The 57,671-nt window shown below is 34.5% G+C and carries 54 protein-coding genes and 6 tRNA genes (1 of these 60 running past the window's edge); 48 read left to right on the forward strand and 12 right to left on the reverse strand.

Going from position 1 to position 57,671, the window contains the following annotated elements; genetic code table 11:
- Positions 1–290 precede the first annotated feature (290 nt).
- Entirely contained in the window at positions 291–1,625 is a 1,335-nt protein-coding gene (locus H8707_RS00630) for a hypothetical protein (protein ID WP_262428213.1), read from the forward strand.
- Between the two features lie 81 nt (positions 1,626–1,706).
- Positions 1,707–3,020 carry an MFS transporter gene (locus tag H8707_RS00635; protein ID WP_262428214.1) on the forward strand — a complete coding sequence of 438 codons (1,314 nt, stop codon included), beginning with the start codon at positions 1,707–1,709 and terminating at the stop codon, positions 3,018–3,020.
- 235 nt (positions 3,021–3,255) lie between these two features.
- Here H8707_RS00635 and H8707_RS00640 read toward each other — a convergent pair whose 3' ends face one another.
- From H8707_RS00640 to H8707_RS00650, 3 genes are read right to left on the reverse strand one after another with little or no spacing between them, the layout of a single operon-like run.
- Positions 3,256–3,612 (reverse strand): transposase, encoded by a 357-nt coding sequence (locus H8707_RS00640; RefSeq protein ID WP_316699568.1) that lies wholly within the window; start codon positions 3,610–3,612, stop codon positions 3,256–3,258.
- Positions 3,605–3,940 carry a transposase gene (locus H8707_RS00645; RefSeq protein WP_262428335.1) on the reverse strand — a complete coding sequence of 112 codons (336 nt, stop codon included), beginning with the start codon at positions 3,938–3,940 and terminating at the stop codon, positions 3,605–3,607. The genes H8707_RS00640 and H8707_RS00645 overlap by 8 nt, the downstream gene beginning before the upstream one ends.
- Before the next feature lie 11 nt (positions 3,941–3,951).
- Positions 3,952–4,569, reverse strand: coding sequence for a transposase (locus H8707_RS00650; protein ID WP_262428336.1), 618 nt, complete (start codon positions 4,567–4,569; stop codon positions 3,952–3,954).
- Between the two features lie 375 nt (positions 4,570–4,944).
- Between H8707_RS00650 and H8707_RS00655 the strand changes: the two genes are divergently transcribed.
- From H8707_RS00655 to gatB, 6 genes are all read left to right on the forward strand, one after another.
- The gene (locus H8707_RS00655; protein ID WP_262428215.1) at positions 4,945–5,085 is read left to right on the forward strand and encodes a hypothetical protein; all 141 of its coding nucleotides are present in this window, start codon (positions 4,945–4,947) and stop codon (positions 5,083–5,085) included.
- 303 nt (positions 5,086–5,388) lie between these two features.
- Positions 5,389–7,602 carry a DNA helicase PcrA gene (pcrA, locus tag H8707_RS00660; protein WP_262428216.1) on the forward strand — a complete coding sequence of 738 codons (2,214 nt, stop codon included), beginning with the start codon at positions 5,389–5,391 and terminating at the stop codon, positions 7,600–7,602.
- Positions 7,603–7,612: 10 nt separating this feature from the next.
- Entirely contained in the window at positions 7,613–9,601 is a 1,989-nt protein-coding gene (gene ligA, locus H8707_RS00665; RefSeq protein ID WP_262428217.1) for an NAD-dependent DNA ligase LigA, read from the forward strand.
- 89 nt (positions 9,602–9,690) lie between these two features.
- The gene (gatC, locus tag H8707_RS00670) at positions 9,691–9,975 is read left to right on the forward strand and encodes an Asp-tRNA(Asn)/Glu-tRNA(Gln) amidotransferase subunit GatC (RefSeq protein ID WP_262428218.1); all 285 of its coding nucleotides are present in this window, start codon (positions 9,691–9,693) and stop codon (positions 9,973–9,975) included.
- A gap of 13 nt (positions 9,976–9,988) precedes the next feature.
- Positions 9,989–11,440, forward strand: coding sequence for an Asp-tRNA(Asn)/Glu-tRNA(Gln) amidotransferase subunit GatA (gene gatA / locus H8707_RS00675; RefSeq protein ID WP_262428219.1), 1,452 nt, complete (start codon positions 9,989–9,991; stop codon positions 11,438–11,440).
- Complete coding sequence (gene gatB, locus H8707_RS00680) at positions 11,440–12,870, forward strand: Asp-tRNA(Asn)/Glu-tRNA(Gln) amidotransferase subunit GatB (RefSeq protein WP_262428220.1); 1,431 nt, start codon at positions 11,440–11,442, stop codon at positions 12,868–12,870. The genes gatA and gatB overlap by 1 nt, the downstream gene beginning before the upstream one ends.
- Positions 12,871–12,975: 105 nt before the next feature.
- Here gatB and H8707_RS00685 read toward each other — a convergent pair whose 3' ends face one another.
- On the reverse strand, positions 12,976–13,368 hold the full coding sequence (locus H8707_RS00685; RefSeq protein ID WP_262428221.1) for an OsmC family protein: 393 nt from the start codon (positions 13,366–13,368) through the stop codon (positions 12,976–12,978).
- Between the two features lie 277 nt (positions 13,369–13,645).
- Here H8707_RS00685 and H8707_RS00690 point away from each other — a divergent pair, with 277 nt between their 5' ends.
- The 8 genes from H8707_RS00690 (at position 13,646) to H8707_RS00725 (ending at position 21,880) form a co-directional block, all read left to right on the forward strand.
- Entirely contained in the window at positions 13,646–14,488 is an 843-nt protein-coding gene (locus H8707_RS00690; protein WP_262428222.1) for a MurR/RpiR family transcriptional regulator, read from the forward strand.
- Between the two features lie 155 nt (positions 14,489–14,643).
- Entirely contained in the window at positions 14,644–15,609 is a 966-nt protein-coding gene (locus H8707_RS00695) for an ABC transporter permease (protein ID WP_262428223.1), read from the forward strand.
- A complete protein-coding gene (locus H8707_RS00700) occupies positions 15,602–16,489 on the forward strand; it encodes an ABC transporter permease (protein WP_262428224.1) in 888 nt (295 codons plus the stop codon). Before H8707_RS00695 ends, H8707_RS00700 begins: the two co-directional genes overlap by 8 nt.
- Before the next feature lie 9 nt (positions 16,490–16,498).
- A complete protein-coding gene (locus H8707_RS00705) occupies positions 16,499–17,461 on the forward strand; it encodes an ABC transporter ATP-binding protein (protein WP_262428225.1) in 963 nt (320 codons plus the stop codon).
- Between the two features lies 1 nt (position 17,462).
- Positions 17,463–18,467: an oligopeptide/dipeptide ABC transporter ATP-binding protein gene (locus H8707_RS00710; RefSeq protein ID WP_262428226.1), complete on the forward strand. Its 1,005-nt coding sequence runs from the start codon at positions 17,463–17,465 to the stop codon at positions 18,465–18,467.
- A 50-nt stretch (positions 18,468–18,517) separates the two neighbouring features.
- Positions 18,518–20,122, forward strand: a complete 1,605-nt coding sequence (locus tag H8707_RS00715; RefSeq protein ID WP_262428227.1) for an ABC transporter substrate-binding protein — start codon at positions 18,518–18,520, stop codon at positions 20,120–20,122.
- A 65-nt stretch (positions 20,123–20,187) separates the two neighbouring features.
- Positions 20,188–21,597, forward strand: coding sequence for a M14 family zinc carboxypeptidase (locus H8707_RS00720; RefSeq protein WP_262428228.1), 1,410 nt, complete (start codon positions 20,188–20,190; stop codon positions 21,595–21,597).
- The gene (locus tag H8707_RS00725) at positions 21,575–21,880 is read left to right on the forward strand and encodes an LPS biosynthesis protein (protein WP_262428229.1); all 306 of its coding nucleotides are present in this window, start codon (positions 21,575–21,577) and stop codon (positions 21,878–21,880) included. Before H8707_RS00720 ends, H8707_RS00725 begins: the two co-directional genes overlap by 23 nt.
- A 131-nt stretch (positions 21,881–22,011) precedes the next feature.
- Here H8707_RS00725 and H8707_RS00730 read toward each other — a convergent pair whose 3' ends face one another.
- Positions 22,012–22,164, reverse strand: coding sequence for a hypothetical protein (locus H8707_RS00730; RefSeq protein WP_262428230.1), 153 nt, complete (start codon positions 22,162–22,164; stop codon positions 22,012–22,014).
- Between the two features lie 308 nt (positions 22,165–22,472).
- Between H8707_RS00730 and H8707_RS00735 the strand changes: the two genes are divergently transcribed.
- The 11 genes from H8707_RS00735 (at position 22,473) to H8707_RS00785 (ending at position 30,501) form a co-directional block, all read left to right on the forward strand.
- Entirely contained in the window at positions 22,473–24,578 is a 2,106-nt protein-coding gene (locus tag H8707_RS00735; RefSeq protein WP_262428231.1) for an N-acetylmuramoyl-L-alanine amidase family protein, read from the forward strand.
- A 49-nt stretch (positions 24,579–24,627) separates the two neighbouring features.
- Entirely contained in the window at positions 24,628–25,149 is a 522-nt protein-coding gene (locus H8707_RS00740; protein ID WP_262428232.1) for a DUF2179 domain-containing protein, read from the forward strand.
- A 66-nt stretch (positions 25,150–25,215) separates the two neighbouring features.
- Positions 25,216–26,205 carry a GerMN domain-containing protein gene (locus H8707_RS00745; protein WP_262428233.1) on the forward strand — a complete coding sequence of 330 codons (990 nt, stop codon included), beginning with the start codon at positions 25,216–25,218 and terminating at the stop codon, positions 26,203–26,205.
- 224 nt (positions 26,206–26,429) lie between these two features.
- A complete protein-coding gene (rph, locus tag H8707_RS00750) occupies positions 26,430–27,176 on the forward strand; it encodes a ribonuclease PH (protein ID WP_262428234.1) in 747 nt (248 codons plus the stop codon).
- Complete coding sequence (gene rdgB / locus H8707_RS00755) at positions 27,169–27,801, forward strand: RdgB/HAM1 family non-canonical purine NTP pyrophosphatase (protein WP_262428235.1); 633 nt, start codon at positions 27,169–27,171, stop codon at positions 27,799–27,801. Before rph ends, rdgB begins: the two co-directional genes overlap by 8 nt.
- Complete coding sequence (locus H8707_RS00760) at positions 27,782–28,255, forward strand: metallophosphoesterase (protein WP_262428236.1); 474 nt, start codon at positions 27,782–27,784, stop codon at positions 28,253–28,255. The genes rdgB and H8707_RS00760 overlap by 20 nt, the downstream gene beginning before the upstream one ends.
- Before the next feature lie 88 nt (positions 28,256–28,343).
- Positions 28,344–28,417 (forward strand) — tRNA-Gly (locus H8707_RS00765).
- A 50-nt stretch (positions 28,418–28,467) separates the two neighbouring features.
- Positions 28,468–28,544 (forward strand) — tRNA-His (locus H8707_RS00770).
- Positions 28,545–28,552: 8 nt separating this feature from the next.
- A tRNA-Lys gene (locus H8707_RS00775) sits at positions 28,553–28,628 on the forward strand.
- Between the two features lie 27 nt (positions 28,629–28,655).
- Positions 28,656–28,739: transfer RNA gene (locus H8707_RS00780), tRNA-Leu, on the forward strand.
- 334 nt (positions 28,740–29,073) lie between these two features.
- On the forward strand, positions 29,074–30,501 hold the full coding sequence (locus H8707_RS00785; RefSeq protein ID WP_262428237.1) for a VanZ family protein: 1,428 nt from the start codon (positions 29,074–29,076) through the stop codon (positions 30,499–30,501).
- Positions 30,502–30,687: 186 nt separating this feature from the next.
- On the opposite strand, the gene H8707_RS00790 is transcribed toward H8707_RS00785, so the two are convergent.
- The gene (locus H8707_RS00790; RefSeq protein ID WP_262428238.1) at positions 30,688–32,019 is read right to left on the reverse strand and encodes a TRAP transporter large permease subunit; all 1,332 of its coding nucleotides are present in this window, start codon (positions 32,017–32,019) and stop codon (positions 30,688–30,690) included.
- A 233-nt stretch (positions 32,020–32,252) separates the two neighbouring features.
- Here H8707_RS00790 and brnQ point away from each other — a divergent pair, with 233 nt between their 5' ends.
- The 9 genes from brnQ to H8707_RS00835 all read left to right on the forward strand — a co-directional run bounded on the left by brnQ (position 32,253) and on the right by H8707_RS00835 (position 42,218).
- Entirely contained in the window at positions 32,253–33,647 is a 1,395-nt protein-coding gene (gene brnQ, locus H8707_RS00795) for a branched-chain amino acid transport system II carrier protein (protein WP_262428239.1), read from the forward strand.
- 236 nt (positions 33,648–33,883) lie between these two features.
- Positions 33,884–34,687 (forward strand): metallophosphoesterase, encoded by an 804-nt coding sequence (locus H8707_RS00800; protein WP_262428240.1) that lies wholly within the window; start codon positions 33,884–33,886, stop codon positions 34,685–34,687.
- A 121-nt stretch (positions 34,688–34,808) separates the two neighbouring features.
- Positions 34,809–35,459, forward strand: a complete 651-nt coding sequence (locus tag H8707_RS00805) for a TetR/AcrR family transcriptional regulator (protein ID WP_262428241.1) — start codon at positions 34,809–34,811, stop codon at positions 35,457–35,459.
- A 95-nt stretch (positions 35,460–35,554) separates the two neighbouring features.
- The gene (locus tag H8707_RS00810; RefSeq protein WP_262428242.1) at positions 35,555–37,030 is read left to right on the forward strand and encodes an aspartate aminotransferase family protein; all 1,476 of its coding nucleotides are present in this window, start codon (positions 35,555–35,557) and stop codon (positions 37,028–37,030) included.
- 17 nt (positions 37,031–37,047) lie between these two features.
- A complete protein-coding gene (locus H8707_RS00815) occupies positions 37,048–38,085 on the forward strand; it encodes a class II aldolase/adducin family protein (protein ID WP_262428243.1) in 1,038 nt (345 codons plus the stop codon).
- Between the two features lie 18 nt (positions 38,086–38,103).
- A complete protein-coding gene (locus H8707_RS00820; protein ID WP_262428244.1) occupies positions 38,104–39,771 on the forward strand; it encodes a xylulokinase in 1,668 nt (555 codons plus the stop codon).
- Positions 39,728–41,092 carry an aldehyde dehydrogenase gene (locus H8707_RS00825; RefSeq protein WP_262428245.1) on the forward strand — a complete coding sequence of 455 codons (1,365 nt, stop codon included), beginning with the start codon at positions 39,728–39,730 and terminating at the stop codon, positions 41,090–41,092. Before H8707_RS00820 ends, H8707_RS00825 begins: the two co-directional genes overlap by 44 nt.
- A gap of 138 nt (positions 41,093–41,230) precedes the next feature.
- Positions 41,231–41,569, forward strand: a complete 339-nt coding sequence (locus H8707_RS00830; protein WP_262428246.1) for a PadR family transcriptional regulator — start codon at positions 41,231–41,233, stop codon at positions 41,567–41,569.
- Positions 41,562–42,218 (forward strand): DUF2812 domain-containing protein, encoded by a 657-nt coding sequence (locus H8707_RS00835; protein WP_262428247.1) that lies wholly within the window; start codon positions 41,562–41,564, stop codon positions 42,216–42,218. Before H8707_RS00830 ends, H8707_RS00835 begins: the two co-directional genes overlap by 8 nt.
- 24 nt (positions 42,219–42,242) lie before the next feature.
- On the opposite strand, the gene H8707_RS00840 is transcribed toward H8707_RS00835, so the two are convergent.
- From H8707_RS00840 to H8707_RS00850, 3 genes are read right to left on the reverse strand one after another with little or no spacing between them, the layout of a single operon-like run.
- Positions 42,243–43,166, reverse strand: a complete 924-nt coding sequence (locus H8707_RS00840) for a DUF5808 domain-containing protein (protein WP_262428248.1) — start codon at positions 43,164–43,166, stop codon at positions 42,243–42,245.
- A gap of 27 nt (positions 43,167–43,193) precedes the next feature.
- Positions 43,194–43,625 carry a hypothetical protein gene (locus H8707_RS00845; protein WP_262428249.1) on the reverse strand — a complete coding sequence of 144 codons (432 nt, stop codon included), beginning with the start codon at positions 43,623–43,625 and terminating at the stop codon, positions 43,194–43,196.
- Complete coding sequence (locus tag H8707_RS00850; protein WP_262428250.1) at positions 43,622–44,029, reverse strand: GntR family transcriptional regulator; 408 nt, start codon at positions 44,027–44,029, stop codon at positions 43,622–43,624. The genes H8707_RS00845 and H8707_RS00850 overlap by 4 nt, the downstream gene beginning before the upstream one ends.
- 287 nt (positions 44,030–44,316) lie before the next feature.
- Between H8707_RS00850 and H8707_RS00855 the strand changes: the two genes are divergently transcribed.
- The 8 genes from H8707_RS00855 (at position 44,317) to H8707_RS00890 (ending at position 52,068) form a co-directional block, all read left to right on the forward strand.
- A tRNA-Arg gene (locus H8707_RS00855) sits at positions 44,317–44,390 on the forward strand.
- 9 nt (positions 44,391–44,399) lie between these two features.
- A tRNA-Pro gene (locus tag H8707_RS00860) sits at positions 44,400–44,473 on the forward strand.
- 93 nt (positions 44,474–44,566) lie between these two features.
- A complete protein-coding gene (locus tag H8707_RS00865) occupies positions 44,567–46,297 on the forward strand; it encodes an ABC transporter ATP-binding protein (protein WP_262428251.1) in 1,731 nt (576 codons plus the stop codon).
- Positions 46,294–48,075: an ABC transporter ATP-binding protein gene (locus H8707_RS00870; RefSeq protein WP_262428252.1), complete on the forward strand. Its 1,782-nt coding sequence runs from the start codon at positions 46,294–46,296 to the stop codon at positions 48,073–48,075. Before H8707_RS00865 ends, H8707_RS00870 begins: the two co-directional genes overlap by 4 nt.
- A gap of 50 nt (positions 48,076–48,125) precedes the next feature.
- The gene (locus H8707_RS00875; protein WP_262428253.1) at positions 48,126–48,902 is read left to right on the forward strand and encodes a tyrosine-protein phosphatase; all 777 of its coding nucleotides are present in this window, start codon (positions 48,126–48,128) and stop codon (positions 48,900–48,902) included.
- Positions 48,903–49,021: 119 nt separating this feature from the next.
- Entirely contained in the window at positions 49,022–49,417 is a 396-nt protein-coding gene (locus tag H8707_RS00880; protein ID WP_262428254.1) for a BlaI/MecI/CopY family transcriptional regulator, read from the forward strand.
- Entirely contained in the window at positions 49,417–51,507 is a 2,091-nt protein-coding gene (locus tag H8707_RS00885; RefSeq protein WP_262428255.1) for a M56 family metallopeptidase, read from the forward strand. Before H8707_RS00880 ends, H8707_RS00885 begins: the two co-directional genes overlap by 1 nt.
- Positions 51,508–51,654: 147 nt before the next feature.
- Positions 51,655–52,068, forward strand: a complete 414-nt coding sequence (locus H8707_RS00890) for a DUF3842 family protein (RefSeq protein ID WP_262428256.1) — start codon at positions 51,655–51,657, stop codon at positions 52,066–52,068.
- 31 nt (positions 52,069–52,099) lie between these two features.
- On the opposite strand, the gene H8707_RS00895 is transcribed toward H8707_RS00890, so the two are convergent.
- Positions 52,100–52,681: a hypothetical protein gene (locus H8707_RS00895; RefSeq protein WP_262428257.1), complete on the reverse strand. Its 582-nt coding sequence runs from the start codon at positions 52,679–52,681 to the stop codon at positions 52,100–52,102.
- A 1-nt stretch (position 52,682) separates the two neighbouring features.
- A complete protein-coding gene (locus H8707_RS00900; RefSeq protein WP_262428258.1) occupies positions 52,683–53,207 on the reverse strand; it encodes an ECF transporter S component in 525 nt (174 codons plus the stop codon).
- A gap of 382 nt (positions 53,208–53,589) precedes the next feature.
- On the opposite strand from H8707_RS00900, the gene H8707_RS00905 reads away from it, so the two are divergent.
- Entirely contained in the window at positions 53,590–54,150 is a 561-nt protein-coding gene (locus tag H8707_RS00905) for a TetR/AcrR family transcriptional regulator C-terminal domain-containing protein (RefSeq protein ID WP_262428259.1), read from the forward strand.
- A gap of 28 nt (positions 54,151–54,178) precedes the next feature.
- Here H8707_RS00905 and H8707_RS00910 read toward each other — a convergent pair whose 3' ends face one another.
- Complete coding sequence (locus tag H8707_RS00910) at positions 54,179–55,207, reverse strand: hypothetical protein (protein ID WP_262428260.1); 1,029 nt, start codon at positions 55,205–55,207, stop codon at positions 54,179–54,181.
- 192 nt (positions 55,208–55,399) lie between these two features.
- Between H8707_RS00910 and H8707_RS00915 the strand changes: the two genes are divergently transcribed.
- The 3 genes from H8707_RS00915 to H8707_RS00925 form a co-directional block, all read left to right on the forward strand.
- On the forward strand, positions 55,400–56,752 hold the full coding sequence (locus H8707_RS00915; protein ID WP_262428261.1) for a radical SAM protein: 1,353 nt from the start codon (positions 55,400–55,402) through the stop codon (positions 56,750–56,752).
- A 16-nt stretch (positions 56,753–56,768) separates the two neighbouring features.
- Positions 56,769–57,428: a TVP38/TMEM64 family protein gene (locus H8707_RS00920; protein WP_262428262.1), complete on the forward strand. Its 660-nt coding sequence runs from the start codon at positions 56,769–56,771 to the stop codon at positions 57,426–57,428.
- A 73-nt stretch (positions 57,429–57,501) separates the two neighbouring features.
- Positions 57,502–57,671 carry the 5' portion of a hypothetical protein gene (locus H8707_RS00925; RefSeq protein WP_262428263.1) on the forward strand. The gene runs 124 nt beyond the window's last position, so the window shows 170 of its 294 coding nt (coding positions 1–170); it begins with the start codon at positions 57,502–57,504; the stop codon falls past the right edge of the window.

Below are 57,671 nucleotides of genomic sequence, written 5' to 3' on the forward strand. Positions count from 1 at the left end.
TGTTTTGGCATGCTGTCAAGGGTGGCGGCGCACCAAGTTTAAATATATTTTGCAATTTTCTAGGTTCATTTGAGCCTAATTTCTTTGACTCTGTTTTTCATAGGCTACTTTACACTATCGAATAGTATAATTATTATTTAAGTGATTGTCCATTTTAAACTGTACTTTTTGTACAAAAATTAAAATTTATTTTTGACTTTTGTTACGGTTACATTAACTATAATCGTTGATAGAATATAATAAATAAATCAAATATTTCAAATATTGTTTGAATAGAAAGGGGTAATAAAATGAGTATTGAAAAAAGATATGAAGATGTGCTTAAAATTTTTGAAAGACCAGATTTGGAACCTAAAATTAGTGACTATTTACCTTTTTACCATGAAAACATACTGTATACTACTGTTTTAAAGAATTTTTTATATCCATATGAATTTACTGGATGGAAGGATGAACAACTTTCATGGAAAAAAACATGCTATATACATGGAGGATTAAATCCTTCTCCATTGTATAGGTTTTCAGGTAAAGAAGCAGAAAAGTTTCTTTCTAAATACTGTGTAAATACGTTTTCAAAATTTCCTGTATATTCTGGCAAACATTGTATTACATGTGATGAGGAGGGCTATATAACTTCTGATGGGGTCATACTGAAGACTGCAGAGGATGAATTTGAAACATATTGGATGTGGAGTCTTGTGATTGCTATGAAAAATGAGGAGGGGAATTATGATTTAGAATTTAAGGATTTAACTAATGATAAATTTCTTTTCCAAGTAGGAGGACCAAATAGTTTTAAGGTATTAAATTCTGTAACAGATGATGGGTTGGAAGATGTTAAATTTATGAGGTTTATAAATACTAGAATAGACGGTAAAGAAGTAAGAATAGTTAGATTAGGAATGGCTGGTAGTCTTGCATATGAAGTTCATGGCAATATATCTGATGCAAAATCAATATATGATACGATCTATAAGGCAGGAATTGAGTATGGGATAAGACGATTGGGTTGGCATACATATATGATGCAGCATACAGAAAATGGATTTCCTCAATTTGGAGACCATTTTATGATGAAATTACCTGGAAGCCCAAGCAATAAAGGAAATGTAGTAGGTAGTATTGGTAAAGAAGCAACTGGATATGCAAACCCTGTTGAATTGGGATGGAAAAAGACTATAAAATTCGATCATGATTTTATTGGACGAAAAGCACTAGAGAAGTTAGTAGAGAATCAGACTAGGGATATGGTTAGTTTAGAATGGAATACAGAAGGTATTCTAGATGTCTATGCCTCAAGATTTATTGAAGGTGAAACATACAAAGATTTTGATGAAGTAAATGATATGATTTACAAAGGGATTGGTACTGTATTACATCAGGATAAAGTAGTTAATGCTCAAGGTGATTTAATTGGTGTAAGTAGTGGTAGAGTATATACTTATTATTATAAAAAAATGATTTCTTTATGTTCATTGGATTTGGAGTACTGTCAACCTGGTACAGAAGTTATTATTATATGGGGGGAGCCAAATATGATTCAGAAGAAAATACGTGCCACTGTATCGAGATTCCCTTACTATGATGAAAATAGAAATCAAAGTTTTGATGTAGCTATTAAGTAAAAAAATCAACTATCTTAGGAAGTATAGTATATGACAATCAATGCAATTAAATTAAATTAAACAATTTGAGGGAGGGAGATTATGGGAACGACTAATAATAGTAAATCATTCTATTACGGTTGGGTAGTTATGCTTTCTTGTGCAGTAAGTACTGCATTAATTAGTACAGTTGGAATGCAAGCGACTCAGTTTTCAAATGGGCTGATGAGACAAGATACATCAGTAACATTAAGCGCTACTACTTATGGATTGGGTTATACAGTATTTGCGTTAATGCAAGGCATTCCAGGATTATTCTTAGGAAAACACATTATAAAAAGGGGGGCAAAATCAGTATATTTAATGGGCGGCATCACAGCAGTAATTACTGGTTTGCTATTTGGTAATTTAATTGATAAAAGTCCATTTTTTTTTATTCTTGGATATGGTTTTTTCTTTGGCTTTGCTGGGTTTTGTGCATCACAGCTTGCTGCGCAAACGCTTGTTAATACTTGGTTTGTAAAAAAAAGAGGGAGTGGGTCTGCCATGAGAACAGTTAGTGCAGCGATAATTGGATTTTTCACACCACACATTATAAGATGGGCTACTAGTCTTAGTGGTGGCAATTGGCGCTATGGCTGGTATATTATGGCCATAGGTGGAGCAATAAGTATAGTTGTTACACTTTTATTCATGAAGAATAAACCTTCTGATGTAGGACAATGCCCAGATAATTTAGACCCCATGTTAGATATATTAGAAAAGGGAAATACCATTAGTAAATATTCAAATGTTTATAAGAGACCAAATGGTGAGGATATTAAATATAATGAAGCTATAAGATCTTATTCATTATGGGCAATAATAATAATGTGCATGGGAGGGTTTTGTGTATCCAATCTATTATATTCGCCTGGTTCATTATATTTTATGGGAATTGGATTAACTACTGAGAATCTAGCAACTGCTCAATCATTCCAAGTAATATCAAGCCTTTTAGGCGCACTGATTATTAACCGACTTAGTGATAGAATTGAACCTTTATATCTGGTTGCCGGATGTGTTGGATTCATGTGTCTGGGAGCCTTAGGAGCAACAAAAGCATCTGTTGAAACACCTGTATTAATGTATTTATTTTATATAAGTGCAGCAATTGGAATGGTTGGCACAATGCAGGTGGTTGCAATAGGAATAGGCAATCTATTTGGGAATGCAGAGTTTCCAAGAATACAGGGGCTTTGTTTGTTTGTCGCCGCTCTTGTTTCTTCTCAAGTTTCAACTATAGCAGGCATAGTTTTTGACAGGGTAGGTAGTTATGTTCCAGTTTTCTATATATTTGCGATATTCGGTTTGATAAGCATAATACCAACTTTATTTATTAAGATACCCAAAATAAAAGTAAAAGATAATAATTAGCACAATTTACCAATGGGGCTGTCGCATTAGCAAATAATAATTGTTAGTGCACAGTCTATTTTTACCTCATATTACCAATTTTATTAATGTTTTTACAGATTAAATTCACATTTATCTAAAAATAGGGATACTTTAATAATCCTCCACAAATAAGACTTTTTTCTAAATATATAATTTTTAAGATTCTAATTTAAGCACTTTCTTTTAGTGAAAAAAGATATGTCCTTGTTCGATCTTACTGGATTTTATTATGTAGTTTATTTACGTTATGTGCCATTGCTAACAGTATACTCTCTGCCAGTACATTCTGCTTTCCTCTGCATAAAAACCTTCTAAATCCCATATCCTGTTTTAATTCTCCAAAGGAACCCTTTACTTGAATACTTCGATTCATTCTAAGCTTGCAACCTTCTTTGCTTAGAATTCTTTCAAGTTCATCATTTCTCAGCTTATTAAATAATTTAGATATCTCTAGATTCTTAATTCTTTCTTCTAATGTTGTCTTGCTGTTATTACCTTTTATACATTTACTCTTGTATTCACAGTTACTGCAATCTTCACAGGTATATATAGTTTTTTCACTTTTATCCAGTTTTGCTTTTTCTTATTATTACTTTACTTACTGTAAATTTTTTATTATTTTTGCATATATAGTAATCTTCAATTTTATTGTATTCCATATTTTCAATGCGGTCGATATCGCTCTTATATTTTCTAGTTTTAGAAATTTCATAGTTTGCTGGTTTTATGAATGCTATCTGATTATTGTCTTCAATGTATGCATAATTTTCTTCACTTTCATATCCCTCATCAGCTGTTATCTTTTCATATTTAAATTTTAGATGCTTTTCCATACCTCTTAAAAATAAAATGAGTGTTGTAGTATCTGTTGGCTGAGGTCCGACTGAAAGCCACGTGATGTACTCAGAATCTACACCATGCTGAACATTATACGCAGCCTTTTCTGTGTATACTCTTTTAGTCTGTTAAGATAATCTTCTAATTTTTCAATCGAACGCTGTAGTGGTAATTTTCTCTTTCCTTTACCATGGACAAACTCAATATTTTCTTCCTGTTTTAGTTTGTATAACATCTTTCGTAGTTTCTTAATATGTTTTATTTTTACCTGGTTTTGATATACAAGTCTAATACCATATAACTCTTCACATTCTGCAACAAAATCAGCTAGTTTTATTAGTAGTTTAGCTTGGTTCTTAGTTACTGCCTTTTTCCATACAAATGTATATTTATTAGCACATGCCTCAATCTTAGTACCATCAATAAAAATGCCGTCACCCGATATTTCTCCTATGTCATAAAGAAAATTTGACATTTTAGCAAGGATATTTTCAGCACATTGGGCAAAATGAAGGCTTCTAAATCTTGCAAATGTTGCATGATCTGGTACTGGAGAACCTTCAAGAAGATACATGAAATTGATATCACGGGTACATGCAGTTTCCAAACCCCTCGAGGAATAAATATGATTCATGTAAGAATAGAGTACAATCTTCAGTATTTGTCGTGGCGTTGCTTGATTTCCCCGAATTCAGGAATAAGTCATATACAAATCTCTTAAATCCATCTCCTCTATAAATTGACTTAGCAAACGCACAGAATCATCATCTGGGATTATACAATCCATTTCTAATGGAAGTTTTAGTTGATAAAAGCTTTGATTAATTGTATAATTTTTATGTAAGATAATTGGTTTTTGCATACTAATATTTTACCATAAATCCCTTACTTTTCGAAGCTTGGGATTTATTTGTTTACATAGAAAAGAGGTTGTGCACTAATTATTTAGTGCGACAGCCCCATTAGTATTTATCAAAAAGGAGTGAGCTAAAGTGCCTGATTCTTTAAAGGATACAAAAATTAATATAGGCGGACTTTACATAGATATATTTATGGAGGTGTTAGGATGAGTACTGCCAAAGAATCTAAGCAAGAACTATATTTAACACCTGAAGAGGAAGAAGTATTTTGGAATATAATACAAAATGATGATAAAATAAGTTCAGATGAAGTTAAAGGCTTATTAATTGGGGAGTTTAATTTATAGATTAGTATTTATATATAAGAACTACTACTCATGTTACAAAAATATAGGTAAAAAATCACAAAATTATCTATGTTTTTGGTGTAATGAAACAATGCAGTAAGGAGGTAGTCTATAGCTGAATTTAAAAAATACGGATTAGATGAGGCATTTTGGGAACATAGTATTCAAGGCATTGGGGGCAGAAAGGTGAATACCCAGTCATACTAAAAAACTAGTTATGACTGGTTTTATTTTTTATTTGGAATTATCTCTCCAATACTATATAATTAATAGGTAAGAGATAAGTTTAGGAAGGGGGACATTATGGATTTTTTAGCAGGACTAAACGATCGGCAGAAGGAGGCGGTTCTTCATACAGAAGGACCTTTGCTTATTATGGCAGGGGCAGGTTCTGGAAAAACAAAAGTTGTTACACATAAAATAGCGTATCTAATAAAAGGGATGAATATATTTCCGGGAAATATATTAGCTATAACATTTACAAACAAAGCGGCAAATGAAATGAAGACAAGAGTTGCAAGCCTTCTTAAAACAAGTGTAGATGATATGTGGATGGGTACTTTCCACTCAATATGTGTTAGAATTTTGAGAAGGAATATCGATAAGATAGGTTATGATAGAAGCTTTACAATCTATGATAGAGATGATCAGGTAACCTTGATCAGAGAATGCATCAAAGAAAGAAATCTAAATAAAGAAAATTATAAAGAGTCAACAATATTGTCTAGGATAAGTTCTTTTAAGGATTCCCAAGTCGACCCGGACGAGTATATAAATGTAAACTATAAAGATTTTAGGGAAAGAAATGTAGGAGAACTTTATCAATTATATCAAAACAAGCTAAAGGAATACAACGCATTGGATTTTGATGATTTATTGATAAAAGCGGTTGAACTATTTGAGTTAAATCCCGGGATATTAGATTATTATCAAAGAAAGTTTAAATATATATTTGTAGATGAATATCAAGACACCAATAAGATTCAATATAGATTGGTTAAATTATTATCAGAGAGATTTAAAAATATTTGCGTAGTTGGGGATTCTGACCAGAGCATTTATTCGTGGAGACATGCAGATATCACAAATATATTGGACTTTGAGAAGGATTTTCCAGGAGCAAAAGTCGTATTATTGGAGCAAAATTACCGTTCTACACAAAGTATATTAAATGTTGCAAATTCCGTTATTAAAAATAATAGCAGCAGAAAAGATAAAAATCTATGGACAGCCAAGGATGAAGGCAGATCAGTACTTTATGAACGATTGGAATACTCGGAAGAAGAAGCTTATTATGTGTCAAGAAAGATACATGAACTTGTATTTAAAGGATATAAGCTTTCAGATATCGCAATTCTTTACAGAACCAACGTCCAGTCTAGAATCTTTGAGGAGGCTTTTGTCAATGAAAGACTTCCCTATAAGCTCGTTGGTGGGTTGAAGTTCTATGATAGAAAGGAAGTAAAAGATATACTTGCTTATCTTAAATTCATCCAAAATCCAAATGACAATATTTCCTTAAGGCGGATTATAAACACTCCAAAGAGAGGTATAGGAGATGCTACTTTAGCTAAGATACAGGATTATGCAATTGAAACGAACGACTCAATTTATGGAGTTCTATTAGACATTGATAGCGTAAATAGCTTATCCCAAAGAGCTAAAAATAGTGTTAAACCTTTTGTTGAATTGATGAATGGTTTAATGGCGAAAATGGAAATAATGGGTCTAAAAGATTTTATTGAGGATGTAATCAATTCATCGGGATATGTTGCTGATTTAGAAAAAGATGATACAGTAGAATCTCGTACTAGAATAGAAAATATAAGAGATTTTTTATCTGTTGCATTGACATTTGAAGAAAAAAATCCGGAATCCGATATGGAAGATTTTTTGGCATCTGTATCATTGCTTTCAGATGTTGACAAAACAGTTGAAGATGATAATTTGATTTCGTTGATGACAGTTCATAGCGCTAAAGGACTGGAATTTCCGGTAGTATTTTTGGTTGGGATGGAAGAAGGATTATTTCCTATATCCAGATCCTTTGACAGTGATGATGATATGGAAGAAGAAAGACGACTTTGTTATGTTGCTTTGACCAGAGCCAAAGAAGTTTTATACATTACAAGTGCAGAGAAAAGGACTATATATGGCAGTACAAGCTATACAATTCCTTCTAGATTTATAGATGAGATGGGAGATACAATTGAGAAAACGGAAACAAATAAAATTTTTAATGTACTAGGAAATAATAAAGAAGAAAGACCAAAGGAAGAAAATTTACTCAATATCGTAGATTACGATATTAACAATTTTATTCCAATTAAACCTGTTAAAAGAAATATATCTGATGTAAGTATAGAAATAGGGTCGAAAGTGAAACATAAAAAATGGGGAGTAGGTACTGTAGTACAGATAAAGGAAAGAGACGGAGATAGGGAGCTTGTTATTGCATTCGACAATGATGGTCTTAAGCGATTGTTACAATCCATAGCACCGATTGAGGTAATATAGGAGGGCTGTTATGTTAAAGGAAGAAAGGATCAAGGAACTTATCGATATAATTGATGATTTAAACTATAATTATTATACTTTGGATAACCCTAAAGTAAGCGATAAGGAATATGATGTACTTTATGATGAACTGGTAAGTCTTGAAAATGAAACCGGCTATATTTTGAATTACTCACCTACACAAAGGGTAGGCGGACATATATTAGAAAAATTTGAAAAACATGTCCATTTGGGAAGACTGTGGAGTCTTGGTAAAAGTCAGTCCTATGGTGATTTGAGAAATTGGGATATTAGGGTAAGAAAGACAATTGATGATTATAATCAAAATAATACAGATAAATTGCCGAATCCAAAATATATTTTAGAATATAAATTTGATGGTCTTACGATAAATCTTACTTATAATAATGGTGAGTTGGTTCAAGGAGCAACTAGAGGCAATGGATTAATTGGAGAGGGCATTTTGGAACAAATCAAGACTATTAAATCCATACCTATGAAAATCAATTTTCCCAATACCATTGAAATACAAGGGGAAGGACTTATGCCGCTGTCAGCTCTAAGAAAGTATAATCTGGATGCTATAGAACCTTTGAAAAACGCAAGGAATGCAGCAGCAGGAGCATTGAGGAACCTTGATACCGGTGAAACTAAAAAAAGAAATTTAACAGCTTATTTTTATAATATAGGATATATTGAGGGGAAGAGATTTGAAACCCATTTGGAGATGATAGATTTCTTAAGGGAAAATAGATTACCTGTTTTTCCATTTTTTAAAAGCTTTGACTCTATTGATGATTTAATAGGAGAAATTGAAGCAATCAAGGACCATAGGGGAGATTTGGATATCTTAACTGACGGTATGGTAATTAAAATAAATGATTTGCATACCAGAGAGGTATTGGGATATACAAACAAATTTCCGCGGTGGGCGATTGCATACAAATTTGAGGCGGAAGAAGTAAGTACAAAGCTGTTAGCCGTTCAATGGAATGTTGGAAGAACAGCTAAGGTGACGCCGTCTGCTATACTTGAACCAGTTGAAATCGGGGGAGTGACAGTTAAAAGGGCTACTCTGAATAATTATGATGATATAATAAGAAAAGGTGTTAGAATAAATTCCAGAGTTCTGATTAGAAGATCAAACGATGTAATACCTGAAATCTTAGGAACCTTGGAGACCGATGAGGAAACCTATGAAATAGAAAAACCGACTCATTGTCCGGCTTGCAACAGCGAATTATATCACAATGGCGTTCATATATTCTGCCCCAATTCTCTGTCTTGTAAGCCTCAATTAGTTTCCCGATTAGTTCATTTTTCAAGTAGAGATGCGATGAATATAGAAGGGTTTAGTGAAAAGACTGCAGAAAAATTTCTTGAAGAATTGGATTTGATGGATTTACCGGAACTTTACGAATTAAAGTATGAGGATTTAATAAATCTTGAGGGATTTAAAGATAAGAAAACAAAAAATTTGTTAGATGCAATTGAAAGAAGTAAAAATGTTACATTAGCATCATTTATATATGCATTGGGAATTCCAAATGTAGGTATAAAAACTGCAAATGATTTAGCAAATCATTTTAAGTCTTTGGACAATATAATGAATGCAAAATATGAAGAGCTTATTGATATCGGAGATATAGGGGGTATTATTGCTGAAAGCATATTGGAATTTTTCCATGACGAAAAGATATTATCATCATTAAACAAATTATTAAGCGAAGGTGTGAAACCTTATTACGAAGAGGTAAAGACTGAGGAATCTATCTTTACCGGCAAGACGGTAGTTATAACCGGTACTATAGAAGGCTTAACGAGAAATGACATAAAAGAAAAAATTGAGAAGTTTGGCGGCAAGGTATCAGGCTCTGTAAGCAAGAAAACGGACTTTGTAATAGTAGGTGTTGACCCCGGATCAAAATATGATAAAGCTGTAGAACTGGGGATAAGGATAATTAGGGAAGAAGAACTAAAAGACATATTGAGTAGCTAAGAGTTAAAAGTGAAAAATATCGGATTTGACATCGAAGGCTAGACCTAAATAATTATCAGCTGTTAATTTAAGAAAGGAGGATTTTTAAGATGATAACAAAAGATGATGTGCTATATATTGCAGATATTGCGATGCTAAAGTTTCCGGAAGAAGAAATTGATATGTTCACGGAGAAATTTGCCCAGGTAATTGGATTTGTTGATACTATAAAGGAAGTAAATACAGAAGATGTAGAGCCAACCTTTATGGTTAGTGATGAAGCAGGAGAGTTAAAAGATTATGAAGAAAATGAAACTCTTTTAAGAGAAGAGGTACTTCAAAATACTGTAGAGCAGCAATACGGATATTTTAAAATCATAAAGGTAGTGGAATAGAAGGGGTGATAATGTGGATATAACAAGTCTTAAAGCTTGGGAAATGAAAGAAAAACTTTTAAATAAAGAAATTTCAAGTAAGGATATTGTAGAAGCTCATATAAAAAGAATTGAAGAAATTGAGCCTAATATCAATGCCTTTATTACACTGAACAAAGAAGAGGCTTTAAAAGCTGCTGATGCAGTTGACAAAAAGCTAAGAAATAATGAAAATGTAGGTGTATTGGCAGGGGTACCTATTGGGATAAAGGACAATATCGTTACCAAGGGAATGAGAACAACCTGTGCTTCAAAGATGCTGGAGAATTTTATTCCTCCATATGATGCAACTGTTATTGAAAAGATTAAGAAGAGTGATGGTATAATTATTGGCAAAACAAATATGGATGAATTTGCCATGGGGGGCTCTACTGAAACATCATACTTTGGAACTACAAAAAATCCGGTAGATCCAAGTCGTGTACCGGGAGGTTCATCAGGCGGATCGGCAGCGGCAGTATGTTCTAATGAGGTGCCTTTGGCCTTAGGGACAGACACTGGAGGCTCTGTAAGACAACCTGCAAGCTATTGTGGAGTTGTAGGATTAAAACCAACCTATGGAATGATTTCTAGATACGGTGTTGTGTCAATGGCGAATACTTTGGATCAGGTAGGCGTATTTGGAAGGGATGTAAAAGATGCGGTTTTAATGCTCAATGCTATTGCCGGTCATGACAGAAGGGACTCCACATCCTCAAGAAGATCAAATTCGGGCGTTTTTATAGGTGATGATGATAACGAAAGCATCAATTTATTAGAAGGTTTGAAGGTGGCATTGCCTAAGGAATATGCTGAAATGGGAGTATCTAATAAGAAAATTCAAGTGCTGTTCGATGAGGCTGTTAAGGTATTTGAAAGGCAAGGAGCCAAGATAGATTTTGTATCAATACCTCATCTGAAATATGCTCTTGAAACCTATTATATTATAATGACATCTGAGGTAAGTTCAAATCTTGCCAGGTTCGATGGAATCAGATATGGTCATAGAGCAGAGGACTATAAGACATTGGATGAATTATATACTAATTCAAGAACAGAGGGGTTTGGGGAAGAAGTAAAAAGAAGAATAATGATAGGTACTTATTCCCTCAGTGCCGGATATGCGGAGGAACATTATAAGAAAGCATTAAAGGTTAGAACACTTATAAAGCAAGACTATGATAATGCCTTTATAGATCATGATATTATTTTATCATTGACATCAACAATGTTGCCTTTTGAGTTTAATTCTATAATAAATGATCCTGTTGAAATGTATAAATCCGATTTATATACAGTACCTATAAATATTGCAGGTCTTTGTTCAATGTCAATTCCAATGGGTAAAGTTGATGGACTACCTGTTGGGCTTCAAATAACGGGTGATAGATTTATGGAAAAAAATATAATTAAAGCCGCTTTAGGCTATGAAAGGGCGGTGCTATAATGGGTTACAAAACAATTGTTGGTCTCGAAATTCATGTTGAACTGGCAACTAAGCACAAGGTTTTCTGTAATTGTGCTAATGAATATGGTGCTGAAGCTAATACTTTAGTTTGTCCTGTCTGCTTAGGTTTGCCCGGAGCATTACCGGTGTTAGATAAAGAAGCTCTGGAATTTGGGATAAAAGCTGGTATTGCTTTTAATAGTAAGATATCCAATTTAGTTCGTATGGACAGAAAAAATTATTTTTATCCTGATTTAGTAAAAGGATATCAAATTTCCCAAGCAGATCTTCCATTATGCGATGGAGGATATGTAGAGATTGAACTTGAAGAAGAAACAAAGAAGATAAATCTTGAAAGAATTCATATAGAAGAGGATACAGGAAAACAGCTTCACACAGACGAAAGTAGTACACTGCTTGATTTTAACAGGTGTGGAGTACCTTTGATTGAAATAGTTACAAAACCGGATATGAGTTCTGCAGAAGAAGCCAGACTTTTTCTGGATAAACTAAGGGCGACATTGAAATATATTGGAGTATCCAATGTAAAAATGGAAGAGGGTTCACTGAGATGTGATGTTAATATCAATGTAGTAAATATGGAATCCGGTAAAAAGTCAAATATAAGCGAAATTAAAAACCTTAATTCATTTAAGGGTGTAGTAAAGGCTATAGAATTTGAGGAAAAGAGACATATTACTTTGTTAGAAGAAGGTAATAACACTGAAAGAGAAACTAGAAGATGGGATGAATCTAAAGGTGAAACCATTCTAATGAGGCGAAAATTTGGAGCAGCAGACTATAGATTTGCATTTGATGGAGATATCCCTCCTGTCTCATTAACTGAAGAAGAAATAGATAGAATTAGGGAATCTCTTCCCGAACTGCCTCATGATAAGAAGGATAGATTTATAAAGGAATATGAGCTTTCATCTTATGACGCAGGAGTCCTAACACAGACTAAAGAGTTAGCTTCATTGTTTGAAGATACTGTTAAATACATAAATGACAGTAAACTTGTTAGCAATTGGATAATGGGCGATGTTTTAAGAAGGCTTAAGGATGATGAGCTGGAAATTGAAGATTTAAAAATTTCATCAAAAGATCTTGCCGATTTATTGAAATTGGTGAAGGATGGAAGGATAAATAATAATACCGGAAAGAAAGTACTTAAGGAAATGTTTGATACTGGTAAAGCTCCGGAAGTAATTGTTAAAGAACAAGGATTGATTCAAATTAGCGATGAAGGCGAGCTATTATCATTAATCGAAAAGATCCTAGACGAAAACGAGCAATCAATAATAGATTATAAAAATGGGAAGGATCGTGCTCTGGGATTTTTAGTAGGTCAAATAATGAAGGCCTCCAAGGGTAAGGCAAATCCACAATTGGCAAACAAAATGCTGGTTGAAATGATCAATAAAAGATAATACACTTACCTTCATTAGAAGGGGAGTCTGTAAGACAGTGACCAGCCGAATTATGATTATGGACAAAAACACGGTACTTAGAGGATTATGAGTACCGTGTTTTTCTTAATTTGCTGTTATTTCAAATTCCGGAGGATTTTGAAGGTGCTTTTTTACACTGCATAGTTCCATGGATTTAATTATTGCGGATTCATACTTTTTAGGGAAACCTTCAGGTAACTGTAGATTTAAGTATACTTTCTTTACTAAACCAGTGATCCTATCATTTTCAAGTTCCATGGAAATATTCATTCCATCGGTTGAGATGTTTTTATTATTACAAAATGATAGCGCAAAAACTCCTGCACAAGTTGCGATTGATCCGAGAAAAAGTTCAAAAGGTGAAGGGGCACTATCCTCTCCACCAGATGTTTTCGGCTGATCAGTACATATGGTATGCCCTCTTAACTTTGCATCAACTCTCAGTCCGCCAGGAAATTCAACTTTTAAATATTCCATCTTATTACCTCCTTTTCTTGATATATAATAAATTTACCCCAAATTCCATAAGTCAATAACTATTTGTCTCTAATAAATATTATTTCTATGAAAGTAGTAATTCGTCAAGTATTTGATAGTATTTCAAGCATAATGAGCATATTGTCTATTTTCAGTATAATCACAACATTTTGTAAATATATATTGACAAAGTCAAAAAAAATGATAATATAAAATTATGAATAAAAAAATACAATACATACAATAATGAATTAAATTATTCATTAGGAGGTGTTAGATGGATTTTATTAACTTAGTTAAGGGGAAATATGAAACATTGACGAAGTCTCATAAAAAGATAGCAAAGTATATAATTGATAATTTTGAAAACGTTATATTTGATACAGCGGCTGAATTAAGTAAAAAGGTTTCTGTAAGCGAGGTTACGGTTATCAGATTTTCATATGCATTAGGTTTCGAAAGCTTTACACATATGCGCAGGGAAATGGAAAAAAGTGTGGTTAATAATATGCACAATAATGATATAGATATCAATAAAGCTTTTTTTATGAACGAATTATCTGATATGGAAATGGATGACTGGATACAAAAGCAGATATTACAATTTAGAAAAGCCTATAAAAACATTGATTTTGAACAATTCGAAGAAATTTGTGATGTTTTAATGAACAAAAAAAGAGTTCTAATAATAGGCTACATGGATTCCTTCGGTACAGCTTCCGAACTGCTACATCTTCTTGATAGCATTAGAAGCAGAGTATATTTTTCAAAACTTATGTATGAGAATTTGTATACTTTTGATGATATAGATGAAGATTCCGCAACCATTGTAGTATCGTTTGCACCTCACTACAAATATACAAAGGAACTAACAGAGACAGTTAAAAATAACAACAGCACTGTTATTACAATAACAGACAGCGCTATTAATCCGCTTAAAGATTTGTCCGATTATTCGCTGGTATTTAATTTAAGCAGAAATGAAAGATCAGGGATAATAGATACTTCACCTGTCATAAGCTTTATTTATTTTATGATTAATTATTTATATGAGCATTACAGAGAAAAGGTTGATGAATTTAGAGACATTAAAAGACCTTTTGAAGAATATATAGAATGATTACCATAGTAGTTGCTTCTGTCCATAGTTGTTAAAATAAATGAAGTAGGAGATTTAACTTAATTAGAGAAATCGCTTTCAACAGTAAGCTTTTAGGCTATTGTACTAGAATTGATTTCAAGGATAATCAATATATTTTTATAAGGAGAAATATAATGGCGAGATATCTTAGAAAAAGAGTACTAACAGGAATTCTTGTAATTTTAGTTTCATTAATCATTAATTTTTCGCTGATTCATCTGGCTCCTGGGAATCCCATAAACCTTTTGGCTGGAAAGGATAATCCATCGCAGGAAATGATTGATACATTAACGAAAAAGTATGGGTTGGATAAACCGATATATGTCCAGTTTATCCATTATATAAAAACATTATTAAAAGGAGATTTGGGATATTCCATTATGAGCAACGAGCCCGTAGGTAAATTGATACTTGAGAAAGTGGGTCCTACGCTGCTTTTGGCATTGACAAGCATAATACTTGCTTTGGTAATCGGGACAGCATTAGGCATATTAGCAGCAAGAAAAAGGGGGTCTAAGTTTGATATTGTTATGAACGGTCTGTCTTATTTGTTTGATTCAACCCCAAATTTCTGGCTGGGGCTTATGCTTATCCTTATATTTGCATCAAAGCTGAAAGTTTTTCCAACAGCCGGGATGGTAGATTTAAGAACTCAAAGCGAAGGGATAGCTAAGGTCATTGATATCCTATGGCACTTGGTACTTCCTCTCACAACAGTGACCCTGATTCAGATACCATATTATTTTCGGATAGCAAGATCTTCAGTAATCCAAACAATGTCAGAGGATTTTATAACAACGTTCAGGGCAGCGGGTATGAAAGAAAACAGAATATTTAACAAATATGTGTTTAAAAATGCCATACTTCCTACAGTAACGGTATTTGGGATTAATCTGGCTTATGTGATATCAGGCGTTGCTATTATTGAAATCGTATTTGCATGGCCTGGCATGGGCAGATTGATGATGACAGCAATATCAAAAAGGGATTATCCGCTTCTTATGGGAATATATCTTTTGCTGTCGGTTTCCATAGCTGTCTGTATGATAGTTGTTGATGTTGTTTATGCCATTATCGACCCAAGAATAAGATATGATTGAGATAGAAAGGATTGCAAAAATGAATAAATCAGGCAATTTTAAAATGAAAATTAAAAAAATAATCTCCTCTATAAACAATGTAAAGCAGCTGAAAGCAGGTATTATATTGTTAGCCCTGATAATTTTGCTGGCTATATTTGCACCACTAATTGCTACACACGACCCTTTTGAATTAAATGATGATATGGTAAGTCCGCCATCTAATAATTATATACTTGGAACAGATGGGCTTGGCAGGGATATATTCAGCGGGATACTGTATGGTGCACGCACTTCCATATTAATAGGTGTTGTAGCTGCATCCATATCAGGAATTATGGGAACGCTTATAGGAGGTATTTCAGGATTTTACGGCGGGAAAATAGATGCTGTTTTGTCCGAGGTAATAAATGTATTTTTGATGATGCCAACTTTCTTTCTGATACTTATCATAGTTGCGTTGTTTGGGTCAAGCATGTTTAATGTAATGGTGGTAATAGGTATAACCACATGGACTGGAAATGCAAGGCTTATGAGAGCAGAAGCTCTTTCATTAAAGCAAAGGACTTTTGTGAAATCTCTGGAGACAATCGGAGAAAGTAAGTTTAAAATTTTACTTAAACATATTATACCAAACGGTATATTCCCCATTATTGCAAATACAACCATGAATGTGTCAGATGCTATACTTACGGAATCGGCTCTCAGCTTTCTTGGACTTGGGGACCCAAATGTCATGAGCTGGGGACAGATTGTGTATAATGGGAAATCATACCTTACAAACGGCTGGTGGATATCGACATTTTCAGGGATTGCTATAGTTCTTACAGTTCTGGCATTTTACCTGATTGGCGATGGAATGAATAATATACTGAGTCCAAAGCTAAACAGCAATAATTAGGAGGATGTTATGAAATTACTATCAATCAAGAATGAAAGCGTTGTTTATAGGAGTAAAACTAAAAACGTACTTGCTGTCAACAATGTATCCTTCGATATTGACAAGCAGGATTCAGTCGGTATAGTGGGAGAGTCAGGCTCGGGGAAATCAACTCTGGCTTTGGCTTTACTGAAGCTTTTGCCCAAAAATGCTGATGTAACAGGTGAAGTGTTATTTGAGGACAAAGATTTGCTTAAATTAAGTACAGACGAGTTCAATGATTTACGGTGGAAAGAAATATCCATTGTATTTCAGAAATCAATGAATTCATTAAGTCCCATACACAGAATAGGAAGTCAAATGGCTGATATTTATACCATTCATGATGGCTCAGCTGATAGTGATGAAGTTAAAGGAAAAATTATCAACCTTCTTGAAATGGTGAATTTGCCTACGAGGGTTTATACGATGTATCCACATGAACTTTCAGGAGGAATGATGCAAAGGGTATCTATTGCGCTTAGTCTTATGCATAATCCTAAATTAATTATCATGGATGAAGCAACAACAGCACTGGATGTTATTACTCAGGGACAGATATTAAACGAAATAGCGGAACTTGAGAAAAAACTGAAAATAGCTAGAATTATGATATCCCATGATATGTCTGTAGTAGCGAATACGTGTAGGAAAATTGCCGTAATGTATGCTGGATACCTAGTCGAATTTGGACTTGTGGAAGATGTTATTTTAAATCCAAAACACCCTTACACCAAGGGATTGTTAAAATCATTCCCGCCATTAAAAGGCGAAAAGGGAGAACTGAGAAGTATACCGGGATATTTGCCGGATTTGAGTATTCCGCACGAAGGATGTATTTTTAAAGATAGATGTCCGCAAAAAGAAAACATCTGCCTTTATACGGCTCCAAAAACACACATAGTGGAAAATGGGCGAAAGGTTATGTGCAATTTTGCAGGAGGGGACTGTTGATATGGAAAATAATTACACCTTGGAAATAACTGATGTATTTAAGCATTATACACAAAGAATAAAAGGAAAAAACAGATTTAGGTCAGTTAAAAAAACTGTCAAGGCTGTCGATGGTATTAGTTTTGAGTTAAAATCAGGGGAAATAATGGGCATTATAGGGGAGTCTGGGTGTGGAAAATCCACTTTGGCAAAACTCCTGACAAACCTTGAACAGCCTACTGGAGGCAAGATTTTATTTAATGGTGTATCCTCTGAAGAAATGCTTAAAAATGATAGGCTTCAGTATAAAAGGATGATTCAGATGGTGTTTCAAAATCCATTTGATACATTTGATCCGAGGAATAATATAGATAAAATCATTGATGAAACATTAAAGCTGCATAGTATTGGGAAAACGCGCGATGAAAGAGCTTCAATAACTCAGGATGCGATGGAAAAAGTCGGACTAACTCCAGTGGATGATTATTTGCATAGGTTTCCTCATGAACTGTCAGGAGGACAACTTCAGCGTATTTCCATACTGAGAGCAATGCTTTTAAGACCGAAATTCCTTGTAGCTGATGAACCTGTTTCAATGCTTGACGTTTCTGTAAGAGCGGAAATAATTAAAATGCTTCAGGAGCAGGTTAGGAATTTAAATACTGCACTGGTATTTATAAGTCATGATATAAATACAACAAGGTATATATCAGATAAAATAGTTGTAATGTACTTAGGAAGGATAGTTGAATCCGGAATAACAGACAGCGTGCTGCACAATCCTGCACATCCGTATACAAAAACACTGATATCAAACTGTGCATCCATAGATATACTTGAAAAATCAAATCCAATAAAAATAGAGGGAGAACCTCCGACTCCAATTGATAATGGGCCGGGCTGCTATTTTGCACCAAGATGTTATATGAGCAAAGATAAGTGCTTTAAGGAGTATCCGGAAAAAACAGAAATAGAACAAGGACATTTTGCTTCATGTCATTTCATAAATAGGGATAATTTAAACTAAATCTAATAAGAAAACTTTAAGTTTTCAAATATAAAAAAGGAGACAAAAAAATGAAAAGATTAAGTCTATTATTGGTAATATGTTTAATTCTGGGAATATTTACAGGCTGTGGTGGCACAGGTACAGAAAATGATGTGAAAAAAGATGAAGATCAAACTGAAACTGTGACTGACGCACCTAAGGAGGGCGGAACATTAGTTGTCGGAATGACCGGAGACCCTTCCACCTACAACCCTGATTATCAGGCTGATGGTTACTTGCAGCCTATTGCAGAAAATATTTTCAATAGGTTAATAAAAGTGACCAACAACCAGGAAATCGTGCCGGATTTGGCTAAAAGCTATAAGGTATCTGAAGATGGAAAAGAAATAACGTTCTATTTAAATGAAGATGTAAAATGGCATGACGGTGAACCTTTTTCATCAGCAGATGTAAAGTTCACATTTGACACTATTATAAGTCAAGATGGACAACTTGCAGGATCACTAACTTCTGTCAATGAAATAACCACACCGGATGACAATACCGTTGTATTTAAGCTTAAAGATAATGATTCCTCATTACTTGGATATTTAGCTTGGGATGCATGTTATATAATGCCCAAACATATATATGAGAATACTGACTGGAGCACGAACCCAGCAAACCAAAACCCTGTGGGAACTGGTCCTTTCAAATTTGTAAGCCACCAAAAGGGTGTAAGCGTTACACTTGAAAGAAACGAAGATTACTGGGGAGATAGGGCATATCTTGATAAAGTTGTATTTTCGATTATACCTGATGCGAATACTGCAGTACAGGCTTTATACAACGGAGAACTTGATATACTTGGAGTAGAGCCTCCTTTGTCTGAAGCTCAGAATTTTGAATCTGATACGAACTTAAAGGTAGGAAGACAGTATTGGCCGTCTAGATACTATATGTTTTTTAATATTAAGGACAGCATTTTTAAGGATATAAAACTGAGACAAGCCGTATCTCTCGGCATGGACAAGGATGATATTATTAAAAAGGCTTTGAAGGGAATAGGAGAAAAATCCAATACAGCCATGACGCCTTTGTATGAATGGGCTTTGAACACAACAGATGTTTTTCCTGAAAGAGATGTTGAAAAAGCAATACAATTAATTGAAAGCGCCGGATATACCAAAAATTCAGACGGAATGTACTTCAGCGCCACCATCGATGTGTTTAATGTGGAGCCATTTACGGATATAGCGACTATATTGAAGGATAACTTGAAGGATATTGGTGTAGACGTTAAAATTAATATGATGGAAGAGGCTGCATGGGACGAAAAGGTATGGTACGGAAGGAATTATGATTTTTCACTACTAGCAGGGTATCAAGGTCCTGATCCCGGTGCATTGGCACCAAGGTTTTCCACGGATGGGTTAATTAATCTGATGGGCTATTCAAATTCAAAAGTTGACGAAGCTTTGAAAAAGGGAGGATCGCTTGTTAAGCAGGAGGAGAGGGCACCTTACTATCAGGAGGCACAAAAATATATAGTTGAGGATGTCCCTATAGTGCCCATATCCGAATATATATCTATAGCACCTTACCAGTCTTATGTTGAGGGACACCCGACATCAGAAGGAATTATAGACAAAACAGGATTTCATGAATACACATATGTATGGCTGAACAAATAAAGTATTTATGCTGCCCGCGTTTGACGGGCAGCATAATATACAGCATAGCAAATCGGAGGTAAAACATGAATATAGACAAAATAATTGATAATGTTCCGGATTACAAGGTCTTTATGACAGTGGATGAACTGGACCAAAGTACTATGAGTCTTCAAGATGAATATCCGGATATTGTAAAAGTTTTTGAAGCTGGGAGATCAAGAGAAAACCATAGAATATTATGCCTGAAAATAGGCAACGGCAGTAGAAATGCTCTTTGCTTCGCATGTCCACATCCAAATGAGCCGATAGGAGCCATGACGTTGGAGTATTTTTCAAGAGCGTTGGCTGAAAATGATGAGTTCAGAGTATCAACAGGTTATACATGGTATATAATCAAATGTGTTGATCCCGATGGGACAAGATTAAATGAAGATTGGTTTAAAGGACCATTTAATATTTATAATTATATGAAAAATTATTTCAGACCAGCAAGTAACAAACAAGTCGAATGGACATTTCCTGTTGACTATAAAAACCTTCATTTTAATGATACCATGCCTGAAACAAAAGCTATAATGAATGTTATTGAGGAAACGAAGCCGGAGTTTATGTACTCATTACATAACGGAGGGCTTTGCGGAGCATATTGGTATATAACTCATGAATATGACGACATTTACGATGAGCTTAGAAAAACAGCCGTAAAAAACGGTGTTGCTCTGCAGATGGGAGAGCCTGAAAGCCCATCTTGTGTGGAATTTTCAGATGCGATATATAAAATGAGTGGAATATCTGAAGAATATGATTATTTGGAAAAATACTCGGACACGCCTCCGGAAAAATCATGTACAGGAGGAACAAGCAGCTCTGACTATGCATTAAAACATAATGATTGTGTGTCTCTCATGACGGAACTGCCATATTTTTTGGATGACAGAGTATCTGATTCTTCACCGGCAAATATAAGCAGAAGACAGTCTATAATCAATAAAGTAGAAACTACGGAAAAACACTATAAAAATCTGGATAATGAATTGAATAAAATCAGGGAATATATATCTGCTGATAACCCCTTTGTTTTACTGGTTGAACAGATAATTGACGAATTAGATTCTTCAACAAAAGCACAGATGAAGCTGGTAGATAAACCAGAGTATAACAGGACAGCAAAAGTATCTGAAGTTTTTGATAACAGCGTAGTAAGCAAATTTTACAACAGTTTGTCAACAAGCCTATGTGCTAGAACCTGTTTATATGAAATTGATAGGTTAAAAAGGACAGGGAATAAAGATATATCGGCCATAAAGCAGTTAGAGAAATCGTATAGTGTATTTTCAAAAAACTTAGAGAGCGAATGCATGTATCTGGAAAAGGAATTAAATTATAAGGTTGTTCCTATACAAAGCCTTGTGAGAATTCAATTAGAAAGCGGGTTAATAGTAGCAAGGCGCAGACTGAAAGGAGATAAAAATGAGCGACAAGGTAAAGATTGATGCTAACCCTATAATGATGGAAGAATGTATGCAGGCATACAAGGACGGAAATATTAAGGAAGGACGGCGTTTAATTAAAGAATTTCTACAAGCAATAGAAGATAGTGGACAGGATCATTGCAGTTGCAGTGAACCTTGTATGTATCACGGAAAGTGCAAGGAGTGTGTATTGCAGCACAGAGGTGGAAGGGATCACTTGCCATACTGCTTCAGAGACATGGTTAATGAAAGAATTGAAAAACTTTCCGCGCTGACGGAGCATTCGTTAAAAGATAGAATATAGAAATAAGGCATAAAGACATGAAGTCAAATGACTATGAGGAGATTGATTTAGTCTGTTCATTGCTTCTCTTGGGAACGGATAGTAAAGTAATTAGTTACCATCCGTTCCTGTTCTTATATAATATTTACAAATTATTCCCAAAATTCTTCATCTATTTCTGCCTTAATTTTTTTATCACTAAAATAAGGGCAGTCTTTAATTGGAGTACTAGAAGGTTGAGTAACTTCCTTTAAGGTGCATAAACCATCATTCTCATGAATACAACTCTCAGAACAAAGTATCATATAAAGCCTCCTATAAAATTTGTAATATTAGCATAACCATATTATAAAATCGAATTCATAAATTACAGTTCACAATTATCTTTGGGTATCTTTTTTCAATTACGAATTGCAGCGAAGCTGTTGTTCTGACGTAAGCAGTAAATTAGGGTTTTAATTGTGCATTGTGAACTGTGAATTGTAAGACCAGTGTTACATAATCATTACATTATCATTACAAAATCTCTAATTCATTGACATAATAATTTATAAAATGATATAAATGTATTTAGGGATAACTACTACTTGCATAAGCGTAAAGGGGGAATTATATGAAGAAATGGTTAATGACCTTATCTTTATTTTTGATAATGATATTATTTGTAAATACATTATCTTTTGGTGAAAATAGTATAATCAACGTAAGCATGAATGGAAGTACAGTAAAAGTCCGTGAAGTTCCAGTAATGATGGATGGGCAAGCTTTTAAATCAGAAGTTCCTTCTTTTGTTTATATAGATAGAACTCTAGTACCGGTTAGGTTTATCGCAGAAAGTTTGGGCGCAAAGGTAGATTGGGATCAAAAGACAAAAACAGCTACAATTCTACAAAATAATAAAACAATTAAATTAACAATTGATAGTACAAAAGCTATCGTAAACAATGAAACAAAAACCTTGGACAAAAATTCTACACCTAAATTGGTTACTTTTTCTAATAAAGATTCAAGAACTATGGTTCCGGTGAGAGTAATTTCTGAAATTTTAGGCTATGAAGTAGGTTGGAATCAGGAAAATAAAATTCCATACATCAGTACGAATAATGGTGAAGAAGATATAATTGACTTTAATCCTGAAGTGAACCCGCCTGTTTCATCTGATTTAGTTTCTATTTCGGATATTAGCATTCAGAAAGGCAGTACTCCGCTTCAAAAGGTCGTTATTAAAAGTGATGAAAAAATTGAATATGAAACCTTATTTTTGCCTGATTCAAATAAATTGATAATCGACATTAAAAATTCAAAATTGAACCTTAAAAATACAGGGAATGCACCGGGGAATATTCAGGCTAATGACGTGAATTTCAGTAAGGTTGAATACTCTCAGTATTCTACAAATCCTTACATAACAAGAATTGTAGTTACAATGAATGGAAAAGAGAATTATGAGCTTATACCATCAAGCGACGGGAAGACAACTGTTTTGTCCTTTGTAAAAAAAGTCAATGGAATCAGCTTGGATACTGTAGCTGGTAAAGATGCATTGGTAATAGATGGTATTGGTACATCCTACAATGTATTGAAGCTTAAAGATCCGGAGAGAATAGTCATTGACTTACTGGATGCTACATTGAACGGTAAATTATATGAAGATTACAATTATGAATTGGGATTTATAAAGGGAGTTAGGACTTCGCAGTTTTTAGGAGATAACAACTACAGCTCTTTAGATAGAATTGTTAGAGTGGTCTTGGATGTAAAAGAAGGGATCACCGATCCAAATATAAAAGTTGATACATTAAATAACAAATTGGTAGTATATCCGGAAAAAAGTTTTTGGGAAAATATTAGCTATGCTAGCCAAGGATTGGACAAAATATTGACCATTAACAATCTGGAAAAAACTAAATATGAAGTGGACTATGATTTTAACAACAAACTAATGAAAATCACTATTCCAACTGAAAATGTAGAGCTGGAAAATGGTTATGTTACAATTAAAGATGGGATTGTCGATAATATTGAAGTTGTTAAAGATAAAGAGGAAACAAAGGTATTGTTAAGCCTCAAAAGTAATCTAGAATTTACCGTGTTATCCGACAGAAAAGATACTAAGGTACAAATCCTTCTAAAAAGAGATCCAAACAGCATCGATATAAACAAGACAATAGTCATAGATGCAGGGCACGGAGATACAGATCCGGGGGCTATGTCAGTCAGTGGCACTAAAGAAAAAGATATAAATTTGCAAATAGCAAAAAAACTTGAAAGCCAGCTAAATGCATTAGGGTATAATGTATTGATGACTAGAACAGGAGACCAAAAACCTAGTGTTTATGACAGGGCAAATTTTGCCAATGCTGCTAATGCAGATTTGTTTGTAAGCATACACTCCAATTCCCATACCAACAGGGATATAAAAGGCTTGCAGGTGTTATATTGTCCTTTATTTGATAGCAAGGTAAAAACTGTGGATCAATATCCATTTGCGGAATCCATATTTAAAGCGGTATTAGAATCAACCGGCGCTGTTGACAAAGGGATAATAAAAAGAAAGGATTTGCCTGTAGTCAGAGAAACTAAAATGCCCGCAGTATTGGTTGAAGTAGGGTTTTTATCCAATGCGGAAGAGGAAAAGTTGATAACAAGTGATAGTTATCAAAATAAAATTGTGGAAGGCATTATAAAAGGTATACAAAATTACATTGAAATGTATTAATATATAGGGAGGGAAACCTCCCTTATATTTATTTGAAAGGAGAAATAAAATGTCTTTTTTAATTGGTTATTTATTAATTTTTTTAGCAAGAGTTGCTGATGTAACCTTAGCAACTATTAGAACATTGATGGTAGTCCAAGGAAGAAAAACACAAGCAGCAATAATAGGATTTTTTGAGTCAGGAATATATGTTGTTGCTCTTGGCAAAGTTGTAAATGGATTAGACAATCCTCTAAACCTTTTAGCATATTGTTTAGGTTTTGCAACAGGTAATTATGTAGGAATTACAATTGAGAATATGATTGCATTAGGGAATTTATCAGCTCAAATTATTTTAAAAACATCAGACAATACTGAATTAATAAATGCTTTAAGAGAAAATGGCTTTGGGGTTACTATAATAGAGGGTAAGGGTATAGAAGGCCCAAAAGATGTAATCTATGTAGCATTAAACAGAAAGGATTTAAAAAAACTAAAAAAAATAGTATATGATATCAATAAAGATGCCTTTATAACAGTAAATAGTATAAACCCGATAAGCGGTGGGTATTTTGCTTCAGTGAAAAAATAGATTATTAATCATAGTATATTAACCTCCTTAATATAATATATATGAAATAAGTTAGGGGGGGTTTATATGATTAATAGAAGAATTGCTATATTTGCACTTGTTGTAGTGTTGGTTTTTACAAGTATTGCAGTAGGAAGAAAATTTGTATCAAAAAAAATAGCTAAAAATGATGATGAAATCGAAATTATTAGCTCTGATGATGATATTATGAATATTGTAGAAGAAGAAGGAATGAGAAAAACAGTACTTTATTTTCAGAATTCTGAGGGATTTTTAGTCCCTGTGATGAGAAGAATACCATGGGAGGAAGGAATTGCAAAGCTTGCTTTAAAAAATATGATCGATACACCTGAATTAAGAGAGGTATTGGGTCCAACAGGGTTATTACCTATAATTCCATCCGGGACGGAAATCAATGGGATGAGTGTAAATCCTGATACAGGTATTTGTAAAGTGGATTTCAATGAGGAAATTTTAAACAAAGAGTCACTAAAGGATGAAGAAAATTTAATCAAAGGGGTAGTATATACATTAACAGAATTTCCGGCTGTAAAGGGTGTCCAAATCTTTGTAAATGGGGAAGAGGTCAGTGTATTAAAAAATGGAACCAAATTAGATAAATCTCTTACAAGAGAGGACATAAATCTATTGGGCAGTGATGACGATGGAAGGTCTAAGATTGTGGTATATTTCAAAGGCCAATCAGAAGGAGATTTTGAATATTTTATCCCTGTAACCATACCTACTTTAGCGCCTGTAGCAAATGTTTATACCGCATTAGACTTATTGTTTGAAGGCCCGCCGGAAGATTCAGGTTTATATTCTGACATACCCAGAAGTGTAAACTTTAAAGGAGTGGAAATTAAAGAGTCGACAGCTTATGTAGATGTTAATCTTGGAGATGAGAACATGCTTACCAGAGAAGCGACATTAAATGAAATTGTTAAAGATATAGGGCTGACTTTAAGCCAGTTTTCAGAGATAGAGTCAGTAGAGTTATTAGTTGACGGAGAAGTAATAAATACAAGTATACCTACATTTGCTAATGAATACTAAAATATATGTTAAGAGGTAAGGATAAGAGGTAAAATAACCCGAATTCAACGCTTGCTTTATTCAGAGCGCTAGCGAAGGATCTCGGGTTTTAATATTTTTGGGATTATCGAATGTGTCATTTGAGCATGGTGAAGGATCTCTGGTTTAGAATTTCTTTTCTTTCCCTAGATAAATAAGCCCTAATTTGGTAGAATAAAAGTATAGAAAAAATAGGAGAGATACAAATGAGAATAGATAATAGAAAATATAATGAACTTAGAAAAGTAAAAATAACAAGGAATTATCTTCTAAATCCTCTTGGTTCTGTACTTATAGAAATGGGAAACACAAAGGTTATATGTACAGCTACAGTAGATGACAAGGTCCCACCTTTTCTAAAGGGTACAAATACAGGATGGATTACAGCAGAATATTCAATGCTTCCAAGTTCAACTATCAGTAGAAAAATTCGAGAATCCACAAAAGGAAGAGTGGAAGGCAGAACACAGGAAATTCAAAGATTAATAGGGAGATCAATTCGTTCTGTAGTTGATTTAACGAAATTTGGAGAGAGAACAATTTGGATTGACTGTGACGTAATTCAGGCAGATGGCGGCACTAGGACCGCTTCAATTACAGGAAGTTTTGTAGCGGTATTTGATGCTTTATATGCATTAGTTAAAAAAGGAGAAATTGAGAGTATACCCATATCCAATTATATTGCGGCAGTGAGTGTAGGGATATCCGAAGAAGGACCTATTTTGGATTTAAATTATATAGAGGATTCATCTGCTCATGTAGATATGAATGTTGTAATGACAGAAAAAGGAGATTTTGTAGAAGTTCAGGGTACCGGTGAAAAATCGACATTTTCCAGAAGCGAATTAGATGAACTTCTGGAACTAGCCGAAGAAGGAATATTTGAGTTAATTGAAATTCAGAAGGAAACTCTAGGTGAGATTGGGAAATTAATAGGAGAAAAACATGAATAAAAGAGTACTTGTATTGTCAACCGAAAATATAAATAAAATAAATGAAATAAAACATATATTGAGAGGTTTAGAAATAAAAGTCTTATCAAAGAAAGATGTGAATCTGGAAGATTTTGAAGTAATTGAAGATGGAAACACGTTGGAAGAAAATAGCTTGAAAAAGGCAAGTGCATTAGCTGAAAAAATTGACTATATGGTTATAGCTGATGATACAGGGCTATTTGTTGATGCTTTGAATGGGGAGCCCGGAGTATATTCTGCCAGATATGCAGGGGAAGACGGCAATGACAAGAAAAATAATGAAAAATTACTGGGGAATTTAAAGGGTAAAAGCTTGGAACAAAGGGAAGCAAAATTTTTAGATGTTATCACTCTTATAACAGAAGATAAGAAAATATATACGGTTAAGGGCGAGTGTAAGGGCACTATAGCTTTAGAATTAAGGGGACCGAGTAGTTTTGGATATGACCCTTTGTTTATACCTGAAGGATACGATAAGACATTTGCGGAATTGGGTTCGGACATAAAAGACAAAATAAGTCATAGAGCTAAAGCTTTAAAAAACTTAAAAAACACATTAATAAAAATTCTAGAGGATGATATAGATGAGGATAGCCGTAGTTAGCGATACGCATGGTAATTATAAAGAAGTTCTTAGAGCGTTAGAACGACAAGACAAATTCGATATGCTTTTTCATTTGGGAGATTATGTAGACGATGGCGAAAAACTGAAAAAAATCCTCTCTATACCCACAATCATAGTTAAAGGGAATGGAGATTATTGGTCTGATTACAATGAAGATGAGATAATTGAAATTAAGGGCAAAAAGATATTAGTGACTCACGGACATAGATACAATGTAAGATTTAATTATACAAGCCTTTATTATAAAGGACTTGAACTTAAAGCGGATATAGTACTATTTGGGCATACCCATGTTCCGCTCAATATCAAAGAAAACAATCTAATCATAATGAACCCGGGAAGCCCTTCTCTTCCAAGAAGCCAAGATAGAAAAAAGACTTTTGGGATAATTGAAATAGGAGATCGCATAAAGACTGAAATTGTAGAGATTTAAAGATTGATTTAATTAAAAAATACTATTTGACAACGCTCATAGAACCTGCTATAATTATTTAATGTTAACGGTTATTAAGAGACGATTTGCGGGTGTAGCTCAGTGGTAGAGCACTGGCTTCCCAAGCCATGTGCGAGGGTTCGATTCCCTTCACCCGCTCCATATGAGCAGCCCGCACGGTAGGGTGTTTGTCGTTAGGATTTTAGTATATGGTGGATATGGCCTAGTTGGTTAGGGCGCCAGATTGTGGCTCTGGAGGTCGTGGGTTCGAATCCCATTATCCACCCCATTTTTTTTGATCCATTAGCTCAGTCGGCAGAGCACCTGACTTTTAATCAGGGTGTCCCGCGTTCGAATCGCGGATGGATCACCACAAATAAGTCCTTATGGGCTTAAACAAGCGGGAGTGGCGGAATTGGCAGACGCGCTAGACTTAGGATCTAGTGTCATTGACGTGGGGGTTCAAGTCCTCTTTCCCGCACCAAATATACATAACCCGAATTATTAATCCGAACTGTATCTCTTTTATAGGAGATGGGTTCGGATTTGTTTTTTTATCTGCACTATTATTGTAACATACTGACTTGCAATTGCTAAAGAAATTATTATTTTGCGTGGTGGTTCAATTACTGTGGGAAGCCATGAACATATAACTTCTTTTGTTATTGCACTTTCCTTGAATTATACCACATCTTAGTATTTTCTTAGGAATTTCTTAAGGAAGTATTAAATTTTAGACAGTACATATGTGTTATACTGTAATTAATAAATTGCAAAGATTTTTACTTTCAATTACAGTATAAAAACGGAGGTTATTCATGGACATTATTACAATTTTTCAAGCATTACTTCGATGGGGTGTTTTTGCGCTTATTGGAGGACTTTTATTGGCGCTTATAATTTTTGTTGTCTATATGATATATAAAAATGTGTTTCATGGCAAAAAGAATATGTCGAAAACGCAGGGGATTGCCCTGTTTCTTTTGTCCTGCTGGCTGTTGTTGGTACTGGCATTGACCACCTTAAGCCGAGGTGCAAACTTTACCGGCAGCTTTAATATTGACTTTTTCAGCGCCTATGTCAACGCATGGAATAAGTGGTCAATCAGTGAGCTGCAGCTTATTATCTTCAATATGCTGATGTTTGCACCGCTGGGATTTTTATTGCCGATTTTCTGGAAGAAGGCAGAGAAGTTCAAGGTAATTTTTTTAGTGTCCATTGGGTTAACTGTTTTTATTGAAATCGTACAATTATTGACGGGAACGGGGATTTTTGAACTTGACGATTTATTCCACAACTGCATTGGAAGTTTGTTTGGTTATTTTTGTATAATGGCAGTATTTGCCATTATTAGGGAAAAACGCGTTCGCTTTCTTCCCATTGGCAAAGTGCTAATATTACCATGCGTCATTGGAATGATAATCGGCATTGTGTCTTTTGTTTATGAGCAGAAACCTTACGGAAACATGTCTATTCTTCCTGCGATAAAGCAGGATATGTCAGAAATTAGCCTTACAGCTGATCTTTCCTTAACAGAGCAATCGGCATGGGCATCTATATATAAAAACATCTATGCGGAGGATCAGGATTATATAGAACGAATTGTAGCTCAACTTTCTGAATCGGAAGATGTTATCTTTTCAGGTATTCAACGACGTGAAGGCGAAAATCGCGTTTATACTGGCAAAAATCCCACTGATGAAGAAGTTCAGCTCAGTTTCTTTGTAAGAACCGGGAATTGGAGCTATACAACATGGAATGATACCGCCACATTGACAGAGGAAGCAGCTAAAAGATATGGAGACTTTTATAAAAACTGGCTAAAAGAAAGTGGAATGCTCCCCGATACTGCTGTTTTCAGTATACAAAACAACGATACGCTTCGATGGGATACACCTGAAGAGAACAACCTGTCAATTGCCAAAACCGCATTTACATTCGGATCTGTCTTAATGCAGTTTGATAGCGATCTGGAACTTGCTTCCATGCATTACGGGATCAACTGGAATGAATATGTCGCGACAGAAGAAATTATTTCCCCTAAAGAAGCTTTTAAACAGGTTGAAGATGGAAATTTTGAACAATATGTCCCATTCCAACAGGGAGATAACCTGCGGGTAAAAGAATGTAATCTCGCTTATGTTTACGATACAAAAGGATTTTATCAGCCTGTTTATCGATTTGCTGGATTTATCAACAATGAAGATAATTCATGGAATTGCCAGATTCCTGCTTTGACAAAATAGCACTTTGTTAATGCCATTTACCTGTATGATGATAAAATCTTGTTCACTCTCAACTAAACTGGCTATGTTGAGGGTTCGGATTTATGTGCGAGCGGTGCACCAAATATGTAATTATATAATAGAAAACAAAGGGTGTATTTTCAGAATGGAAGATACACCCTTATTTTTTCTATTTTTTATGTCATATTAAAAGAATAGCGGTCCTACGAAAGCCCAAACCATTACCCAAATCCAAAGTGCCGCTGCCCCTATCCATGAAGCTTGCAATACAGTTTTCATATTGTTGCAACGCGCTATACCTAGTTGACCTGCAAGATTTGCTGTAGGATATACGGAGCCCGTTATTCTCGTAGCGGCAAGAATGGCCGTTGCCCAAATTTCCATTGGGAGACCGACTTTATTAATTAAGTCTATAAACATTTCATGAACAATATTGATCTCTGCCACAGCTGCAGCTTCAATGCCGAAACCTCCAACCAATGAGGCAACTATTAATGTACCGGCCTTTCCGCCTGCTGATGCAAATCTTGTAAGCAAATCTCCCAAGGCAGTAAATCCTCCGCCAAGGTCAATCATTACAAACATAACTTCGAAGAATATAAAGACCAAAAACATATTGGTCATCTTTGAAGCGCCCTCTACAAAGGTATCTATCGCAGAATCGATTTCCAATTTTCCGCTTATAGAAATAACGACTGCCAATATAAGCATTACTATAATAGCATAACTTGTTCCTTGTTTAGTAAGGACACCAAAGCCAACCAGCAATAAAAATACAAGCAAAAACAAGATTGTAGTACGTTTTTGTTCTTTAGTAATCTCCATCTTGCTTATATCTATCATATCATCGGTTATTTCATATACTTCAATTCCTTTTAGTTTTTTCTGAATTTTATTAACTGCAAACAATGTAGAACCTAACCATACGATACTAAAAGGTATAACAGCCCATAACATCAATTTTCCATAGGAAAGTCCTGTAACAGCCATCGTAGCAATAGTAACACCGGTAAGCGGTCCCATAATAAGTCCAACTTCTCCCGCAACTCTAAATAAGGCACAAACAGCACTGGGAGTAAGTCCTACAGCAGCAACAACCGGAATAATTACCGGAGCAATAACTGCATTTCCGCCGGCTAACGTTCCAAGTAATCCGCAAATTACAATTGAAGATATAATAACTGCTGCCATACCTTTTTTTTCAGTGTCCACTCCTATTTTTTTAACTATCCAGTATACAAGCGTTTGGCTGACTTTTGTCCTATTCATCAAATATCCAAGTCCACTGCCGAACATGATGATAATACCAATTATAGCTAGGAATGAACCCAATGACGTTGCAAAGATTTCTGCCAAAGATTTAAGACCTTGACCGGTCAGAATTGCAGCTACGACGACCCCTACTATTAAACCTGCAAGATTTGATTTGTTTCTAAATACTAAGATTAAGTAAACTAATAATGGGATTAAAGCTAATAATGACGGAGCTGAAATCAATGCGTTTTTACCTAATTCCATTTGTTTTCCCCCTTTATCTCTATTAAATTTTTCCTACCCATTAGGGTTATTATATCACATTACACTATTAATGTATTAGGGGAAATTATAAGTATTCTAAATATTTGGTAAGGTGAAAGAGAAATTAAACCTTTTTTTAGGTGTATCCATTTATACTGAGCCGTGTTTTTTTATATATTGAAATATGTTATTATAATTTGTGTAGGAATTAAATTACCTTTAGATAAAAATTAATGAGGAGACATGAAGCTTTGGAAAATGAGAAAAAGAAATTAAAGTTTAGCGATTATTTAATGATTGGCTCTATGTTGTTTGGATTGTTTTTTGGTGCAGGGAATCTAATATTTCCTGTACATCTTGGGCAAGAAGCAGGTATGAATGTTTTTTGGGCAAATTTAGGTTTTCTTGTTACGGGAATTGGGCTACCCTTTCTTGGGGTTGTTGCGATAGGAATCTCACAGAGTGAAGGAGTATTTCAACTGGCGTCTCATGTGAATCGCCATTATGCATATATGTTTACAATTTTACTTTATCTTGTAATTGGCCCGCTTTATGCAATTCCAAGGTTGGCAACGACATCATATGAAATCGGAATTGCACCTTTTATTCATGAAGATAAGGGGACATTGGCACTTGCAATTTTCAGCTGCCTTTTTTTTCTTGCCGCCTGGATATTGGCACGCAAACCAACAAAACTATTGGATTATATCGGTAAAATTTTGAATCCGTTATTTTTAATTTTGCTGGGAGTACTTTTAATTATGGTTTTTGTTCGTCCAATGGGCTTGATTGCAGGAGCTGAGATACAGCCGGGGTATCAGACAAATGCCTTTTCAAAAGGATTTATTGAAGGGTATAATACATTGGATGCTCTGGCATCTTTGGCTTTTGGGATTGTAATCGTGTCAACAATCCGAGATCGTGGTGTAAAAGATCCCGGGATAATAGCAATAGACACCATTAAATCCGGTACAATCAGCATTGCAGCAATGGGGGCTATTTATAGTATGTTAGCATATATGGGAACTATGAGTCTTGGGGCTTTTACCCTAAGTAAAAACGGAGGGATTGCTTTAGCTCAGATTACCAATTACTATTTTGGCACCTATGGCAGTGTTATTCTTGCGCTCATTGTTATTACAGCATGTTTAAAGACTGCTATTGGATTGATTTCAGCTTTTTCGGAAACCTTTGTTCAACTTTATCCTTCAATAAAGTATATTACCTTTGCAACAGGTGTAAGTTTGTTATCCTGCCTGTTATCCAATATTGGATTGACTAAGATTATTCATTTCTCTATCCCGGTATTAATGTTTCTCTATCCGCTTGCAATGACATTGATTTTGCTTTCTATCATTGGAGGACTTTTTAATCATGATTCATGTGTATATCAGATGACAACTTATTTTACCTTGGTTGCATCGATTATTGATGGTATTAATGCAAGTCCGGATATTATACGTCATATGGGGGCATCACAGGCATTGATACGCTTTGGAGAAAAATACCTTCCGCTTTTTTCTATTGGAATGGGTTGGGTTTTACCGGCAACCATAGGATTCATCATTGGTCTGATCTGGCATCGGGGTAAGAAAAGAGAAAAAGGATTTGCTGATGGAAGGCCCTGAATTTTTAGGCATAAATTGTAATCTCCGATAGTTAAATTAAATGCAACAGAGTTTGTTTTATTATATCCTTAAAGAACAAATACTTTTCCGGCTAAAGTTCCCTTTCAAAGAGAAATTGTGAGCATTGCTTGAAAGGGAATATACAAACAAAGGTATAGTGGAAAGAGAGAATTAGTTTTAAAGATGCTCTATAAATGTTATAATAACTTGATAGAAAATAGTATGGAGGTTTATATTTGAAAACAATAAAGATTGTATTAATTATATTATTTAGCATTATATTTTTATATTTATATAACTATCGCCAAATAAGTCAATTTTATATAAATAAAATAAAACTATCCTCTAAAAAACTAAGTAAACCTTTAAAAATAACACAAATCACTGATTTTCATTCCAATGAATTAGTAAATATAGATAAATTATTCAAAAAGATAAATGAATTTAATCCTGATATAATCGCAATTACCGGTGATTTAATTGATTATAAAACAAGGGATTTAGCATTAGCCATTGAAGTTATTAAGAGGTCAAAAACTGTAACTGAAAAAGTATTTTTTGTAAGTGGTAATCACGAAGTAAATAATAAATTGGAAAATAAATTATATGCAAAATTGTATAATCAAGGTGTTGTGATTTTAGACAATAAGTCGGAAGTAATCAATGTAGAGGGTAATGTACTCAATGTAATGGGTGTACATTTTTATGCTGAGAAATCTGATTTTAAAAAAATATTTCATGATTTGAATGAAGATAGATACAATTTACTGTTATCTCACTCTCCAAATAGACCGATACGGTTTTTAGACAATAGGTTAGATCTCATATTGTCGGGACATACACATGGAGGTCAAGTTAGATTACCTATAATAGGAGCAATAATTTCACCTGGGCAAGGTTTGTTTCCCAAATATGATAAGGGAATATTTAATTTTGACAATACAATTCTTTATATAGACAGCGGACTTGGAAATAGCATGGCAAATATCCGTTTATTTAATCGAATTCAAATTACAAATATTGAAATCTTACCGAATTAAATACAAACATAATACCTTATGATATAGGGGACACAATGCTGAGGTAATTGCTTTAACATAAAAATGTGATAAAATACAAAATGAGAACATTTAAAAATGTAAAATTCATAAGGAGAAGAATATGAAAACAGCTTTATATAACGATACCTTTATAAAAATTTCAGAAGAAAAAAGAAATAAAATTATGCAGACTGCAATAGCTGAGTTTGCTGAACACGGTTTTGAAAGTGCAAATATCAATATAATAGCAAAAAAATCAGGAATCAGTGTAGGTGCCATGTATTCGTATTTCAACAGCAAGGAAGATCTATTTGCAACGACGGTACATTATGCGGTAGAAACTTTAAAATCCGTTCTGGATGAAATAATGTTGGAGGATGCTGATTTATTGTGGAAAATAGAGAAAATAATTAAAGCTATACAGATAAATTCAAGATCTAATTTGCTTTTAACAAAGTTATACAATCAGATGACTGCAGAAAATCGAACGGATCTTATCTATCAAATTGTGTCAGAGGTTGAGAGCGTTTCCGCTAATCTCTATACCGATCTTATCGAGAAGGCAAAAGAAGAAAAATTAATTAGAACTGGCATTGATGCAAAACTGTTTGCATTTTTTTTAGACAATCTTTTTGTTTCCTTACAGTTTTCTTACTCCTGTGAATATTATAAGGAGCGTTTTAAAATATTTGCAGGAGCTGATATCTTTGATAAAGATGATTTAGTTGCAGAAGAACTTATGAAGTTTATTAAAGCCGCATTTAGCAAATAAAGATTCTTGACTTTTCATAGGGTAATGGTATACTATAGTAAAATAATAAATAGAGTGAGTACTCGCTCACTTTAAATATCAGGAGGTAATCCATTATGAAACAAAATTCTGCAGTTTCTAGGTATCCTGACGTAAAGAAAATCACCTCGCAGCTTGATGAATTGATTCAAAAACCCATCTATACAGTAAGCCCGGAAGCATTAGAGAAATATGAAACTGAATATTTTGGGGAAAAATGCATTAAATCAAAGGCAATGATTGATGAAGCTAAGAAGCTTATACCCGGTGGAGTACAGCACAATCTTGCTTTTAACCATCCTTTTCCGCTTGTATTTGAAAAGGCCGAAGGTTGTTATCTATATGATATCGATGGGAACAGATATTATGACTTTTTGCAGGCTGGTGGTCCCACGGTTCTTGGCAGCAATCCGCCTCAGGTTCGGGAAAAGGTTATCCAACTTTTAAACGAATGTGGACCTTCTACTGGTCTTTTCCACGAATATGAATACAAATTAGCAAAAAAGATTTCAGATTGTATGCCATCTGTAGAAATGATCAGGATGTTGGGATCCGGAACAGAAGCGTGTATGGCAGCCATTAGGGTTGCAAGATTAGCTACAAAGAAGAAAAATATTATTAAGATGGGTGGAGCCTATCATGGATGGAGTGATCAGCTGGCATACGGCATAAGAATTCCGGGCTCCAAATGGACTCAAGCTCACGGAGTTCCGAAGTATATCTTCAAACATACTCAAGAATTCTTTCCAAATGATTTAAATGATCTTGAAAAGAAGTTGAAGCGCAACAAGCGTCACGGAGGGACTGCAGCTGTTTTAATTGAGCCTGTAGGTCCGGAAAGCGGTACGAGACCACTAGATTTTGATTTTAATAAAGGTGTTGAAGAATTATGTAGAAAATATGATGCGCTTCTTATATTTGATGAAGTAGTTACAGGTTTTAGAATGGGTATGGGAGGAGCACAAGAATATTTCGGTGTATCTCCGGATTTAACTGTATTTGGGAAAGTAATCGCGGGAGGGTATCCCAGCGCAGGTGGATTGGGCGGAAAGAAAGAGGTCATGAAATATTTGTCTGCAGGGATCAGCGGAGAAGCAAAACATAAAAAAGCTCTGGTAGGAGGTACTATGGCAGCAAATCCTTTAAGCTGCTTGGCAGGTTATTATACCATCTGCGAAATGGAGCGTACAGATGCCGCCGGTAAGGCTGCGGAATTTGGCGACAAATTAGTAGATGGACTACAGGGTTTAATTGAAAAATATGACCTTCCGTTTGTTGCATTTAATCAAGGTTCTATATGTCATCTGGAAACAGTAGGAACCATGCATTTTTCAATAGACTGGTCAAAACCTTGGAAAATCCCTAATGTATTAGACCAAACTTCATTAAGAAAACGAGAAATGGAGCATATGGGCGCAGCTTATATGGCAGAAGGTATTGTCACTTTAGCCGGAAGTCGCCTTTATACAAGTGCAGCTTATGAAGACTCAATGCTTCCGGATATACTTGAACGATTTGATCATGTATTTCAGACTATTGTTCAAAAGTCGTAGAAAAGGGGTGAGTTGCTATGGAATCTAAAGAGGCAAAAGAATTGGTCGTAAGGGCAGGCCGAGAGCTTGTAGATTCCGACCTAATTGCACGGACATGGGGCAATGTGAGCTGCCGTATTGACGAGGAGAGATTCGCTATTACACCCAGCGGCAGAGATTATCTTACTTTGACCGGCAATGACATTGTGGAAGTAAAAATAAAGGATTTAAGCTATGAAGGAGATATAAAACCTTCATCTGAAAAGGGTATTCATGCAGAAGTATATCATCGTCTGCCCCACATCAATTTTGTGATACATACTCATCAGGAGAATGCTTCTGCCATATCGGCTTCGGAACTTAAAAAAATACCTCTATCTGAATGTAATTTTAAATATTCAAAATCTTTATTTAGCGATGAAATACTTTGTGCGCAATATGGTCTACCTGGGACTAAAACACTTAGAAAAAATGTAGTTGCTGCACTTGAACACTCCAAGTCCAATGCAGTAATTCTAAAAAATCATGGGGCTTTGTGCTATGGTAAGGATTATGAAAGCACAATGCAAATTGCTAACGAATTGGAAAGTATAAGTGGTAATTTTATTGAGAAAAATGGGTATCATTTAACATTTTCTGAGAAAAAAGATGCTTCACAGAATATTACTAGACTAAAGGATTTTGAACAGGCTGTATTGGCTGAAAGGGGAGGCAATGTAATATTAAATACGGATCCTGAAATCTTAAGTTACATTTCTCTTTCAAAACCTCTGCTACCATATCTTGATGACTTTGCACAAATTGTAGGGTTAAAAGCGGAAGCAGTTGAAGACAGAGAAAAATCAATCCTAAAGGCACTGAGACATTCTTCTGCGGTACTAATCAAGGATTTAGGTGCCTTATGTTGGGGGAAAGATGAAGGGGATGCATTAGCTGTAAACATGATTTTAAAGAAAAACTGTAAAGCATATTTTGCAGCAAGCCTTTTTAATGATCCTCAGCCCATAAACAAATTTGAATGTGCACTTATGAGATTTATTTACCTAAAGAAATATTCTAGATTATCTGAAAAATAATAATAAGGAGAGAGATTTATGTCAGTTAATGTAATTGCCTATGATGTAGGTACTACAGGTATTAAAACATGTCTTTTTGAAATTTCAGATAAAATTACGCTCATAGATAGCGCTATGGAGGAATATGACTTATATATTATGGAGAACGGAGGCGCGGAACAGGACCCTAATCAATGGTGGCAAGCAATGTGCTGTACGACTTCTAGGGTTTTGGAATCATCGAAGATTCCTAAAGGATCAATTAGTGGGATTTCATTTTGCGCTCAAATGCAGGCCCTTGTACTGGTAGATGATAAGGGTGAGCCTGTAAGGAGAGCTATGAGCTATATGGACAATCGCGGAGAGGAAGAAATGAAAAAAGGGATTATGCATGGGTTTCGTATATCCGGCTTAAATGTTTCTAAACTCCTTCGCTCTATAATGATTAGCGGAGCTGTCTCCGCCAGCGTCAAGGACCCCATTTGGAAATATAAATGGGTGGAAAATAATGAACCGGAAGTTTTTTCGAAAGTATACAAATGGCTGGATGTGAAAGACTTTCTTGTGTGTAAAGCTTGCGATAGATTTGTAATGTCTGAGGATAGTGCCTTTGCAACTCTTCTATATGATACTAGAAAAGACAAAAATGGATTTAGCAAAGAGCTATGTAAAATGATGGGAGTTCAGTTTAAGCATCTCCCGGAAATATGTAAAAGTACGGATCAGGTAGGTACAATTACTCAGAAAGCAGCTGAAGAACTGGGGTTGATGGCAGGAACGCCGGTATTTTCCGGCGGTGGGGATGCTTCTCTTATAGGGGTAGGCGCCGGAGCTGTTTCAGAGGGGGAAACACACATTTACATGGGTACTTCAGGGTGGGTTTCAACTGTTGTAAAAAAACAACGCCTAGACATAAACAATATGATTGCTTCCATAATAGGAGCAAATCCAAGTTATTTCAATTATTTTGCAGAGCTGGAAACTGCGGGGAAGTGCTTGGAGTGGGTAAAAGACCATCTAGCTCTTGATGAAATAGGAGTTTTTCTAGATAAAAAACAAATTTGGGAAGATCCTGAAAACATTTATAAAAGCTTATACGATTTTATGATGTACAGTATAAAGAGTGTTCCGGCTGGGAGCAATGGCGTGATATTTACACCATGGCTTCATGGAAATCGTTGTCCTTTTGAAGATCATAATGCACGTGGCATGTTTTTTAATATTGGTATTGAAACCGGTAAGACAGAAATGATACACTCAGTAGCAGAAGGAATTTGTTACCATCTAAGGTGGCAGCTTGAAGCTATAGAAAAGAAAGTTAAAACCTTACCGACAATCAGGTTGGTGGGAGGTGGAGCTTTAGCTCCTTTAACTTGTCAGATTTTAGCAGATGTTCTAAATCGTGAAATTGAAACAGTAGAGAACCCTCAAAATGTAGGAGCAGTAGGAGCAGCCGTCACTATAGCAGTAGGACTTGGCATTTTGGATGATATAGAATCTTCAAAGAAATTTATACCGTGCAAAAGAAAATTCATACCAAATCAGGAAAATATCTCAATATATGACCAATATTTTCCTGTATTTAAATCGTTGTATAAAAGCAATGCAAAATCATTTAGGATATTAAATCAAGAAGTTTCAGGCAAAAGCTCAGGAGGTAATGATGAATATAAAACACCTAGCAGCATGTCAACGGGAATACTTTGAAACCGGAGCTACCCGATCTATATCTTTTAGGAGAGAAGCTCTGTTAAAGCTTAAAAATGCTCTGAAGGAAAGAGAAAGTCAGATTGAATTAGCTATGAAATCCGATTTGAACAAGGCACCCTTTGAAATTTATATGACTGAAACCGGTATTGTGTTTGACGAAATAAATTTTCATTTGAAGCATTTGTCCTCTTGGATAAAGGCCAAACGGGCAAAAACCCCTTTAGTACATTTTAGTTCCAAGAGTTATGTTGTTCCGGAACCCTATGGTGTTGTTCTCATTATGTCTCCATGGAATTACCCCATTCAGCTAATTCTTGAACCCCTTATAGGAGCAATTTCAGCAGGCAACTGTGCTGTTTTGAAACCATCGGCATATGCACCTGAAACCAGTAAAGTAATTGCAAAACTCATTGGAGATATTTATCCTAAGGAGTATATTGCTGTAGTTGAAGGCGGCAGAGAAGAGAATAATGCACTCTTTGAAGAAGCCTTTGATTATATCTTTTTTACCGGAAGCGTAAAAGTAGGAAAGGCTGTTATGGAGGCCGCTGCTAAAAACTTAACACCGGTAACTCTTGAATTAGGGGGAAAAAGCCCTGTCATTGTTGACGAAACAGCAAATCTAAAAAATGCTGCTAAACGAATTGCCTTCGGTAAAGTTCTCAATGCCGGACAGACTTGTGTAGGACCTGATTATCTTCTTATACATGAGAATGTGAAAGATAAATTTCTTGAGGAATATAAAAGGGCTCTGGAGGATTTTTTCCCGGATGAAGATTATTCCAATATGCCTGTTATAGTAAATGACAAACATTTCAATAGATTAACTAATCTTTTGAAGGGTGAAAAAATTGCAATTGGTGGGAAAATAGATGGAATGAAAAGATTTATAGAGCCTACTGTGTTGGTAGATGTAGCACATGATTCTCCAATAATGCGGGAGGAGATTTTTGGTCCAATTCTTCCTGTTTTAACTTATATAGACTTGAAAGAATGTATCGATTTTATCCGTTCTCGTCCAAAACCCCTTGCTCTTTATCTTTTTACTCAAAGTAAAAAGACGGAAGATTTGATCTTTAATACTTGCTCATTCGGTGGGGGATGTGTCAATGACACCATCGTTCATCTTGCAAGTCCCTATATGGGTTTTGGAGGGGTAGGACATTCCGGAATGGGGAGTTATCATGGAAAGCAAAGTTTCGATACCTTCACTCATTATCGAAGTATTCTAAAAAAATATAATTGGATTGATCTTCCTATCAGATATCATCCCTATTCTGATAAGCATTTCAAACTTATACGTTTCTTTATGAAATAAAGCAAATCAAAGACACCATAAAATTACATGGTGTCTTTTTTGATATAATTTCAAATACTACTTGATACGTATTACGTTAGGCGATATAATAAATTGTAGATACTACGTATAATGTAATAGGGAGGGTAGGGAAAGATTATGAAGAAGAAACAAGATATTGCTCCATTAACTGAAACAGCACTTCTAATTCTTTTAGCAATGTATAAGCCTAACCATGGTTATGGTGTTATGCAGTTTGTTGAAAAAAAGACTAAAGGAAGAGTGGTTTTCGGTCCAGGAACACTCTACGGCGCAATAAATAATCTACACAAAAAGGGATGGATATCTCCATTTCGAATGGATAACGGAGACAGGAAAAAGGAATATATGATAACCGATGAGGGTAAAATTCAAGTTGAATCGGAACTTAATAGACTCAAAGAGGTTTATGAAATTGGGATTGATATCGTAGAGGAAGGGGGAAAGGTCAATGATTAGAAAGTTTAAGTTTTTCTTTAGACCTATATTAGGGCTCACAAAATGGTTGAATGAAATGTCAGATGAGAGTTATAGATTAGTTAAAATTGGGAATACATTTTATTATTTTGAAGAATGTGAAAAAGGAAAGTTTAGATATGCCATCGACTATGTGGCGAATAAGTCCTATTCTTCTCTTAAAGATTATGAGGACTTTTTAAAGGAGTCAAATATACGATATATTGAAAAGGCAGGGAGTATAGGCAAAGTTTCATTGGGAAATGTACGTTATAGACCTTATGCTGACAGCAGGGCAAAGATAGCGACAACAGACGGAATGATAAAGAGAGAGTTTTTAATTTTAGAAAAAGAAAATGATGGGAAACCATTTGAAATATATACTAATATAGAAGATAAAATCAAAACATTGAAAGTCATGAGAAAACCAACTATTGCAATGATTATCTTTGTAGGCTTAATGTTTCTATTTAGTACAGGTTTAATACCCCAATATCAATGGACATTATATAAATTTGAACTATTTCCAAAAGTAAATAAAATACCATTGATGATAATCTTTGGGGTAGTGGAAGTTTTGTTAGCAGTGAATTTGATAAGATACAATATGGAAATTAATAGACTTAAAAGGGAAAGCGAAATACGAGAATAGGGGCAGAGAAGGATGGGGTATATTTTATTCTGACAGCCAGCTATTGATAGCTTGATATAGAGTTTCCGTTTCCTCCATGGTTTTATCATTTATAATTATATAGTTAGGATTACTGCCTTTTAGGTCTATGACAACATATTGATTTACATTGTTGTAAACATATAACATACAATTTCCATATTTATCAAAAGTGAAATGACCAAAACTTTTATTCACTCCTCCATAGCCATTTGTTCGTATTCCGTTGGGAAGCTGATTAATTATCGATACTGTATTTATTTGCTCCTTCTCAATAGATATATCATACATGGTGGCGTCTATCATCATTTCAGGACCCTCAAGTTCAATTTCATAATCTTTAGTCCCTCCATATGCTAAGAATATAATAACTACAAAAACAAGTGCAATGGTTCCAAAATATAAGACCTTCCCAATCGGCCGGCCGATATTAATAGTCCAGCCCATACTTGCAAATCGTTTTGGAACGAAGATTCGTAGATCGTTAGGATTATAATAACAGCCCCATTTCCACGTGCTTTCCTGTTCCTGAATGTTTTCTTCATACTCTGAAGAAATATCAGTAAAGGCTTCCTCAAGTTTGTGTATTTTCTTCTGATGCCAATTCTCAATTGTTAACACTGCTATAATCAAAAATGTAATTGGAACAATAATGAGAAAATTGTTTTGTATATGCAGTATAGAAAGACTGAATAAAATCCAAAATATCAGCATAGAAAGAGCAGTAAGCGTTGCAGTTGTGCTGTTTATTCTCTCATACTTTTGTGCAAACAATAGATTTGATTCTTGTTTATGACCTATAATTCTAGAGGGTTGATTGATCATTTGATAGTATAAAAAGGTTGAAAGCAGTTGACATACTGGACCGATAAAACTGAATCCCAATGGATAAAATTTTCGCATATCTGAGTTAATAAGTAAAAATATCATAGGTATAAAACTAAGAATAAGAAATATTCATATCCAAACTGAAGATATTCTGGATTTACCTTTTACCTTTGAAACGTTTAGATCAACTGTCACAATTTTTTTGTTGGAGTATATCCACTTGTTCTGTTCTTTTATAGTTAATAGTTTCTTTTGATGGTGATTAATAGAAATCCAATTTGCAAATAGATTTAGCGCCATCATGAAAAACATTAAAAAGTCAGCATAATGTCTGATAAATGGCATCAACAACAACAAGCTAAATCCCATTGAGAAAGATAAGATTAGGTAACAAAGTTTTTTAAAGGAATTTATAATTCCCTTTATTTCCGGATTATCTGCATTAAGTTTTGATAGAGTAACACCCAGAATCTGATGATCCTGATATTTGATGTAGGATAAAGAGGATACAGTCATCACTATATAAACCAGCCATAGTATAAAAATATAAATCCAAATCATAATATTTCCCCCTTCTGATTATAAATATTATCAACAAGAATATTGAGGTGTACCCTTAAATTTTCCTGAGAAACGCCTTTCATTCGAGCCTCTGAAATCAATAGTGCTGCTCTTTGCTCAAACTCTGCAGTCAAATTGTCATTGATAAAGCCATCATCAGCCGAAGGAAGTTCATTAATTTTTGCACCATGCCTTCGGTCAATAACAATTACGCCTTCATCTTTTAACAATCCGTAGGCTTTGTTTACCGTCATTGGGTTCACGCCTATATCTGAGGCGAGTTGCCGAACAGTAGGGAGTGGTTCTCCAACCTTTAAACGACCTGTGGCAGTACCAAACACAATCTGATTTCTAATTTGTTGATAGATAGGGATGTCTCCTGCCATATCAATTTCTAATATCATGTTTCTACCCCTTACATATATTTGTATTACTTATTATAATATAGATATACAAATAGTTCAATTTATTTATTAATAATTGTAGAAAATTTATCTCCAATCCACATGGGCAATCACAAGGAGTAGCTATACTAGATATAAATAAATCAAGAGAGATATTGATAGCTAAAACCTATGCGATAAACGGATATGCAGATCACATTTTAAATACAGGGAAATTTTGTTAAAAAATTTGACAAGTATCTATAATTTGAGTATTATACTATTAGGTTTTATTTAACAAATGAATTGCACCCTTAGCTCAGCTGGATAGAGTCGCAGACTTCGAATCTGTTGGTCGGGGGTTCGAATCCCTCAGGGTGCGCTGAAATATCGGGATGTAGCCCAGCTTGGTAGGGCGTTGCGTTCGGGACGCAAAGGTCGCAGGTTCAAATCCTGTCATCCCGACTAAAGTCAGTTTTGTAATTAATATTTACCTAAACAGTGCCGATACCCTTGTGGTGTTAGTGCTGTTTTCTACTATAATTAAAGAGGTGGAATATGAAGCTTATTTTAAAATACACGTGGCGTTACAAAAAATATTTGCTGCTAAGTGTATTAGGTGTACTTGGTTTTGTTTGCATTCAAATGGGTCTGCCAACACTGCTAAAGTATGTAATTAATGATGCCTTGATGGGTGAAAATCGCATTTTGCTGCTTCAGCTTGTTCTTATTATGCTGGGAGTTGTTATTGTTGGCATCTCTGGTGAAATATGTATGTCATATGCAAACAGCCGTATTGCGTCAAATGTAATCCGAGATATTCGAAGTGATATATTTATTAAAACACAAAGTTTTTCTCATGGTGAGTACAATGAGTTTAGTGTGTCCGGATTGATTACAAGCACTACCAGCGATGCTTATCAAATCATGCTGTTTGTGCAAAATATGCTGCGTAGCGCAACTATAACTCCTATTATGACTATTACCGGTTTTGTCCTTATAATCAAAAACAACCCTCAGATGCTCTGGACTATTTTAGCTACCGTTCCAATTTTGCTTTTGGGAATTTTATTTATAAATTTGTTTTCTCGCCGCTATTCTAAAGCACAGCAAAGCGGTCTTGATAAGATAAATCGAATCTTGAGGGAAGGACTGTCAGGGTTACGTGTTATTCGTGCCTTTGGGAATGAGAATTTTCAAGAACAACGTTTTTCAGAAGTCAACGATGAATATTGTATTGTTTCCAAAAAAGCCTTTCGACTGACAGCTTTAGCTCAACCGGGCTTTTATTTTCTATTCAATACTATAATTACATTGGTTATTTGGTTTGGCAGCAAGGCCATAGGGGAAAATACCCTTGATGTTGGAGCTTTAAGTGCCACTATTGAATACATTTTTCACATTCTGTTTTCTTTTTTGATGCTTGCCTTATTGTTTACCATGTATCCTAGGGCGTCTGTTTCTGCAGAACGTATACAGAGGATATTAGATTGTGATGTTATGATTTCTGAAAATCTTGAAGAGGGAAAAACTGAGACTAGGGAAAGCGGAACGATTGTTTTTGAAAATGTTACGTTCCAATATCCTGATGCGGAGGAACCAATGCTGAAAAATATCAGCTTTACCGTAAACAAAGGAGAAACCGTCGCTTTCATCGGCAGCACCGGAAGCGGTAAATCTACACTTATACAATTGATTCCACGGATGTATGATATAAATGAAGGGCGTATATTAGTTGATGGAATTGATGTTCGTGACTTTAATATCAAAGCTCTGCGTAATCGAATCGGATTTATTCCTCAAAAAGCTCAGTTGTTTACCGGCACCATTGCCGATAATCTTCGCTTAGGAAATCCAAAGGCAAGTCAGACAGAAATTGAAAAAGCGGCTCAAATTGCACAAGCTTCTGATTTTATTGAAGAAAAAACATATAAATATGAGGAAAAGCTAAGTGAAGGCGGAGGTAACCTTTCAGGAGGACAAAAACAGCGCCTTGCTATAGCACGTGCTATTGTGAAAAATCCGGAAATATACATTTTTGATGATAGTTTTTCCGCTTTGGACTATGCCACAGACTTGAACCTTCGAACACAGCTGCGAAAAGAAATTACCAACGCAACCGTTTTGATTGTTGCTCAACGTGTCGGTACCATACGTCATGCTGATAAGATTATCGTTCTGGATGAAGGGAAAATTGTTGCTTGGGGCACTCATGAAGAATTATTAAAAACCAGCAATATTTATTATGATATTGCCATTTCACAGCTTTCAGAGGAGGAACTTGCATGAATAAAATTCCTTTTGAAAAGATTAAACAACTTTTAAAAATAATCATAATGCCTTATAAATTTGGATATATTGTCCCGGTACTATTTACTATTGTCGGCAGCATCCTCGGATCAATGAATCCATTTATTATTGGGCTTGCAATAACAGAACTAGCAAATAATGTTATTGATATTGCAAATAAAGTGCCCGGAGCACAGATAAACTTTCGGTATATTTTTTATGTTGCAATTCTTTTGGCTATCTTCAATATAGTTAGACAGACTATGACTTATTCGAGCAGCTATATTATTACGGGTGCTATTCAAAATAGCTTTCGGGATCTTCGTATGCGTATAAATCAGAAAATTAACACCTTGCCGGTTTCTTTTTTTGATAGCCGCCTCAAGGGAACTATACAAAACACCATTACAAATGATGTTGATGTGGTTTCTAATGCAATGCAGCAATCACTATTGTCTATAATTTATTCCATAACAAGCGTTGTTACCACATTTGTTATGATGCTCTATATTTCTGTTCCATTGGGGCTTTTGGCAATGATTATGCTTCCACTTGCTTTTGTATTTTCAAAATATATCATTAGGCGTTCGCAGCATCAGTTTTTGGAGATGCAAAATGCTTTGGCTGAAATGAATGGGTATATACAGGAACGTTATACCGCATTCACCGTAATAAAGCTGTTTAACAATGAAGACAGTACAATAGAAGGATTCCAGAAAATTAACAACAGGCTGAACCAAGTTGGTTTTAAGGCGAATTTTACTTCTTCACTTTTATCACCTATTATGGAATTTCTGGTGGATATTATCTATGTTGTTATGATTTTGCTCACCGGATTTGCTGTTTTTTCTGGGATGCCAATTGGCAGCATGCAGGCATTTGTGCAGTATATTTGGATTGTGTACGATCCCATGGGGCAAATTACTCAGCTTGCTCCTGCTATCCAAAGTGCGATAGCTTCAATGGAACGTATTGCGGACTTTTGCAATGAAGAGGAGGAAAGTGACGAGCAGGACAAGCCGGCTATTTTTAATCCCGAAAATTATGCCGGAAATGTTAGCTTCAAAAATGTCAATTTCTCTTATGTAAAAGAAGATCCTATTATTAAAGATTTTTCCTTTGAAGCAAGTGCCGGTCAAAAAATCGCAATAGTCGGTGCTACAGGTGCTGGGAAAACCACCATTATTAACCTGCTAATGCGGTTTTACGATATAGATAGCGGAGATATCCTTATTGATGGAGAAAGTATTTACGATATGCGTAGGACATCTGAGCGTTCTTTGTTTGGCATGGTTTTGCAGGATGCGTGGCTATACAACGCCAGTATTAAAGAAAATATCAGGTTTGGGCGACTTGATGCAACCGATGAAGAAGTTGTGGGAGCCGCGAAAAAAGCAAATGTGCACCACTTTATCCAGACTATGCCCGGCGGTTATGATATGATAATAAACGAGGAAGGCAGCAATATATCGCTTGGGCAGAAGCAGCTGCTTACCATTGCCCGCGCAATCCTGGCCGATCCGCAGATACTTATTTTGGATGAAGCCACCAGTAGCGTGGATACTCGGTTGGAAATGCTAATTCAGGTGGCAATGAAAAATGCTATGCATGGGCGCACCAGCTTTGTGATTGCCCACCGCCTATCCACTATCAAGGATGCCGACCTGATTTTGGTTATGGATTCCGGAAATATTGTGGAGCAAGGTACCCATTCTAGCCTACTCGCAAAGAAAGGCTTTTATGAAAAACTGTATAACAGTCAGTTTTCGGAGGATTGAATCAAGCTTAAGCAATTATATTTAATAACAAGCGAGAGGATGAAACGATGATGAAACATTTGAAACACATTCCCCTGGACGGGGCTTATAATGTTCGCGATTTGGGAGGTTATCCCACAGCTCAGGGATTTTCAACTAAATGGGGGATGCTTTATAGAGGCGATGCTCTGTGCGGACTTACGAAAAAGGATTGGCAGGTACTGTTAGAACGTAATGTATATGCTGTTATAGACCTGCGCAGCAAGTCAGAGGTGAAGTTAAATCCAATTGCCACTCCAACAAACGTGATGTATGAGCATTTCTCATTGATGAAGGAGCTGGATGATTTGCCTGTCAGCAATCCAAATGTAATGCTGGATGCAAGCACAGACAGTATAGATAATTTTATAGAAAGTATGAAGCTGGATTACAGTAAAACATTGTTCGATAACCTTACCTGCTGCGTGGATATTCTCAATGCCATTACGGATAATTTAGGAAATGGAAGCGTCATTTTCGCTTGTACCGCAGGCAAGGATCGTACCGGCATCATAGCAGCGGCTATTTTGTATCTCTGCGGTGTAGAGCGTGAAGATATCGTTGCTGATTATATCGTCAGCAGTATCTATAATACCAATGGTGTCAACAAATCAATGAGCACTGCATTTGAGAATATTGTTAATTTGTTTCCTGACCCATCGTTTTTGAATGAATGTATGGCATCCAAGCCCGAGACCATTATTAGTCTATTAGACGATATGGATGACAAAAACTTTAAATCACTGCTATCAGAAAACGGATTTGGTTTAGAGAAGCAGCAGGAGTTGATAGCAATACTTGTTGAATAGTGAATGAGAATCCACTTTTCCGAGTCTTCAAACGCGTCGATTTATAATTATATGATTTCACTTAAAAAAATCCTTGACAAAAGGGTCTACAAAGCATAGACTAAATATAACAAAGGTTTATGACTTGTAGACTGAAAGGAGTGTTTCATATGATAGAATATAAACTTACTGAAGCAGAAGAAAATTTGGCGCACATAATATGGGCGAACGAACCAATCAGATCGCCTGAATTGGTGAAGATATGTGAAGCAGAATTTGATTGGAAAAAGTCAACTACTTACACAATGATAAAAAGACTTGAGGAAAAGAAGATAGTTCAAAATAACAACAGCATAATAACGTCATTTATAAAAAGAGATGATTTTTATGGAGAACAGAGTAAAATCTTCGTTGAAGAAAACTTTGGAGGTTCTTTACCTAGATTCTTGACAGCATTTACAAGGCGAAAGAAACTTAGCGATAAAGAAGTGCTTGAACTTAAGAAACTAATAAATGAACATGAGGAGGGAGTTTAATGGATAAATTGTTTTTACAGATTATCAATATGAGCATTACTTCCGGCTATGTCATTTTATTTGTTTTAGTAATTCGGTTTTTCTTAAAGAAAGCACCTAAGATTTTCTCCTATGGACTTTGGGCTATAGTTTTTCTCAGGCTTATATTTCCTTTTTCCTTTGAGAGCATATATAGTCTAGTAAAGATCAATACAAAGACCATACCCCATGATATAGTTTATACACAAACACCACAAATTCAAAGTGGAATAACAGCAATTGATGGAGCGGTAAATAGAGCATTACCGGCACCTATAGTAGGGGCGAGTGTGAACCCAATGCAAATATGGATTTCAATAGGAAGTGCAATATGGTTGGCGGTATTAACAGTGCTTTTAATCTATAGCATATATACTACAGTAAGACTTTCAAAAAAATTAAAACTGGCAGTACATGTGGATAAGAATATTTATAGAATAGACACTATAAAGACAGCTTTTGTTTTTGGGTTAATAAAACCTAAAATATATCTTCCAAACAATCTTTCTGAAATTGAAGCGGCATACATCCTAAAGCATGAACAAACACATATTAAAAGATTTGACCATATAATAAAATTCTTAGCATTTTTAATAGTATCTATTCATTGGTTCAATCCTTTAGTGTGGCTTTCATTTTATCTGATGGGAGAAGATATGGAATTATCCTGTGATGAATCGGTAATAAAAGAAATGGGCTATGAAATAAAAAAGGATTATTCCAACTCATTGTTATCATTGTCTACTGGGAAAAGAATAGTAGGGGGTTCTCCTATTGCATTTGGTGAAAACAATACAAAGGGCAGGATAAAAAATATATTGAACTACAAGAAACCTAAATTCTGGGTTATAGTGGTATTAATTCTCATCATTATAGCATTAGCTGTAGGGTTGTTGAGCAATCCACCTGGCAATGGGAATGATGATAATGCTAATGCAACCGTAGAGGATTATGCATGGCAATTTATAGACAATGAAATTGAAATGTATGAAAATGCTGAATGGGCAGATTTTAAATTTATAGACAAAAAGATTACCAAATTGGAGAAATTATCATCTTTTGATAATATACTTTCAACTCCAATTGAATTATGGAAATTAGAGTATAGATTAAAACCTGAAAGCATGGACGGAGTAGTATTGGCAGGGGGTATGAATATTGAAGATGGTTGGATAACTGAAGACAGCAGTATAGGTAAACCATATCTGGTTTTTACTTATGAAGATAACAAACTTGTATATTTAGGTAGGGTGACTTCATTGGACATAGTACCTATGGATACCTTGGCATCACAGGAAATAGGAATTAGAATTATGTTAGAAGATATGGGACAATTACCTTTTGAAACCTATGAAGGCAATCATGTAGTCATAAAATTCCCCTTATCTACAGGAGAGATATCTCAGCTACTGTTATCTCAGCCGGTAGTACAAGGGAAAAATGGCATATGGACTGTTGAAAGATGGATGGATGGCAATGGCAATATATATCATGAAATTCCAAATCCTAAAGAAGATATAAAAATCCAAGATTATTATAAAGCTTTACAAGAACAATCTGATAGAGGACAGGAATCAACACTTATAGATCCTATTGAAGTAGGATATGATTATATAGTAAATATTTTAGGGCAAACACTTGTAAAAAGAAACAATTTGGAAATTATCAATCCGGCTGAAATCAATGACTTTATGGAGACTCCGGAGAGCCATTATATTGGATATATAATAAAAATAAACTTGAATGAAAGTCATATTGACATTGATAAAGTTGAATTTTTGACACTAGAGGATGAAGAAAGAGCTGCGGAGTTGAATATAGACATTAACCTGGATATGCCTTCAGGTTTTTATATTTATAATAACAACACATATCCCTATGCATTGGATTTAGCAGATGATACTGAATATTTAATATTCAAGGAAGATGAATCAGGTGTAGTTTCAGATCATAAATCCGTTAATAGAAAAGAATTCATAGAGTATAATGAAGGATTAAATTATGCCCCGCTGTATCATATATATACAAAGAACGGGTACGTAACAAAAATAGAAGAACAATATCTGCCATAAGTTCCATTTTAGGCTAACATGATCTCAAACATTTCGAACTATGGCTAGGAATTGAAATACTGGGGAAATATGATATTATAAAATTTGACATAATTTATATTCATTATATTTGATTGGCAATAAAAGGTCTACGAAAGGGGTATATTCTTGAAGATACTTGTAATAGATGGGCAAGGTGGTAAAATAGGCAAAATGGTAGTAGAACGTCTCAAAGCTACTATACCTCAATATGAACTTATAGCAATAGGAACAAATAGCATAGCAACAGCTGCAATGCTGAAATCAGGAGCGGACTTCGGAGCAACCGGGGAAAATCCGGTCATCCGCAACTGTGAGGATGCCGATATAATAATCGGACCTATTGGAATAATTACAGCAAATTCATTTCTGGGAGAAGTGACGCCCAAGATGGCATTAGCTGTAGGAGATAGCAAGGCTAAAAAGATATTAATTCCTATAAATAAGTGCAATGTAACTGTTGCAGGGGTGCAGGAGATGCCCTATAGTGATTTTATACAATTGGTTGTTGAAGAAGTAGAAAGGACTGTTATAGAAAGATAAAATGTGTTGCCATCAGGGCAACACATTTTGTTTAAATATTAAATATTAAATCAGCTTTTTCTTTAATCCTCATTTTTTCAAAATAAATATTTTCCTTTGGTATCCATTCATTAATAAATTTTTGAAGCATAACCGGGCCATTTCTTTTTAGAATTCTTTCTATTTGTTCCAGTTCATTTATCTGTAGAAATATTTTCAAGTCATAGTTTTTAATTAACGTGGGATGCATACTGTAACTGCCTTCAATTATATTTAATCTTTTAGGCTGTATTACAACAATATCATCCAGTTCCAATTTTTTGCAATTGTATAATTGATACTTAAATGTTTCTTTAGATTTTATTCCTGAGATAACTTCATCATTAAATCGTACATAATCTACATTTCCGCCTACTTCATTTAGTCTTTCTTCCGTTTTTAAATTCGGAGTTAAAAAGAAATCATCCATATGAAAAATATTTGAATCAAATTTTTCACCTATTAAATTAGCTAATGTACTTTTTCCGACGCCGCTATTGCCGTCAATTGCTATATTAACGGTATCACGCTCTTTAAGCAAATCATCAATTCTTTCAAATATAATGGATAGTGTATCATTGGTGATTCTCTTCATGTTAAATCAGCCTTGCCTTTTGCAGAGCATTTATTAATATAGGAATAATAATTATTTGAATAATGATTCCGATTATAGCGTTTGTAAATGCCCCTGCGATAAACATTTCAAAAGTATAAGGAGCATTGTTTAGACCCAATAAAATTACATTTGCAATTCCTAAAATCACTCTTCCTCCAAGCATCGCCAGAATTAGTGTCAGATAAGTAAAAACGGGCTTTTTAGGGAATAACTTATAGAATAAACCGGTTAATAGACCATATGCTCCTAATTCAAATGCCATTGCTATAGCTACAGGAAACATTGGGGGCATACCATTTATAACGCTAGCTAGTAATGGTGTAACAAATCCTACCATCAAACCGTAAGGCCAACCACAGACAAATCCCGAGATCAAAACCGGTATGTGCATAGGCAAAACCTTCTGCCCCAAAGCTGGAATTCTTCCTGTAAGAGATGGCAATATAAGTCCTAAGGCTACGAATAGCCCTGCAAGGACTAAATTTTTGATTGAATTTTTTTTCATATTTTTTTCCTCCTAACAAAAATAAAATACCACAAAGAAATTACTCATCCTATGGATAAGCAAATACCTTCATGGTATACTTAAAAAATGAATCCAATAATAATTGTTTATAGTTTTATCTCAAGCGTAATTGAGAGATATTTGAAATGAAAGGGTATCGACTTCAGTCAATTTATTAAGTATAAATTAGCATAAAAAGCACAGTTTGTCAATTGTGAATTGTAATTGTAATTGTAATAAATATAAAAGCAATAGAAAACATATTAATTGTTTGGTACAACTATAATATCTGTAAGTATTGTGGTATTATGGAATTAAGTATTGAAATGGATAAAACATTCAATTTTGGGTAAAGATATATAAAGCAGTTTTTCTTAAAGGAATGGTAAATATGTCGGGTTCACTGGTAACCAAACAAGCTTTGGCAAATTCATTAAAAGAATTAATGAATGAGCGAAGTTTTTCTAAAATTAGCGTGAAGGATATTGTTGAAAAATGCGGAATGAATCGCAAAAGTTTTTATTATCATTTTAAAGACAAATATGATTTGGTAAATTGGATATACTACACGGAATTTGTGGCAGAATTTCAAGATGAGGACTATTTATCACACTGGGAAATCATAGAAAAAATTTGTGAATTTCTCTATAAGAATAAATCCTTTTACAGCAATGTCTTGGAAGTGAGAGGTCAAAATTCATTTTATGAATATTTTGGGGAAATCTTAGCATCGATTATTGCAGTACAATTTGAGGATATCTTTGAAGATAGCGAATATAAGAAATTTTATATAACATTTTTTGTGGATGCAATAAGAACATCAATTACAAAATGGCTATTAGAAGGTGGGGAAATTCCTCCCAAAACTTATACATATTTATTAAAAAATGTCGCAACAGGTGTAGTTCTAAAGGTAAATGAAGATATGGAATACAGCAATTAATAAAAGGTGAGATTTTTGGGTCTCACCTTTAGCATGAGAAAGAGAAGATATCTTCTAGTTTAATATTAGTTATATTTAGATTTGAATTAGTATTTTCATTTTCTGTAATTATCTTACCATCTTGTAATATTTTTATAAAACAAGATTTGGATGAAATAATTTTGCTGACATAGGACATATCCTCATATAAGTCGATTAAAAAGGTTGGATATTTTTGATTCGTCTTCATATCTTGTATATAGGAAGAAACTTTTGCAATGTTTTCTTTTTTGCAGTTTTTTGAATGAATGAGAAAAGCAAAAGTTGAAGTTAGATTAACGATCTTATTTATCCATTCATTATTTAAGATAGTTTCAGTATCTTTATCATCATAAATGCTATGAATTCCATATAAACACTTATTTTCTTTTAATAACTCAACAGTTGACAAAAGTTCTTGATTTTCTTTCATTTCTTCCATGTTAATGGAAATTAGAATATTTTTTAAGTTCTTTATCTTTAATATATCATTTATGTCCAGATTATTAGGATCTGCAAATAATATAAAAGCACAATCCGGATTTTTTTCAAAGGCCTCAAACAAATTTTCTTTTAAGGATGTATTGTCATTAATAAAAGCTATATAGCTGAATATTCCCATATCTTTGCCATCGCTTATTGACTTCAATATGTCAGATGAATTTAAACTAATTGCAGTCGGAATTGTAAAATCAAATATTATCGCCCATGGGGTATTGTATTCGTAGCAATTTTCTTTTTCTCTGATAGTATTAGCTCCGTATGTCCAACTGTTAAGTCCTATATTTATTCCGAAAGTTTTAAGTATATTATTATCCACATTATTAACCGTATTAAAAACTAAATCATAATAGGAACTATCCTCATTTTCCAACATATTTTGTGCAATTTGATAAAAATATTCTTGAAATCTTCCTTTAGCAAAATGAGCGCCTAAATCCACAAGGTTTCTAATCCCGCGTTTTGATTTTGTTCTAATTTCTTTTAAGCCTTTATCTATTGCAATATCCAACATTGTTCTCGTTAATTTCTGATGCATCAGACTCACTCCTTTTATGTATATAATTAATATAAACTATTATGAAAAAGATTTCTATGGACATAACAGTATTTTGTCAAAAAAGTCAACAAAATTTTCTGATGTCGTAATTTTGGACATTATTCTTTTTTGTCTAAAGACATTCTATTAACCATGATTTAAAATAAAATTAAATTAGGGGGTAGATATATTATGAAAGAAAAAACGTTGAAAGAAAACTTCCAATCCTATGGTATAAAGAAGGTTTTAAATTATTTAGATAGCGATCCGGATGCTAATATACCCAAAATTATAGATTGGGTGGAAAAATTTGATAGAAACGGTGATATCAGCAGTCAATTAAAAGCTGTTAAAAACGTATTATCTGATACTGATAGCAATTGGTACAAATTAGTTAAAAGTTTGTGGACAGATATTGATGATGATGTAAGAAAAACCATGTTTGAGAATTTTGTTGTCAATACTACTATTTTAGGAGCCGCCAGAAAGAAAAAGATAAAAGAACAATATAATTGCAGCGTTCCATGGGCTATATTAATGGATCCTACATCTGCATGCAATCTTCATTGCATAGGGTGTTGGGCAGCGGAATATGGCAATAAATTAAATATGGATATAGATACACTGGATAATATAATAGAACAAGGCAAAGAAATGGGCACCTACATGTATATTTATTCAGGCGGAGAGCCTATGGTTAGGAAAAAGGATATTATAAAGTTGTGTGAAAAACATGATGATTGTGTATTTTTAGCATTTACCAATGGCACCTTAATTGATGAAGATTTTGCAAAAGAAATGCTGAGGGTTAAAAATTTTGTACCTGCTATAAGCGTTGAAGGATTTGAAGATGAGACGGACTTTAGACGTGGCGATGGAACGTATAGTCAGGTTTTAAGAGCAATGGATATACTTAAATCAAATAAACTTCCTTTTGGAATTTCTTGTTGTACTACCAGCCAAAATACTGAGGTAATAGGCAGCGAAGCCTATATTGATGATATGATTGAAAAAGGTGCTAAATTTGCTTGGTTCTTTACCTACATGCCAATCGGTAAAGATGCAGTGCCGGATCTTATGGTCAGTGCTGAACAAAGAAAATTTATGTATCATCAAGTAAGGGAGTTTAGAAAAACTAAACCTATTTTTACGATTGATTTCTGGAATGATGGAGAATATATTGACGGATGTATAGCAGGAGGAAGATGCTATCTTCATATAAATGCTAATGGAGATATTGAACCTTGTGCATTTATCCATTACTCGGATTCAAATATCCATGATAAAACTCTTTTGGAAGCATATACATCACCTTTATTTATGCAATACCATGATAATCAGCCATTTAATGATAATCATTTAAGACCATGTCCTTTATTGGATAATCCGGGAAGATTATCAGATATGGTGGATAAATCCGGGGCAAAATCTACTGATCTTCAAAACCCAGAAGATGTTCATGATCTTGCTGATAAATGTGTAGATAAAGCTGAAAAGTGGGCTACAGTCGCCGATGAATTATGGGAGTCAAGTACTGCAAAATAATGTTAGAGGTGATTTGGTGAAAAAACCTTCAAAACAATTTTTATTGAAGTTACTACCGGCTATAGTGGCATTTGTAGGGATTATAATATTTCTTTCCTACGGTCAGAATATTACGGTTGATGATATAATAAGCTATACACCTGAAAATAAACTAATGGCTTCTATATTTATACTCTTGATGTTTTTTATAAAATCCTTGACAGTTATGTTCCCCGTAGCAATTATATATATTGTTACGGGGATGATATTTCCTCCCTTTTTAGCAGTACTTATTAACATTATAGGTATTGGTATAGGGTTTTCTTATTCCCATTGGGTGGGGCACACTTCGACAAGTAATTTGAAGGATCAATTAATGATTAAATATCCAAAATTGACGCAATTGGATTCTCTAATGAAAAACAATGAGTGGTTCATTACCTTTATTGTGAGAATGGTTGGCATAATTCCAATAGATGTAGTTAGCATATTTATGGGATCGGCTGGAATATCATTTACAAAATATTTGACTGCATCAATTTTAGGAACACTTCCTATTTTATTGACAACAACTTTTATCGGTAGTACGATTACAGATCCAACATCTCCGGAATTTATCTTATCATTATTGTTAAGAGTTGTAATTTCTGCTTTATCAAGTCTTATCTATAAAAAGGCAATTAACAAAACCGGTTAATTTAATAAAATAGTTCATAATACCCTCCATTCTGGCATAAAATCTTATTAAGATTAGGATAGGGGGGTTATTTATGTTTGACGACTTTATGAGTGCAGAGATGTTGACGACTTTTGCCGGTTTGACCGGTGCTGTGATTGTAATTGTACAGTTTACAAAATCAATAATAAAGAAAAGATTTGGTGATTCCTTTATAAGGGTTTATGCTTTTGCAATTTCCCTAATACTGACTTTTATATTTGG

The organism is Paratissierella segnis, from assembly GCF_014385195.1.
GTDB lineage: Bacteria > Bacillota > Clostridia > Tissierellales > Tissierellaceae > Paratissierella > Paratissierella segnis.

Bases quoted from the DNA above. Each gene is read 5' to 3' on its own strand.
- H8707_RS00910 (WP_262428260.1), bottom strand. From the start codon at position 55,207: ATGCATCAGAAATTAACGAGAACAATGTTGGATATTGCAATAGATAAA.
- H8707_RS00690 (WP_262428222.1), top strand. From the start codon at position 13,646: ATGGATTTTATTAACTTAGTTAAGGGGAAATATGAAACATTGACGAAG.
- gatB (WP_262428220.1), top strand. From the start codon at position 11,440: ATGGGTTACAAAACAATTGTTGGTCTCGAAATTCATGTTGAACTGGCA.
- ligA (WP_262428217.1), top strand. From the start codon at position 7,613: ATGTTAAAGGAAGAAAGGATCAAGGAACTTATCGATATAATTGATGAT.
- H8707_RS00810 (WP_262428242.1), top strand. From the start codon at position 35,555: ATGAAACAAAATTCTGCAGTTTCTAGGTATCCTGACGTAAAGAAAATC.
- H8707_RS00825 (WP_262428245.1), top strand. From the start codon at position 39,728: ATGAATATAAAACACCTAGCAGCATGTCAACGGGAATACTTTGAAACC.
- H8707_RS00790 (WP_262428238.1), bottom strand. From the start codon at position 32,019: ATGGAATTAGGTAAAAACGCATTGATTTCAGCTCCGTCATTATTAGCT.
- H8707_RS00820 (WP_262428244.1), top strand. From the start codon at position 38,104: ATGTCAGTTAATGTAATTGCCTATGATGTAGGTACTACAGGTATTAAA.
- H8707_RS00730 (WP_262428230.1), bottom strand. From the start codon at position 22,164: ATGATACTTTGTTCTGAGAGTTGTATTCATGAGAATGATGGTTTATGC.
- H8707_RS00720 (WP_262428228.1), top strand. From the start codon at position 20,188: ATGAATATAGACAAAATAATTGATAATGTTCCGGATTACAAGGTCTTT.
- H8707_RS00840 (WP_262428248.1), bottom strand. From the start codon at position 43,166: ATGATATTTTTACTTATTAACTCAGATATGCGAAAATTTTATCCATTG.
- H8707_RS00735 (WP_262428231.1), top strand. From the start codon at position 22,473: ATGAAGAAATGGTTAATGACCTTATCTTTATTTTTGATAATGATATTA.
- H8707_RS00875 (WP_262428253.1), top strand. From the start codon at position 48,126: ATGAAACATTTGAAACACATTCCCCTGGACGGGGCTTATAATGTTCGC.
- H8707_RS00630 (WP_262428213.1), top strand. From the start codon at position 291: ATGAGTATTGAAAAAAGATATGAAGATGTGCTTAAAATTTTTGAAAGA.
- H8707_RS00745 (WP_262428233.1), top strand. From the start codon at position 25,216: ATGATTAATAGAAGAATTGCTATATTTGCACTTGTTGTAGTGTTGGTT.
- brnQ (WP_262428239.1), top strand. From the start codon at position 32,253: ATGAGGAGACATGAAGCTTTGGAAAATGAGAAAAAGAAATTAAAGTTT.
- H8707_RS00835 (WP_262428247.1), top strand. From the start codon at position 41,562: ATGATTAGAAAGTTTAAGTTTTTCTTTAGACCTATATTAGGGCTCACA.
- H8707_RS00805 (WP_262428241.1), top strand. From the start codon at position 34,809: ATGAAAACAGCTTTATATAACGATACCTTTATAAAAATTTCAGAAGAA.
- H8707_RS00905 (WP_262428259.1), top strand. From the start codon at position 53,590: ATGGTAAATATGTCGGGTTCACTGGTAACCAAACAAGCTTTGGCAAAT.
- H8707_RS00760 (WP_262428236.1), top strand. From the start codon at position 27,782: ATGAGGATAGCCGTAGTTAGCGATACGCATGGTAATTATAAAGAAGTT.
- H8707_RS00710 (WP_262428226.1), top strand. From the start codon at position 17,463: ATGGAAAATAATTACACCTTGGAAATAACTGATGTATTTAAGCATTAT.
- gatC (WP_262428218.1), top strand. From the start codon at position 9,691: ATGATAACAAAAGATGATGTGCTATATATTGCAGATATTGCGATGCTA.
- H8707_RS00900 (WP_262428258.1), bottom strand. From the start codon at position 53,207: ATGAAAAAAAATTCAATCAAAAATTTAGTCCTTGCAGGGCTATTCGTA.
- pcrA (WP_262428216.1), top strand. From the start codon at position 5,389: ATGGATTTTTTAGCAGGACTAAACGATCGGCAGAAGGAGGCGGTTCTT.
- rdgB (WP_262428235.1), top strand. From the start codon at position 27,169: ATGAATAAAAGAGTACTTGTATTGTCAACCGAAAATATAAATAAAATA.
- H8707_RS00870 (WP_262428252.1), top strand. From the start codon at position 46,294: ATGAATAAAATTCCTTTTGAAAAGATTAAACAACTTTTAAAAATAATC.
- H8707_RS00850 (WP_262428250.1), bottom strand. From the start codon at position 44,029: ATGATATTAGAAATTGATATGGCAGGAGACATCCCTATCTATCAACAA.
- H8707_RS00895 (WP_262428257.1), bottom strand. From the start codon at position 52,681: ATGAAGAGAATCACCAATGATACACTATCCATTATATTTGAAAGAATT.
- H8707_RS00915 (WP_262428261.1), top strand. From the start codon at position 55,400: ATGAAAGAAAAAACGTTGAAAGAAAACTTCCAATCCTATGGTATAAAG.
- H8707_RS00635 (WP_262428214.1), top strand. From the start codon at position 1,707: ATGGGAACGACTAATAATAGTAAATCATTCTATTACGGTTGGGTAGTT.
- H8707_RS00815 (WP_262428243.1), top strand. From the start codon at position 37,048: ATGGAATCTAAAGAGGCAAAAGAATTGGTCGTAAGGGCAGGCCGAGAG.
- H8707_RS00830 (WP_262428246.1), top strand. From the start codon at position 41,231: ATGAAGAAGAAACAAGATATTGCTCCATTAACTGAAACAGCACTTCTA.
- H8707_RS00695 (WP_262428223.1), top strand. From the start codon at position 14,644: ATGGCGAGATATCTTAGAAAAAGAGTACTAACAGGAATTCTTGTAATT.
- H8707_RS00655 (WP_262428215.1), top strand. From the start codon at position 4,945: ATGAGTACTGCCAAAGAATCTAAGCAAGAACTATATTTAACACCTGAA.
- H8707_RS00705 (WP_262428225.1), top strand. From the start codon at position 16,499: ATGAAATTACTATCAATCAAGAATGAAAGCGTTGTTTATAGGAGTAAA.
- H8707_RS00880 (WP_262428254.1), top strand. From the start codon at position 49,022: ATGACTTGTAGACTGAAAGGAGTGTTTCATATGATAGAATATAAACTT.
- H8707_RS00865 (WP_262428251.1), top strand. From the start codon at position 44,567: ATGAAGCTTATTTTAAAATACACGTGGCGTTACAAAAAATATTTGCTG.
- H8707_RS00740 (WP_262428232.1), top strand. From the start codon at position 24,628: ATGTCTTTTTTAATTGGTTATTTATTAATTTTTTTAGCAAGAGTTGCT.
- H8707_RS00725 (WP_262428229.1), top strand. From the start codon at position 21,575: ATGAGCGACAAGGTAAAGATTGATGCTAACCCTATAATGATGGAAGAA.
- H8707_RS00700 (WP_262428224.1), top strand. From the start codon at position 15,602: ATGATTGAGATAGAAAGGATTGCAAAAATGAATAAATCAGGCAATTTT.
- H8707_RS00785 (WP_262428237.1), top strand. From the start codon at position 29,074: ATGGACATTATTACAATTTTTCAAGCATTACTTCGATGGGGTGTTTTT.
- H8707_RS00845 (WP_262428249.1), bottom strand. From the start codon at position 43,625: ATGATTTGGATTTATATTTTTATACTATGGCTGGTTTATATAGTGATG.
- H8707_RS00685 (WP_262428221.1), bottom strand. From the start codon at position 13,368: ATGGAATATTTAAAAGTTGAATTTCCTGGCGGACTGAGAGTTGATGCA.
- rph (WP_262428234.1), top strand. From the start codon at position 26,430: ATGAGAATAGATAATAGAAAATATAATGAACTTAGAAAAGTAAAAATA.
- H8707_RS00715 (WP_262428227.1), top strand. From the start codon at position 18,518: ATGAAAAGATTAAGTCTATTATTGGTAATATGTTTAATTCTGGGAATA.
- H8707_RS00885 (WP_262428255.1), top strand. From the start codon at position 49,417: ATGGATAAATTGTTTTTACAGATTATCAATATGAGCATTACTTCCGGC.